This window comes from Paraclostridium bifermentans, assembly GCF_964259345.1.
GTDB classification, from domain to species: Bacteria; Bacillota; Clostridia; order Peptostreptococcales; family Peptostreptococcaceae; genus Paraclostridium; species Paraclostridium bifermentans_B.
On the sequence record NZ_CAXVJR010000003.1, the window covers coordinates 230,687 to 288,357 of the forward strand.

General features: G+C 28.7%; 55 protein-coding genes and 1 riboswitch (2 of these 56 running past the window's edge). Of the genes, 53 read left to right on the forward strand and 2 right to left on the reverse strand.

Annotated features, from left to right (window positions below; all coding sequences use genetic code 11):
* The 15 genes from ACEXNK_RS07460 to ACEXNK_RS07530 form a co-directional block, all read left to right on the forward strand.
* Window positions 1–55 carry the final stretch of an ion channel gene (locus ACEXNK_RS07460; RefSeq protein WP_373598279.1) on the forward strand. Its footprint begins 947 nt before the window's first position, so 55 of the gene's 1,002 nt are visible here — the last part of the coding sequence; its start codon lies beyond the left edge, outside the window; it ends in the stop codon at window positions 53–55.
* A 433-nt stretch (window positions 56–488) separates the two neighbouring features.
* The gene (saoT, locus tag ACEXNK_RS07465; RefSeq protein ID WP_373598278.1) at window positions 489–743 is read left to right on the forward strand and encodes a thioredoxin-like (seleno)protein SaoT; all 255 of its coding nucleotides are present in this window, start codon (window positions 489–491) and stop codon (window positions 741–743) included.
* A gap of 11 nt (window positions 744–754) precedes the next feature.
* Window positions 755–1,834, forward strand: a complete 1,080-nt coding sequence (gene saoE, locus ACEXNK_RS07470) for an efflux transporter SaoE (protein WP_373598277.1) — start codon at window positions 755–757, stop codon at window positions 1,832–1,834.
* Entirely contained in the window at window positions 1,824–2,291 is a 468-nt protein-coding gene (gene saoC / locus ACEXNK_RS07475; RefSeq protein ID WP_373598276.1) for a Cys-Cys-COOH (seleno)protein SaoC, read from the forward strand. The genes saoE and saoC overlap by 11 nt, the downstream gene beginning before the upstream one ends.
* A 27-nt stretch (window positions 2,292–2,318) precedes the next feature.
* Window positions 2,319–3,431: an ABC transporter substrate-binding subunit SaoX gene (gene saoX, locus ACEXNK_RS07480; protein WP_373598275.1), complete on the forward strand. Its 1,113-nt coding sequence runs from the start codon at window positions 2,319–2,321 to the stop codon at window positions 3,429–3,431.
* A complete protein-coding gene (gene saoB / locus ACEXNK_RS07485; RefSeq protein ID WP_373598274.1) occupies window positions 3,418–4,212 on the forward strand; it encodes an ABC transporter substrate-binding (seleno)protein SaoB in 795 nt (264 codons plus the stop codon). The genes saoX and saoB overlap by 14 nt, the downstream gene beginning before the upstream one ends.
* Window positions 4,179–4,985, forward strand: coding sequence for an ABC transporter permease subunit SaoP (saoP, locus tag ACEXNK_RS07490; RefSeq protein ID WP_373598273.1), 807 nt, complete (start codon window positions 4,179–4,181; stop codon window positions 4,983–4,985). Before saoB ends, saoP begins: the two co-directional genes overlap by 34 nt.
* The gene (saoA, locus tag ACEXNK_RS07495) at window positions 4,985–5,740 is read left to right on the forward strand and encodes an ABC transporter ATP-binding protein SaoA (protein ID WP_373598272.1); all 756 of its coding nucleotides are present in this window, start codon (window positions 4,985–4,987) and stop codon (window positions 5,738–5,740) included. The genes saoP and saoA overlap by 1 nt, the downstream gene beginning before the upstream one ends.
* A gap of 12 nt (window positions 5,741–5,752) precedes the next feature.
* Window positions 5,753–6,412 carry a MerB-like organometallic lyase SaoL gene (saoL, locus tag ACEXNK_RS07500; protein ID WP_373598271.1) on the forward strand — a complete coding sequence of 220 codons (660 nt, stop codon included), beginning with the start codon at window positions 5,753–5,755 and terminating at the stop codon, window positions 6,410–6,412.
* Window positions 6,413–6,631: 219 nt separating this feature from the next.
* Window positions 6,632–7,423 carry a hypothetical protein gene (locus ACEXNK_RS07505; RefSeq protein ID WP_373598270.1) on the forward strand — a complete coding sequence of 264 codons (792 nt, stop codon included), beginning with the start codon at window positions 6,632–6,634 and terminating at the stop codon, window positions 7,421–7,423.
* 104 nt (window positions 7,424–7,527) lie between these two features.
* Complete coding sequence (locus tag ACEXNK_RS07510; protein WP_373598269.1) at window positions 7,528–8,190, forward strand: RNA polymerase subunit sigma; 663 nt, start codon at window positions 7,528–7,530, stop codon at window positions 8,188–8,190.
* Window positions 8,191–8,193: 3 nt separating this feature from the next.
* Window positions 8,194–9,720 carry an anti-sigma-I factor RsgI family protein gene (locus ACEXNK_RS07515; protein ID WP_445013607.1) on the forward strand — a complete coding sequence of 509 codons (1,527 nt, stop codon included), beginning with the start codon at window positions 8,194–8,196 and terminating at the stop codon, window positions 9,718–9,720.
* Window positions 9,721–9,861: 141 nt separating this feature from the next.
* Window positions 9,862–10,422, forward strand: a complete 561-nt coding sequence (locus ACEXNK_RS07520; RefSeq protein ID WP_373598267.1) for a VanZ family protein — start codon at window positions 9,862–9,864, stop codon at window positions 10,420–10,422.
* 111 nt (window positions 10,423–10,533) lie between these two features.
* Window positions 10,534–12,252 carry a methyl-accepting chemotaxis protein gene (locus ACEXNK_RS07525; RefSeq protein WP_373598266.1) on the forward strand — a complete coding sequence of 573 codons (1,719 nt, stop codon included), beginning with the start codon at window positions 10,534–10,536 and terminating at the stop codon, window positions 12,250–12,252.
* A 412-nt stretch (window positions 12,253–12,664) separates the two neighbouring features.
* Entirely contained in the window at window positions 12,665–14,386 is a 1,722-nt protein-coding gene (locus tag ACEXNK_RS07530; protein WP_373598265.1) for a methyl-accepting chemotaxis protein, read from the forward strand.
* Window positions 14,387–14,431: 45 nt separating this feature from the next.
* On the opposite strand, the gene ACEXNK_RS07535 is transcribed toward ACEXNK_RS07530, so the two are convergent.
* The gene (locus tag ACEXNK_RS07535; RefSeq protein ID WP_373598264.1) at window positions 14,432–14,998 is read right to left on the reverse strand and encodes a CD3073 family putative ECF transporter S component; all 567 of its coding nucleotides are present in this window, start codon (window positions 14,996–14,998) and stop codon (window positions 14,432–14,434) included.
* Window positions 14,999–15,169: 171 nt separating this feature from the next.
* On the opposite strand from ACEXNK_RS07535, the gene ACEXNK_RS07540 reads away from it, so the two are divergent.
* Window positions 15,170–15,715, forward strand: coding sequence for a CD3072 family TudS-related putative desulfidase (locus ACEXNK_RS07540; RefSeq protein WP_373598263.1), 546 nt, complete (start codon window positions 15,170–15,172; stop codon window positions 15,713–15,715).
* A gap of 46 nt (window positions 15,716–15,761) precedes the next feature.
* Here ACEXNK_RS07540 and yidA read toward each other — a convergent pair whose 3' ends face one another.
* Entirely contained in the window at window positions 15,762–16,571 is an 810-nt protein-coding gene (yidA, locus tag ACEXNK_RS07545) for a sugar-phosphatase (RefSeq protein ID WP_373598262.1), read from the reverse strand.
* Between the two features lie 270 nt (window positions 16,572–16,841).
* Here yidA and ACEXNK_RS07550 point away from each other — a divergent pair, with 270 nt between their 5' ends.
* From ACEXNK_RS07550 to ACEXNK_RS07730, 37 genes are all read left to right on the forward strand, one after another.
* Window positions 16,842–18,536 carry a M3 family oligoendopeptidase gene (locus tag ACEXNK_RS07550; protein WP_373598261.1) on the forward strand — a complete coding sequence of 565 codons (1,695 nt, stop codon included), beginning with the start codon at window positions 16,842–16,844 and terminating at the stop codon, window positions 18,534–18,536.
* Between the two features lie 562 nt (window positions 18,537–19,098).
* Window positions 19,099–19,220: riboswitch (glycine riboswitch) on the forward strand.
* A gap of 95 nt (window positions 19,221–19,315) precedes the next feature.
* Window positions 19,316–19,687 (forward strand): GrdX family protein, encoded by a 372-nt coding sequence (locus tag ACEXNK_RS07555; protein WP_373601575.1) that lies wholly within the window; start codon window positions 19,316–19,318, stop codon window positions 19,685–19,687.
* Between the two features lie 48 nt (window positions 19,688–19,735).
* The gene (trxB, locus tag ACEXNK_RS07560; RefSeq protein WP_373598259.1) at window positions 19,736–20,698 is read left to right on the forward strand and encodes a thioredoxin-disulfide reductase; all 963 of its coding nucleotides are present in this window, start codon (window positions 19,736–19,738) and stop codon (window positions 20,696–20,698) included.
* Window positions 20,699–20,839: 141 nt separating this feature from the next.
* Window positions 20,840–21,157 (forward strand): thioredoxin TrxA, encoded by a 318-nt coding sequence (trxA, locus tag ACEXNK_RS07565; protein ID WP_373598258.1) that lies wholly within the window; start codon window positions 20,840–20,842, stop codon window positions 21,155–21,157.
* A 68-nt stretch (window positions 21,158–21,225) separates the two neighbouring features.
* Entirely contained in the window at window positions 21,226–22,512 is a 1,287-nt protein-coding gene (locus tag ACEXNK_RS07570) for a glycine/sarcosine/betaine reductase component B subunit (protein ID WP_373598257.1), read from the forward strand.
* A 224-nt stretch (window positions 22,513–22,736) separates the two neighbouring features.
* Window positions 22,737–23,216, forward strand: a complete 480-nt coding sequence (grdA, locus tag ACEXNK_RS07575; RefSeq protein WP_373598256.1) for a glycine/sarcosine/betaine reductase complex selenoprotein A — start codon at window positions 22,737–22,739, stop codon at window positions 23,214–23,216.
* A gap of 25 nt (window positions 23,217–23,241) precedes the next feature.
* Window positions 23,242–24,585 carry a glycine reductase complex selenoprotein B gene (gene grdB / locus ACEXNK_RS07580; RefSeq protein WP_373598255.1) on the forward strand — a complete coding sequence of 448 codons (1,344 nt, stop codon included), beginning with the start codon at window positions 23,242–23,244 and terminating at the stop codon, window positions 24,583–24,585.
* A gap of 144 nt (window positions 24,586–24,729) precedes the next feature.
* The gene (gene grdC / locus ACEXNK_RS07585; RefSeq protein ID WP_373598254.1) at window positions 24,730–26,265 is read left to right on the forward strand and encodes a glycine/sarcosine/betaine reductase complex component C subunit beta; all 1,536 of its coding nucleotides are present in this window, start codon (window positions 24,730–24,732) and stop codon (window positions 26,263–26,265) included.
* Between the two features lie 250 nt (window positions 26,266–26,515).
* Window positions 26,516–27,664 carry a glycine/sarcosine/betaine reductase complex component C subunit alpha gene (grdD, locus tag ACEXNK_RS07590; protein WP_373598253.1) on the forward strand — a complete coding sequence of 383 codons (1,149 nt, stop codon included), beginning with the start codon at window positions 26,516–26,518 and terminating at the stop codon, window positions 27,662–27,664.
* A gap of 483 nt (window positions 27,665–28,147) precedes the next feature.
* Window positions 28,148–29,350 (forward strand): poly-gamma-glutamate synthase PgsB, encoded by a 1,203-nt coding sequence (gene pgsB / locus ACEXNK_RS07595; RefSeq protein ID WP_373598252.1) that lies wholly within the window; start codon window positions 28,148–28,150, stop codon window positions 29,348–29,350.
* A gap of 24 nt (window positions 29,351–29,374) precedes the next feature.
* Complete coding sequence (pgsC, locus tag ACEXNK_RS07600; RefSeq protein ID WP_373598251.1) at window positions 29,375–29,824, forward strand: poly-gamma-glutamate biosynthesis protein PgsC; 450 nt, start codon at window positions 29,375–29,377, stop codon at window positions 29,822–29,824.
* Window positions 29,825–29,838: 14 nt separating this feature from the next.
* Complete coding sequence (locus ACEXNK_RS07605) at window positions 29,839–29,967, forward strand: hypothetical protein (RefSeq protein ID WP_373598250.1); 129 nt, start codon at window positions 29,839–29,841, stop codon at window positions 29,965–29,967.
* A 101-nt stretch (window positions 29,968–30,068) separates the two neighbouring features.
* Entirely contained in the window at window positions 30,069–31,661 is a 1,593-nt protein-coding gene (locus ACEXNK_RS07610) for a gamma-glutamyltransferase family protein (protein WP_373598249.1), read from the forward strand.
* 245 nt (window positions 31,662–31,906) lie between these two features.
* The gene (locus ACEXNK_RS07615) at window positions 31,907–32,812 is read left to right on the forward strand and encodes an LCP family protein (RefSeq protein ID WP_373598248.1); all 906 of its coding nucleotides are present in this window, start codon (window positions 31,907–31,909) and stop codon (window positions 32,810–32,812) included.
* Between the two features lie 321 nt (window positions 32,813–33,133).
* A complete protein-coding gene (locus ACEXNK_RS07620) occupies window positions 33,134–34,780 on the forward strand; it encodes a hypothetical protein (protein ID WP_373598247.1) in 1,647 nt (548 codons plus the stop codon).
* Window positions 34,781–34,796: 16 nt separating this feature from the next.
* Window positions 34,797–35,807: a hypothetical protein gene (locus ACEXNK_RS07625; RefSeq protein ID WP_373598246.1), complete on the forward strand. Its 1,011-nt coding sequence runs from the start codon at window positions 34,797–34,799 to the stop codon at window positions 35,805–35,807.
* A 152-nt stretch (window positions 35,808–35,959) separates the two neighbouring features.
* The gene (locus tag ACEXNK_RS07630) at window positions 35,960–36,955 is read left to right on the forward strand and encodes an S-layer homology domain-containing protein (RefSeq protein WP_373598245.1); all 996 of its coding nucleotides are present in this window, start codon (window positions 35,960–35,962) and stop codon (window positions 36,953–36,955) included.
* Between the two features lie 109 nt (window positions 36,956–37,064).
* Window positions 37,065–38,012 carry an S-layer homology domain-containing protein gene (locus tag ACEXNK_RS07635; RefSeq protein ID WP_373598244.1) on the forward strand — a complete coding sequence of 316 codons (948 nt, stop codon included), beginning with the start codon at window positions 37,065–37,067 and terminating at the stop codon, window positions 38,010–38,012.
* Window positions 38,013–38,220: 208 nt separating this feature from the next.
* Window positions 38,221–38,562, forward strand: a complete 342-nt coding sequence (locus ACEXNK_RS07640) for a hypothetical protein (RefSeq protein WP_373598243.1) — start codon at window positions 38,221–38,223, stop codon at window positions 38,560–38,562.
* A gap of 283 nt (window positions 38,563–38,845) precedes the next feature.
* Window positions 38,846–39,772: an LCP family protein gene (locus tag ACEXNK_RS07645; RefSeq protein ID WP_373598242.1), complete on the forward strand. Its 927-nt coding sequence runs from the start codon at window positions 38,846–38,848 to the stop codon at window positions 39,770–39,772.
* A 336-nt stretch (window positions 39,773–40,108) separates the two neighbouring features.
* Window positions 40,109–40,810 carry a hypothetical protein gene (locus ACEXNK_RS07650; protein WP_373598241.1) on the forward strand — a complete coding sequence of 234 codons (702 nt, stop codon included), beginning with the start codon at window positions 40,109–40,111 and terminating at the stop codon, window positions 40,808–40,810.
* A 19-nt stretch (window positions 40,811–40,829) separates the two neighbouring features.
* Window positions 40,830–41,696: a hypothetical protein gene (locus ACEXNK_RS07655; protein ID WP_373598240.1), complete on the forward strand. Its 867-nt coding sequence runs from the start codon at window positions 40,830–40,832 to the stop codon at window positions 41,694–41,696.
* Between the two features lie 194 nt (window positions 41,697–41,890).
* Window positions 41,891–42,583, forward strand: coding sequence for a YveK family protein (locus ACEXNK_RS07660; protein ID WP_373598239.1), 693 nt, complete (start codon window positions 41,891–41,893; stop codon window positions 42,581–42,583).
* Between the two features lie 2 nt (window positions 42,584–42,585).
* Window positions 42,586–43,302 carry a CpsD/CapB family tyrosine-protein kinase gene (locus ACEXNK_RS07665; protein WP_373598238.1) on the forward strand — a complete coding sequence of 239 codons (717 nt, stop codon included), beginning with the start codon at window positions 42,586–42,588 and terminating at the stop codon, window positions 43,300–43,302.
* 34 nt (window positions 43,303–43,336) lie between these two features.
* On the forward strand, window positions 43,337–45,235 hold the full coding sequence (locus ACEXNK_RS07670) for a polysaccharide biosynthesis protein (protein WP_373598237.1): 1,899 nt from the start codon (window positions 43,337–43,339) through the stop codon (window positions 45,233–45,235).
* Between the two features lie 160 nt (window positions 45,236–45,395).
* Window positions 45,396–45,977, forward strand: a complete 582-nt coding sequence (locus ACEXNK_RS07675; protein WP_373598236.1) for a sugar transferase — start codon at window positions 45,396–45,398, stop codon at window positions 45,975–45,977.
* Window positions 45,978–45,999: 22 nt separating this feature from the next.
* On the forward strand, window positions 46,000–46,992 hold the full coding sequence (locus tag ACEXNK_RS07680; protein WP_373598235.1) for an NAD-dependent epimerase/dehydratase family protein: 993 nt from the start codon (window positions 46,000–46,002) through the stop codon (window positions 46,990–46,992).
* The gene (locus ACEXNK_RS07685) at window positions 46,993–48,129 is read left to right on the forward strand and encodes a glycosyltransferase family 4 protein (protein WP_373598234.1); all 1,137 of its coding nucleotides are present in this window, start codon (window positions 46,993–46,995) and stop codon (window positions 48,127–48,129) included.
* A 2-nt stretch (window positions 48,130–48,131) separates the two neighbouring features.
* A complete protein-coding gene (locus ACEXNK_RS07690; RefSeq protein WP_373598233.1) occupies window positions 48,132–49,238 on the forward strand; it encodes a glycosyltransferase in 1,107 nt (368 codons plus the stop codon).
* Window positions 49,235–50,122: a glycosyltransferase family A protein gene (locus tag ACEXNK_RS07695; protein ID WP_373598232.1), complete on the forward strand. Its 888-nt coding sequence runs from the start codon at window positions 49,235–49,237 to the stop codon at window positions 50,120–50,122. The genes ACEXNK_RS07690 and ACEXNK_RS07695 overlap by 4 nt, the downstream gene beginning before the upstream one ends.
* Before the next feature lie 12 nt (window positions 50,123–50,134).
* On the forward strand, window positions 50,135–51,190 hold the full coding sequence (locus ACEXNK_RS07700) for a glycosyltransferase (protein WP_373598231.1): 1,056 nt from the start codon (window positions 50,135–50,137) through the stop codon (window positions 51,188–51,190).
* Window positions 51,191–51,193: 3 nt separating this feature from the next.
* Window positions 51,194–52,201, forward strand: a complete 1,008-nt coding sequence (locus ACEXNK_RS07705) for a hypothetical protein (RefSeq protein ID WP_373598230.1) — start codon at window positions 51,194–51,196, stop codon at window positions 52,199–52,201.
* 28 nt (window positions 52,202–52,229) lie between these two features.
* On the forward strand, window positions 52,230–53,660 hold the full coding sequence (gene wzy, locus ACEXNK_RS07710; protein ID WP_373598229.1) for an O-antigen polysaccharide polymerase Wzy: 1,431 nt from the start codon (window positions 52,230–52,232) through the stop codon (window positions 53,658–53,660).
* A gap of 21 nt (window positions 53,661–53,681) precedes the next feature.
* Window positions 53,682–55,136, forward strand: coding sequence for a flippase (locus ACEXNK_RS07715; protein WP_373598228.1), 1,455 nt, complete (start codon window positions 53,682–53,684; stop codon window positions 55,134–55,136).
* A 316-nt stretch (window positions 55,137–55,452) separates the two neighbouring features.
* Entirely contained in the window at window positions 55,453–56,343 is an 891-nt protein-coding gene (locus tag ACEXNK_RS07720) for a DUF368 domain-containing protein (RefSeq protein WP_373598227.1), read from the forward strand.
* 351 nt (window positions 56,344–56,694) lie between these two features.
* Complete coding sequence (locus ACEXNK_RS07725; RefSeq protein WP_373598226.1) at window positions 56,695–57,372, forward strand: YveK family protein; 678 nt, start codon at window positions 56,695–56,697, stop codon at window positions 57,370–57,372.
* A 2-nt stretch (window positions 57,373–57,374) separates the two neighbouring features.
* On the forward strand, window positions 57,375–57,671 hold the 5' end (the start) of the coding sequence (locus ACEXNK_RS07730; RefSeq protein ID WP_373598225.1) for a CpsD/CapB family tyrosine-protein kinase. The gene runs 450 nt beyond the window's last position; the window shows 297 of its 747 coding nt (coding positions 1–297); its start codon is at window positions 57,375–57,377; its stop codon lies off the right edge, out of view.

The window sequence follows — 57,671 nt, forward strand, 5'->3', positions numbered from 1 at the left end:
TGTTACTATGGTTGGTATATGGACAGCTACTTTAGCTAGAAAAATTAATCGATAAAATGTTAGTTATGTATAAGTAGCTAACATTTTTTTTCATGAATTTATAATTAATGAATATTTGTGAATAGGTTATGAAATTTAGGTGTAACAATATATATATATTTTAGGGTGATAAGTTTTTAAAGGGATTCGCATGCATAGTAGTTCAAATAATAGACTAGGAATTGGATACATGGAGTGATTAACCATAAAAACTATATGAAAATGAAAATAGTATAGTGATAGAAGATAAAGTTTTGAACATACTTTTGTGATGTAAAAAAATGATTGTTAATTAACTAACTAAAATGATATAGATTTTATCTATATATATTAATGTATGTATAGATATATTCGATTGTACAACTATGGTAAAAAATGGTTATAATTGAGGAGAAAACGAGAAAAGTCAAAATATTTGAAATCATGGGGAATTATACAAGGAGTAAGTTATGTCAAAAGTATTAGTGGAATTTATAAACACATGACCTACATGTGATGAGCATGGGATGCTAGTAAAAAAAATAGGAGATCAATATAAAGATAAAATTGATGTTAAATTATATCAAGCGGGAAAAGATTTTTCTTATATAAAAAAGTACGGGGTAATAACTAAAGGGACTTTGATTATAAATCAAAGAAAAAAATATGATAGATTATCAAAAGATATAATCGAAAAAGCAATATTAGAAGCAATTAAGAATTAGGGGAGAATTTAATGTATATTTTAGATTTTTTTAAAGATGTACTAATGACATCTATAAGTATATTAAACGGAGCGTCAGGATGGTTAGTAATAAGTTTTATAATAGCAGGTCTACTACATAATCTAATAAGTCCGGAAAAATTTCAAAAGTCATTAGGAAATACAAAAATATCATCTTTATTTAAAAGTACAGTATCGGGTATGTTACTTCCGATATGTAGTTGTGGAGTTATACCAATAGGTATAAGTATGTACTTTTCAGGTGCATATCTTGGACCGGTACTTGCATTTATGACTTCAACACCGATTATAAATCCAATTGCTGTTGTTTTAAGTTTAGGACTTTTAGGACCATATATAACAACTATATACGTTATAGCAGGTTTTGTTATACCTATGATAGTTGGATTTTTAGGAAATAAACTTGGTGGCAATGAGTTGTATATAAAACAAGACGAAGATGAAGAAGTATTAATAGAATTAGAAGAAGATAGTTTAAGTTTTAAACAAAAGTTAATTGAAGGGCTTAAATGGTCATTTTCAGAATTAGCAGTAACAATTAGTAAGTATGTAATATTAGGAATGCTTGTAGCAGGATTTATAACTACAGTATTTCCAAGTAGTATAATACAAAAATATTTAGGAAACCCAGGGGTATTATCTCTTGGAAGTATAGCAATACTTGCATGTGTTATGTATGTTTGTGCAGTAGGACATATACCGTTTATAGCTGCATTAGTTGCAAGTGGAGCATCGCCAGGAATTGCGATAACATTTTTAATAGCAGGAGCAGCAACAAATTTACCAGAACTTATAAGTATGTACAATGTTATCGGAAAAAGAACTGTAGCGATATATTCAATAACACTAACAACTTGTTCATTGATAGTAGGATATATAACTAATTACTTGCTAGTTGGAAGAGCAAATAGTGTAAACTTACAAGCTAAACAAGAGTCTATAAATATAGCAAACTCTATAATGTTAAATATACCAGATAGTGTAAGTTATATTTGTTCGTTTATAATATTCTTATTTTTTATAAAAGCTATAATTCCTAGCTTGAGAAAGGTTGTTTTACATGAAGCGTAAAAAGATGGTTATGATTATAGTTTTGGTAGTTATAGTTTTTGCTGGTATTTATGTTTATAGTAAAGAAAAAGAAAAACAAAATAATGATTTACCAGAAGTTAATAAAGAATATTTAAACTACTTTAAAGAGAATGTAAAAAATAAAAATATAATTACCTACACAGAACAAGATTTAAACAATGATAAAGTTAAGGATTTGTTAGTAGTATATAAAAAAAATAACACTCAAAATGAGATGGTAGGAATTATAAGTAAGGGTGAAGATGTATATATGACAGAACCTATAAGGGCTCCAATAGAAGATATAGTTATTGAGTTTAAAAACATAGATGACAAAGATAAGATGGAATTAATATTATCTGGATCTAAAAATGGAAATGTAGGTTATGCAATATATAGATTAGAAGGAAATAAATTAATTGATTTATTTGGGGAAGGCATGAATTCATGTTGTTAGTATAAAGCATAATAGTGGGAGGAAAAAATGAAAATATCAAAAAAAGTAAAAGCATTAGTATTAATCGGGGCAATAAGCACTACAGTTTTAACGGGATGTTCAAGCAAAGAAAGTAATCAAGAAACTGCTACAAAAGGTGATTCTGATTACACTATAAAACTAGGTTATTATAACTGTGACCATATGACAGCAGCACCAGTAGCTGTAGACGCAGGAATATATAAAGACTTAGGTTTAAATGTAGAGGCTGTAGGAAATGGTAAAGTTCCAGAAGCTATGGCAGCAGGACAAATGGATGCAGGGTATATTGGGACAAGAGGATTAGTAGGGGCTATACCAAAAGGTTCTCCTATAGTAGTTGCAGCAAACAACCATACAGGAGGATCAGAGTATTTAGTAGTTGCTAATGATGTTAAAGATCCAAAAGAATTATTAGGGCAAAAAATAGCAACAGATCCAAGTGGAGATTTATTATGGACTACAGATTATGGTCCAGAAACAGGATTACCAGCAGATTCTTCTAAATATGAAGTTGTAAATATAGATTCAAGTAAAGATGCATATTTAGCATTAAAAACTGGTCAAATAAAAGCATTTAGTGCATGTGATCCATGGGGTTCATTAGCTGAACATGAAGGTGTTGGAAAAATAATAGCATCAACTCAATACAAAGAAAAAGACACAGGAAAAGAGTATAACTGTTGTTCATTCTCATTAAATACAAACTTTATAAAAGAACATCCAGACCTTGCTAAGAAAATGGTTCTAGGACACACTAAAGCTATAGAATATATATACACTAATCCAGTTCAAGCAGCTAAGATATTTGCTAAAAACTACAATGTAGATGAAGAAGTTGCATTAATGACAATATATAAAAAGACTGTAGGAGAAGGAAGAACTCTTACTTGGAAAACAACTGGAGAAGAATATAAAAACAATTTAGAAATGTATAAAGAAAATAAAGCATTAGATAAAATGCCTTCATATGATGAAGTTGTAAATACAGAATTATTAAACTCTTGTGGAGCAGATGATTTTGATGTATTTATAAAAGAAAAAGTAGATCCAGTATTCCCACAAGGAATGAGCTATGAAGATTGGAAAGCGAAGGCTATGGAGATAGATGGACAAAACTAAAAATATAATCATAGGACTACTTATAATTATAGGAAGCTTAGGAATATTATTTTTTAATCCAAATGATGAAAAAATAGATGGCAATATAAAGATAGGGGTATCTGATGATACCTCTGGCTTTGTCATTAACTATATGAAAAACAATGGATATTTTTCGGATGTAGAAGTAGAAAACTTGATAGAACCTTATTCTATAAATGATTGCTGAGCAACTTCTATGCAATGGGCTCTGAGTTCAGACCAGGTAGATATGGCTATAATTTGCAAAGAAGCAGCAAATAAGTTTGTAGAGTATGATAAAAATTTTGAAATAGTAAGTCCTTTAGTACAAAACTCAGATATATTTTTACTGAAAAATAACAATCCTCAAAAAATAGGTGTTACTCAAAATAGGAATTATCAATTAGATTTAGTAAAAAGTTATTATAAAGAAGCAAAGCCAATACCTTTTATAAGTGGGGGTCTTGGGTATGCACTTGAAAGTAATAAAGTTGAGGGGATAGTTGTAGATGCTATAAAAGGGCTTAATTTACAAGGAAAGAAACTTTCTACATCATCAAAAAAAGATTATGATACTTATGTTTTAGTTGTTAATAAAAACTTTAAAAATAGTGATTTATACAATCAATTTGTAAAGTTATATAACAAAAGTGTTAAAGAATTAGGAAATGAAAAAAACTTTAAAAAAGAATTAGAAATTTATACAGATAAAAAACTTTCTAGTAAAGATTGGGGTGAGTTTAAAAGTTGGAAGCTAAAGTTTCTACCAATACAAGATTAACTAAGAAGAAAAATGTTAATAAAAAACTTATAGATATATTTTATAGAGTATTAATTGTAGTTTTAATAGTAGGTATATGGCAAGTAAGTGCAACTAGAATAAACAGTTCACTATTATTACCTATGCCAATGGATGTTTTTAAAGGATTTTTAACTTGTATAACAGATCCAGAAATAGTTAAGAACTTACTTATAACATTACAAAGGGTTTTAAAAGGATTTATGTACGCAATGATATTTGGGTTACCACTTGGACTTTTAATGGGATTTTCAAAAGGGTTTGAAAGAATGGTTTCTCCAATAGTAGACTCAGCAAGACAAGTACCTATAATGGCTTGGGTACCACTTACAATAGTATGGTTTGGAATAGGGGATGGACCTACTATATTTTTAATAGCATTCTCAGGAGTATTCCCTGTAATACTTAACACAATACAAGGGGTTAGATCTATATCAAAAGATTATTATAATGCAGCACAAAGTATGGGAGCATCACCATTTACTATATTTACAAATGTAATGCTACCAGCAGCACTGCCAGATATATTAACAGGGGCAAGAATTGCAATAAGTACAGGATGGATGTCTGTAATCTGAGCCGAGTTTATAGCGACGAGTGCCGGTCTTGGTTACTCAATGGTACAAGCTCAAACAATGATGAATACAGAGCTTTTAATAGGACTTATGATATTTGCAGCATTAGTAGGGTTTATGATAGATAGAATATTAAAATTTATAAATAAAAGCCTTTGTAAATGGAGGTTTGACAGTTAATGAAACTTAAAATAGAAAATGTAAACAAAACTTTTATAAATAATAAAGTAGAAAATAAAGTATTAGAAGATATTAATTTAGATGTAAATGAAGGTGAATTTGTATGTTTACTTGGGCCAAGTGGATGTGGAAAAACAACTTTACTTACAATTATAGGTGGATTTCAATCTTGTGAAGAAGGACAAGTTTTATTAAATGATAAGGTTGTTACAAAACCAGGAATAGATAGAGCTTTTGTTTTTCAAAACTACGCACTTTTCCCGTGGAAGAGTATAAAAGCTAACGTAGAGTTTCCTATGAAACAACAAAAAATTCCTAAAGAAGAAAGAGAAAGAAAATTAAACGAGCTACTTGAGATATCGGACTTAAAAGGAAAAGAAAAAATGTATCCAAACCAGTTATCAGGGGGAATGAAGCAAAGAGTAGCAGTTATAAGAGCATTAGCTTGTAATCCAGAAGTTTTACTAATGGATGAGCCTTTAGGAGCTGTTGATTTACAAATGAGACAAAATCTACAAGAAGAGTTAGAAGATATATGGATGAAAAAGAAAATAACTGCAATGATGGTAACTCATGATGTTGATGAAGCTGTTTATATGAGTGATAGAGTTGTAGTTATGTCTAGAGATAAAGGGCGTATAATAGAAGATTTAAAAATTGACTTAGAAAGACCAAGAAATAGAAATAGTGATGAATACTTAGATTACAAAAATAGATTAACTAAACAACTAACAAAATGTTATGAAGAAGCTTAAGGGAGATATTTAATGAAAGGCAATAAGTATAGGAATTTAGACAAAACACAAAAAGAAATTAGAGTATCTATAATGGATATGATAATAGAAAAAGAAAGAGTAGTAAATTTAGAGGAAGTTAAAACTTATATAAAAGAAAAGTTAAACTTAGAAGAAGATTATATAAGTTTAACTTTAAGATTTTTTATAGATAAAAATATAATGGTAGTAGACGAAGAAAATTATATAAATTTTATATACCCTGTATCAGCACATGCTACAATGCATAAAGTTACATTAGCTGATAAAAGACAATTTAATGCTATGTGTGCGATAGATGCACTTGGATGGAGATGTACTTTTAATCAAGATATAGATATAAATTCAAGATGTTACACTACTGGAAAAGAGATAAATATATCTATAAGAGATGGAAAAGTAGAGAATATAAACAATCCAGATTTAAGAATATTACATATTAATTTAGACAAATATGAAAACTGGGCTTCTAGTTGCTGAAACATAATGAATTTCTTCTGGACGAAGAATGAATTTGATAAGTGGACGAAAGAAAATGGATTTGACAATAATGAAGATATATATTGTTTAGATATAAATGAAGCTATGGATGCATCATTAGATATTTTTGCAACGGATGAAGTAGTGGATACAGAAAAGCGACTTGTTGTGTAAAATATAAATAAAGCTAATTAAGGTGAGAAATTTCACTTTAATTAGCTTTATTTTTGTTTAAATAAATTTTATTTAAAAAAATTTAATAAAAAAATAAAAAATTTTTAAAAAAGGTACCTAAATTTAAAAATAGATTTGTATATATTAATGTGATAAAAGAACAATATAAAAAATTATAGAAAATATATATAGATATTAAATGGATTTAGGAGGTTTACAATGAAAAGTATAGTTGCGATATTATCGTTAGCCGTTATAACGGGTATGGGAACAATTGGATTATTATTAGGAGGCAATGCTATAGCACAAAAAATAGATACTAAAAATCAATATATAGCAGGAATAGAAAGAGGAATAGACTCGATTTTAACAGGAAAATATGATGATAATTGGAATTATGATGTAGAGCAAAAGTATGGAGAGAACTGGGAAGAAGAATTAAATAATAAATATGGAGATAATTTGAGTGAAAGTAATGAATATGAAGTAGAAAATATTACACCAGAAAATTTAGATGATGATAATTCAAATAATGATAAATATAATACTTACTACTACACAGGAGATGAAGAAGATGACGATAAAGATAATGATAAAAGTAATAAAAAATATGAAAAAAATAAAAAAAATGAACAAATAAATAGCGATGACAATAAAGATAATGAAGATAATGAAGAATATAAAGATAATGAAGAATATGAAGATAAAGATAAGGAAAAAGATGACGATAACTATAAAGATAAAGAAGAATTAGATGAACAAGATAATATATATGAAGAAAATAACAATGTGTATTTAAATGGAAAAGAGGAAACAAATGAAACTCATACAAATAATGGAGAAGATATTTTAAATGGTGAAATTCCTGATAACATAGATGGAAATTTAAGCGATGATAAATTTGATAATAATACAGAAGATGTAAATGGCATTGATAAAAATTATGATTATGATAAAGATTTACAAGAAAATAGTATGGATATAGGATATTATTTAGTAAAAAATCAATAGTATAAATCATGATATTTTTAATTTTGATATATAAAAATTTCTAAAATTCATTTAAAATATAGTATTGAGTAGAAAAACAACTAAAAAGGAGTAAGACATATTTTATGGATTTTAAGAATAAAGATTTTCAAAATATAGATATAAATAAATTCATACATGATAATATGCCCTTTATCATAAAAACTATAAGTGAAGTAACTGGAAAATATGTTTGTCTAGATAATGATGAAGAAATAAGTATAGCTTTATTAGCTTTTAATGAGGCAATAGAGAAGTATGATGAGGCTAGGGGCAATTTTTTTACATATGCAAAGATAGTTATAAAAAGTAGACTAGTAAATTACTTAGTAAAAGAAAATAAAAATAATGAAACTAAATCTCTAGAAAAATTACAAGAAGAAGGTATAGACTTTAGTGAGGAGCTAGTAAATCCTATAGAAGATAAAACAGCTCTAGTAAAAGAAATGAATGAATTAAAAGTACATATAAATGAATTTGGATTTAGTTTAGAAGATTTAGTAGATGAATCTCCAAAGCACATAGATACAAGAGAAAGAGCCATAAGCCTATCTAAAAAAATAAATGAAGACGAACCTATAAAAGAATTTATGTACATAAAAAAAAGATTACCTATAAAAAAAATATCTCTTAAATATGTTGTAAGTGAAAAAATAATAAAAGGTAGCAAAAAGTTTATCATAACAGTTGTCATAGTTTTTGATAAGAATTTTAGAAATTTAAAACTATGGATAAGAAAGCAGGTGTAATAGATGTACTTTAAGGGAATTGTTATGGAAGTTAAGGACACTTATTCCATAGTTATGAAAGATGATGCTACTATGGCAAGAATTAAAAATAAAGAAGATATAAAAGAAGGAGACACGATCATTTTCTTAGAAGATGATATATATAATGAAGAAGTTAAAAATATTAAATCTTTCAATAGATATATAACTCCGTTTATAGCTGCAGCTGCAATACTAATAATGATCATAATACCTATGACAAGTAAACCAAGTACATATGCAGTTGTTTCGTTAGATATAAATCCAAGTATTCAATTAAACATTGGCAAAAACAAGGAAATATTAAAAGCTACAGGAATGAATGAAGATGCAAGAAGATTAGAATTAGATAAAGTTGATGGTATGGACTTAGATGACGGGTTAAAAGAAATTAAAAATATATTAGAAAAAGCAAACTATAATTTACAAGGGGATTCAATGTTAGTTGGATTTGCACAAGTAAAGGATAGTAAAAATAGTAAATATGATAAAGAAATTAAAAATGCTATAGATAAGAATTTTGAAGGAATGGATATAGTTTATTTAGATGCTAATAAGAAAGATTTAGAAGAAGCTAATAAGAAAGGAATAAGTTTAGGTAGATATTTAGCAGAGATTAAAATTGGAAATAAGCTAGATTATAATATAGAAAAAATTAGTGTTGAAAAAATATTTACTCTAATGAATGGTGAGGACGAAACTGATAAAGAAAAAGAAGTTGAATCTGAAATAAAAACTGATAGTAGTGATGATATAGATGTAGATTATTACCAAAATCAAGAAAATAAATTAGAGAATGATATAAATCCAATTGAAGTAGAGGGTTCAAGAAGTGAAACAAATGAAAATAATGGAAACCACTACGGGCAAGACGAAAGTTTTCAAAATAACGGAAATCACTATGGACAAGATGAAAGCTTTGAAAATAATGGAAACCATTATGGACAAAATGGAAATCCAGGGAATAATGGGAATAACAATAATCAAGTGGGTAATCAAGTAAATAATGGAAATCATAATGGATATGATGACATAGATGATAACAAAAATCCTGGAGACACAGATGAAGATAAGGATGACGATAAAATAGATATAGATGATAACAAAAATCCTGGAGACACAGATGAAGATAAGGATGATGATGAAACAGATATAGATGATAACAAAAATCCTGGAGATACAGATGAAGACAAGGATGACGATAAAACAGATATAGATGATAACAAAAATCCTGGAGACATAGATGAAGATAAGGATGACGATAAAACAGATATAGATGATAACAAAAATCCTGGAGACATAGATGAAGATAAGGATGATGAAACAGATATAGGTGATAATAAAAATCCTGGAGACATAGATGAAGATAAGGATGACGATAAAACAGATATAGATGGAAATACAAATCCTGGTGGCACAGATGAAGACAAGGATGACAATAACCATGATCATTGTGGTTGTGATGGTGATAATAAAGGTGATGTTATAATAGTAATAGTACCTAAAAAATAATTTTAAAATAAAGGATACTTAAGATTTAAAGTTTAAGTATCTTTTATTTTTTAGAATTAGTATAAATATCTTACAAAAATGTTACTACAAAAACAAAAACATATGATGTATACTAGTTCTATTAAGAAAGGTGATGATAGAATGAAAAAACTATTATGTTTATTATTAGTAGTTTTGACAATGGGAACTATGTATTATTTTTCAAGTCAAGAAGGAGATGTATCTAAGGGGCAATCAGATACAGCAGTTAGCGTAATAGATAAAGTAAGAGATGAAGTTACTTTAAAAGACCATAGACTTATAAGTGTGAAAGATAAGGTTTTTAATTTACTTAAAAACTATGGAGATAAAGGATATATAATTAGAAAAATAGCACATTTTAGTATATATGCATTAATAGGAGCATCTATATGTTTATTTATATATGTTCTTAGTAAAAGAATATATATATCAAGTGTAGTAGCATTGATTTTAAGTATAACTTATGCATATTATGATGAAATGAGGCAATTATCAGTAGCTGGTAGAGTAGGAAGTATAAAAGATGTTTTGATAGATTCTTCAGGAGCTTTTACTGGAATTTGCATAATATTTTTTATAGTTATTACATTTAAAGGAATAAGAGGATTTTTTAACTTTGTATTTAAAAGAAATAAAGATATAGACGAATTGGATGAATTTGAAGAAGTAGAAGAAAATTAAAAAAACATCTCAAAATATTTAACTATTTTGAGATGTTTTTTTTGCTAAAGATTATATAAAATCGACCGTATAAATCAAATAAATTAAAATTAAAATTAAAGGGAGATTTATATGAAAAATTTAAAAATAAGCAGAAAGTTAGTTATATGTTTTGCTGTAGTATTAATATTTTCAGCTATATCTAGTGGTAATACACTAAATAGCCTAAAGGAATCAGGCAAATTAAGTCATAGCTTATTTACAGGACCTTATGAGTCTACAAGCCAAGCTATGGGAATTTATAGAGAATTAACTTCTATTGACCAAAATATAGCATATTCAGTTTTAGCTAAAAATCCATCAGATAATAGTTATGAAACTACTATTGAGAATAATTTTAAAAGTATTGATGAAAGAATAGATGTACTTAAAAAAGATTCACATATAGATAAATCTTTAATTGATAAAATAGAAGCATCTATGGATAACTTAAATAAAGAGTACCAAAAAGTATTTTCATTAGTAAAACAAGGTCAATATGATAAAGCAAATGAGATGCTAATAGACGAAAGTAAAGCTTATTATCAAGCTTATAGCATTTGTGTAGATAATTCGAAAGCACTTTATGAAGATGCACAGCAACAAGGTATAAAATTTGATGAAGGAGTAAGTTCTAACATATCAAAATCTTATATTGTATCTTTAGTAATGAATTTATTAAGTTTAATATTAGGAATAATTATATGTATATATATTACAAAGAGTCTTAAAAAACCAATTGAAGAAATAGAAGAAGCATCAAATAAAATGGCTGATGGAGATTTTGATATAGAAATTGAATATGAATCAAAAGATGAACTAGGAACTTTATCAGAAAGTATGCGTCAAATGAGCCATAGAGTAAAAGAGATAATAGATGATACAGTTAGAGTATTAGGAGAAGTTTCTTCAGGAAACTTTGATGTAGAACCAGAAGTTACATACTTAGGAGTATTTAAAAATATTGAAGATTCAATGGTTACAATAACTAAAGACTTAAGTGATACGATGACTCAAATAAATTTAGCGGCAGAAGAAGTAGAAGCTGCATCAAATCAAGTATCAAGTGGGTCGCAAATGTTAGCACAAGGTGCTACTGAACAAGCAAGCTCAGTTGAAGAATTATCATCAACTATTAATGATATATCAGATAAGATAAAAGAAACTGCAATTAATGCAAAAGAAGCTAATGATTTATCAAGAAGTGCAAGTAGTCAAGTAGAAGAAGGTAACAAACAAATGAAACAAATGGTAGCTGCTATGGAAGAAATATCAGTTACATCAAATGAAATAGGAAGAATAATAAAGACAATAGATGACATAGCATTCCAAACAAATATATTAGCCCTTAATGCAGCAGTAGAAGCAGCAAGAGCAGGAGAAGCTGGTAAAGGATTTGCGGTTGTAGCAGACGAGGTAAGAAACCTAGCTGCAAAATCAGCAGAAGCAGCTAAAAACACAGCTACACTTATAGAAAGTTCAATATTATCAGTTGATAAAGGAACTGAAATAGTTGATAATACAGCAGTAGCACTTAACACTATAATCGATACTACAAGTAAAACTGCTGCATTAGTTGATATAATAGCTAAAACTTCTGAAGAAGAAGCAGTTGCAATAGAACAAGTTACATTAGGAGTAGAACAAATATCAAGTGTAGTTCAAACAAATTCAGCTACATCAGAAGAAAGTGCAGCAGCTAGTCAAGAATTAAGTGGACAAGCACATATGTTAAAAACTCTTATGGACAACTTTAAATTAAAAAATGATAACAAATGTGGTAAGTATATAGATTTTAATGATTTAATGTAAAACTAAATAAATTAAATAAATAAAAATGACTTTTGTATTTTACAAGAGTCATTTTTATATTGGGTAAAGTAAAAAAATTTGAGCATAGAAATGTTTTCCCTAGAAAAATGAAGATATCTTTACAAAAAAGCTGAATTTTAGTGCTAAAAAAACCTATCTTAGTCCAAATTAAACAAAATCAAATTAAATTATGATAATATATCAAATAGTTAAAAAATAACTATTTAACATAAATAATCTATCATAAAGATTATAAAGACTTAGACAAAGTAAAATTGTGGTAAAAATTTTACTCATATAGATTTTATAAAATTAAAACGTTTCAAATAATATAGCTATATAAAAAAAATTACGTAATTAAATTTAAAACAAAGCATAAAAATAGACATTAAATTATAGGGAGAGAAGAAATATGAATTTTAAAAACTTAAAGATAGGTAAGAAGTTAAGTCTAGCTTTCATTATAATGCTTGTATTTACGCTTTTTACAAATATTTACACAATATCTAATTTAAGAAAATCAGAAAAACTAAACACAGAATTATTCGAAGGTCCTTATCAATCAACATCAGAATCTATGGGAGTTCGTAGAGATGTTGTTTCTATAGGAAGAAACATAGGAAATGCTATGTTAGAGCAAAATCCAGCAAAATACAAACCTGTAATATTAAAGGATTTTGACAGCTTAGAAAAAAGAGTAGAAATTCTTTATAAGGCATCTTCAAGTGAAGAAGCAATAATAAAAGAACTTGAAACTGCTATAGATGAATTAAAAGAAGAGTTTATAGTAATTTATGATGTACTGGAAAAAGGTGATTATAAAGCAGCAGCACAAATGACAGGAGATGGAAGTAAAGCAGCAATTGCATATGAAAGGTGCGCTCAAACTTCAATAAAACTTAATGAAGATGAAGAAGTTAGAGGAACTGAATTTAATCAAGGAATAGGAAAAACTGTAAAACATGGAACAATAGTATCTATAGTTATATGCTCAATAAATATAATATGTGGAATATTCATATGTATATTTATAACAAGAAGTTTAACTAATCCGATTAAAGAAATAGAAGAAGCATCTAATCAAATGGCTGGTGGAGATTTTGATATTGATATAGAATATGAGTCAAATGATGAATTAGGCTCACTATCAGATAGTATGCGTCAAATGAGTTATAGAGTGAAAGAAATGGTAGAGGATACAGTTAGAGTATTAGAGGATGTTGCTTCAGGAAACTTTGATGTAGAACCAGAAGTTACATATTTAGGAGTATTTAAAAATATTGAAGACTCAATGGTTACAATAACTAAAGATTTAAGTGATACAATGACTCAAATAAACTTAGCAGCAGAAGAAGTAGAAGCTGCATCAAATCAAGTATCAAGTGGATCACAAATGTTAGCACAAGGTGCTACTGAACAAGCAAGCTCAGTTGAAGAATTATCTGTAACTATTAATGATATATCAGAAAAGATACAAGATACAGCAATTAATGCAAAAGAAGCTAATGAATTATCAACAAGTGCAGGTATACAAATAAAAGAAGGCAATGAGCAAATGAAACAAATGATAGCCGCTATGGAAGAAATATCGGTTACATCAAATGAAATAGGAAGAATTATAAAAACTATAGATGATATAGCGTTCCAAACAAATATATTAGCACTTAATGCAGCTGTAGAAGCAGCAAGAGCGGGAGATGCTGGTAAAGGATTTGCAGTTGTAGCAGATGAAGTAAGAAACTTAGCTGCAAAATCAGCAGAAGCAGCGAAAAATACAGCTACTCTTATTGAAAATTCAATAGAATCAGTTGATAGAGGAACAGAGATAGTTGATAATACTGCAAAAGCGCTACAAAGCATAATTGATACTACAAATAGAACAGCTACATTAGTAGACTCAATAGCTAAGGCATCTGAAGAAGAAGCAGTTGCAATAGCACAAGTTACATCAGGAGTAGAACAAATATCAAGTGTAGTTCAAACAAATTCAGCTACATCAGAAGAAAGTGCAGCAGCTAGTCAAGAGCTAAGCGGACAATCTCACATGCTAAAAACACTTATGGATAACTTTAAGTTAAAAGGTGATAATAACTGCGGGAAGTATATAGATTTTGACAATTTAGATTTAAACTAATTAAAAATAACTGTCTTAAATTAATTTAAGGCAGTTATTTCTTTATTATGAGGCTTTATAAGTTTTATTATTAAATTGAGATATAAATCCTTTAGGCATTTTACTTAAGAAGTAAACAACCATAATACAAGATAAAGGTTTATCGATTATATTAGTAAGTATTCTAGGTATAAATGCAGCTGTAAATATTTTTTGACCAGATTGAACTAAAAATCCAATTAAAAAGTCAGCACCACTTCCGCTTAATCCCCCGAATAATAATACAGAAATAGGAGTTCCAATTAAAGGACAAACTACAGCTAATAATAACCCTGTAAAGAAAGCTTGTTTATAACCGAATCCTTTTTTCTTAGCAACAAATCCAACTATAAGTCCAAGAACAATATTAACTAAAGCAAAAGGTATGTTAGTAGGTCCTGATATTACTCCTAAAACTAAGTTTGTACAACCACCGATAAGTGCACCCCAAAATGGACCTAAAACAACAGCACCTAGAATAGTTCCAACTGTATCTAAAAATAGAAATGGGATATTCAACATAGCGACAAACATACCAAATACTACATTTACAACTATACACATAGAACCAAAAGTTACTTTTTTAGTATTCATAAAAATTTTCCCCCTGAATTAATTATTTCAAATATTATACTAATACAAAATTCGAAATAATTGAAATAGAAAAAATATATAGACAAATACTTTCATATAGTAAAAATCTATAATAGAAAAATGAAGTAATATGATAATATAAGTATGTTAATTGGAGAAAGGGGATAGCTTATGTATAGAAATAGGAAAATAGTAGTGGTTTGTCACTGTTTATTAAACTGTAATTCAAAAGTAGAGGGACTATCAATATTTAAAGGGGCTCATGATATATCAAAACAACTAATAAATAATGATTATGGAATAATTCAACTTCCTTGTCCTGAAATGATAATGTATGGAATAAAAAGATGGGGACATGTAAAAGATCAATTTGATAATTTATTTTTTAGAAATCAATGCAAAATTATGTTAGAGCCTTATATAAAGCAGTTTTGTAATTATATTGAAAATGGATATGAAATAAAAGGGATTATAGCTGTGGACGGAAGTCCTAGTTGTGGATATAACTTAACGTGCATATCAAAGGAATGGTTTGGAGAAATAAGTGGATGTAAAAACTTAGATGAAAAAATAAATACACTAAAAATGGTAAATGATAAAGGCGTATTTATAGAAGAGTTAGAAAAATTATTAATAGAACATGATCTAAAAATTCCTATAATAGGATTAGATGAAAATATAAAAGACAATACAAATATAATAAACAAATTAAAATAGGGACAGATAATCTATCCCTATTTTTATATTATTAAATTTATTTACATTATAGTATAAAGTCAGATATAACTTTTGCTACACCATGATTATTATTAGTTTCAGTAACATGATTTGCAATTTCTTTTATACTATCTCTAGCATTACCCATAGCAACTCCAAGACCTGCAAATTCTATCATATGTCTGTCGTTTTCTTCATCACCTACAGCGATAACTTCAGATGGGTCTATTCCTAATTTATCACATAAAGCTTGTAGCCCTGAACCTTTATTTACTTTCTTATTTAAAAACTCTAAGAAAAATGGAGCAGAACGTACTATAGTATATTTATCGTGAAACTCCTTAGGTATTTTAGGTATAATATCTTCAATAACCTCTGGCTCATCTACTAGCATAACCTTACAATAAGTTAAATCAGAATTTATATCAGATTCTTCCATGCAAATTACAGGTATATTATTTAAAGTAGATTCATGGACACTGTATTTTGGAACTTCCTTGTATGGAACAACAAGAGAGTCTGGAGTATTTATATGAATTTTAATATCATGCTTTTTAGCTAATTCATTATATATATAATCAAAATCTTCATGAGTCATTTCTATATTAGAAATAACATCTTGAGAAGTAATTTCTTGAACAAGTCCCCCGTTAAAAGTAACTACATAGTTTTCCTCATCATTAAGCTTTAAATCTTTTAATAAAGTTTGAACACCAGGTAATGGTCTTCCTGTAGATAAAACTACCTTAACACCCTTTTGTTTTGCGTTTTGTATTGCATCAAAAACTTCCTGAGTAACCTCTTTTTTACTATTAAGTAAAGTACCGTCTATGTCTAAAGCGATTAGTTTATACATTAAGTTCCTCCCAATATTTTTATTTATTTTATTAAATACAGTTTATATTATATAAGAAATTATATCAATAGATACACATTAGCAATGCCTAGAAATAAAAGGGAGGGGCTTTAATTGACTTTAAATATCTACTATAGTAAAGTATGAGTTAAAGACAAATTTAGAAAAAATTTACAATTAGAAAACTGTTATTTTACTAAAAATTACATAAAATAATAATTATTAAGATAACCTAATAAAATATTAAACTAAAATGATAGGAGTGATTAAATGAAGTTTAATGATTTTAAATACAAAAGACCTGATTACGATAGTATAAAAGTAGAGTTTAAAGATTTAGTAAAGGCTATGAAGGATAGTCAAACTTACGAAGAACTTAGAAGCAATATTGATAAAATCAATAAAATTAGAAATCATATAGAATCTATGTCTACATTAGTATCAATAAGATATAGTATAAATACACAAGATGAATTTTATGAAAAAGAAAAAGAATACTGGGATGAATTTGGACCTCATTATGAAGAGTTAAACTCATTATTTTATAAAGCTATAGTAGATTCTAAATTTAAAGAAGAACTTACTAGAGATTTAGGTAAACAATTTATGGCTATAGCTGATTATTCACTACAAGCATTCTCTAAGGAAATAATATCTGAATTACAAGAAGAAAATAAATTAGCATCAGAATATACTAAGCTTTTAGCATCAGCTAAGATAGAATTTGATGGTAAAGAAAGAAATCTTTCTGGTCTTGGACCATATATGACTTCTCAATTTAGAGATGAAAGAGAAAAAGCATCTAAAGCTTATTATAATTTCTTTGAAGAAAATGAAGAAAAATTTGATGAACTATTTGATAAATTAGTTAAAGTAAGACATAAAATGGCTAAGAAATTAGATTTTGATAACTTTGTACAATTAGGATACATAAGAATGCTTAGAACTGACTACAATGCTGATATGGTATCTAAATTTAGAGATCAAGTTATTAAGTATATAGTGCCAGTTGCAAGCAAGTTATTTGAAAGACAAAGAGATAGATTAGGCCTTCAAAAGTTAAAATACTTTGATGAAAGCTTTGAATTTAATAGTGGAAATGCAGCTCCTAAAGGAGATTCTAAGTTTATAATGAATAATGGTAGATTAATGTATTCTGAGTTATCAAATGAAACAGATGAATTCTTTAAATATATGTTAGATCATGAATTAATGGACTTAGAAACTAAAAAAGGAAAAGGTGCAGGTGGATATTGTACATATATACCAGATTACAAAGCTCCTTTTATATTCTCAAACTTTAACTCAACAGCAGATGATATAGATGTATTAACTCATGAAGCAGGACATGCCTTCCAAGTGTATATGTCTAGATGGATAGAAATACCTGATATAAACTTCCCAACATATGAAAGTTGTGAGATACATTCTATGAGTATGGAGTTTATAACTTGGCCATGGATGGAATTATTCTTTAAAGAAGATACAGATAAATATAAGTTTACTCACTTAGGTAGTGCAATTAAGTTTATACCTTATGGAGTTTTAGTTGATGAATTCCAACATATAATATATGAAAATCCAGATATGACTAAGGAAGAAAGAAAATTAGTATGGAGAGATTTAGAAAATAAATACCAACCTCATAAGGATTATGAAGGTAATGACTTCCTTGAAAGAGGAGGATGGTGGTTTAAGCAAGGCCACATATTTAAAAATCCATTCTATTATATAGATTATACTTTAGCTCAGATTTGTGCACTTCAGTTCTGGCAAAAGATGAGAGTTGATAGAGAAAAAGGATGGAGAGATTATTTAAACATATGTAAGATCGGTGGAACTAAGTCTTTCTTAGATATAGTTGATGAAGCTAATTTAATATCTCCTTTTGAAGATGGATGCGTAAGTAGTGTTATTGATAGTATAGAAAGCTATTTAAACTCTATAAAAGATAAAGAAATGTAAAAGGGTAATCCGTTTCGGCTTGTGAGAGCTGTAATGGTTGTTTCCTTCACACAAATCCTATGGGGATTTAAGTGTTACGTCAACAACCATTACAACTCTCACTTACCGCCGGAGGCGTTTACCGTAAGGTGAGGAAAGAAAGAGGATAAAAGAGATTTAAAATCTAGAGATTTTAAATCTCTTTTTATTTTTGGAATTTTATTAAAAAAAGTTAATATACTTAGAAAGGGTTTAGAATATTTTAAGTGAATTTTTTAATAGGTAAATTACTTGTAAAAAATATTTGAAAAATTCAAAATAAAAGAAGGAATATTTATTAAAAATTAGAATAAATATAAATCGTGGGAATTAACTGTACTGTATACAAAGAACTCTAGAAAACGGTTATTCCAAAGAATACAGCATTTGCAATGGTTTGACAAAAAATAAACAATTGTTACAAAAAAACTTAAAAAAATATTGAAAAAAGTATTGTATATATTTGCCAAGGTGGATATAATGTAATTAAGAAATGCAAGAAAAACAACAAAAGGGAACAGACAAAACTAAAAAATTAAACCGTTTGAAGGTTAAGGGAGACGACTTCTAATGTGGGGACATTGGAGGTGACCGAAGGGACAAACTTAGATCTATCCCAAATAGGATTTAAGTGAAATTCTCAGGTGAATGGACTTTAACTGGACGGATCTCTGAAAAAAGAAATTTTAACAGGGGACTAAGTGGGGACTTGGTCGCCTGTTTTTTAATTGGGAACTATATTTGAAAGTGAGTGTAGACTTATGCTGATAATCACTAATAATCCTACAATCAAGGAAAACGTTATAGATAAAGAAGTTTTAACGTTAGACACTGATTATATAGGAACATTAAAAAAATGTAGAGATTTAGTTCATGAGGGGTATGAGCTATTATCACATCCGCTATATGGGAGCGTAAAACCCAACGAGACACCTTATCGTACAGTCATATTGAAAAAGGGGAAATTCTTAGACGTAAACTCATTAAACTTAATAGAAGATGCAATAGAAACAGCAGAAAAATTTAAAAACAACAAAGCAACTCCTTTGTGGACTGAAAGAGTTTTAGACGATTTCAGAGTAATAGATTTTGATATAATAAGGAATACAATCCAAAGAATGCAATATGTATAAGCTTTGGTGTATATATATTAATAATAAGAAAACAGGGGGACGTAGGTTATGGAAAATGTATATGATATAGTCATAATCGGTTGTGGACCTGCAGGGCTTGCAGCTGGTCTTTATGGAGCAAGAGCTAAAATGAAGACTTTAATACTTGAAAAAGACAAAACTGGTGGACAAATAGTTATAACTCATGAAGTTGCTAACTACCCAGGATCTGTTGAAAATGCAACTGGACCAAGCTTAATAGCAAGAATGGTTGAGCAATGTAAAGAATTTGGTGCTGAAATAGCAAGAGATGAAATATTAGAAACTGAATTAGATGGAAACATAAAAGTATTAAAGGGTCAAAAAGGCGAGTATAGAGCTAAAACTGTTATAATAGCTACTGGAGCTACTCCAAAGAAAATAGGATGCCCAGGAGAAAGAGAATTAACAGGTAAAGGAGTTTCTTACTGTGCTACATGTGACGCTGACTTCTTCGAAGATTTCGAAGTATTCGTAGTTGGTGGAGGAGACAGTGCAATAGAAGAAGCAATGTACTTAACTAAGTTTGCTAGAAAAGTTACTATAGTACATAGAAGACAAGGATTTAGATGTGCTAAATCAATATTAGAAAAAGCTCAAAAGAATGAGAAAGTAGATTTCTTATTAGATACAGTTATAGAAGAAATAAAAGGTGATGGATTAGTTGAATCTGTAGTATTTAAAAATACTCAAACTGGTGAAACTAGTGAATTCTTCGCTGATGAAGAAGATGGAACTTTTGGAATATTCGTATTCGTAGGTTTCGATTCTCAAACTAAGTTATTCGAAGGTAAAGTAGACATGGATGATCGTGGATACATAAAAACTGATGATAACATGCTAACAAATATACCAGGTGTATTTGCAGCAGGGGATTGTAGAGTTAAATCTTTAAGACAAGTTGTTACTGCAACTGCTGATGGAGCAATAGCTGCTGTTACAGCTGAAAAATATATAGAAGCAAACTTCGAAGAAGAAGCTGCTAAGTGCTAAGGTACGTTTACTAAGGTTATCGGGGGATGATGTTTAAGTAGCTTAAACATTACTTAGGACGGTACTTTTAAAATAATAATAGCTAATAATATATTTCAAATATATTAAAATATAAAAAATCCAATAAGGGGGATTCTTAAAATGATAGCATTAGAAAAAGATACATTCGATCCAGAAGTATTAGAAGCTGAAGGGTATGTTTTAGTTGATTTCTGGAGTCAAGGTTGTGAGCCTTGTAAAGCATTATTACCAGATATAGAAAAGTTTGCAGAGATGTATGGGGAAAACATAAAGTTCTGTAAGTTTGATACTACTAAAGCAAGAAGAGTTGCTATAAAGCAAAAAGTTTTAGGGCTTCCAACTATAGCTATATACAAAGATGGAGCTAAAATAGACGAAGTAACTAAGGAAGATGCTACAGTTTCTAATATAGAAGCTATGATAAAGAAGTACTTATAAGAAATTAATGGGGGATAAACTTCCCCGTTAAAAATAAATTAAGTTCAAAAAAAATAGGGGGTGCCAACATGCGTCTTGAGTTAGGGGAAATCTTTATAAAAGATGTACAATTTGGAGAAGTAACAGAAGTTAAAGATTCAGTATTATACATCAACAAAGAAGAGATGTTAAAGGAAATTGGTGGAGATGAGCATATAAAATCAATAGATTTAGATATAGTTCGTCCTGGAGAAAGTGTTAGAATAATACCAGTTAAAGACGTTATAGAACCGAGAGTCAAAGTTGAAGGAAAGGGTGGAATATTCCCAGGTGTTATATCTAAAGTAGATACTGTTGGAGAAGGTAGAACTCATGCACTTAAGAATGTAGGAGTTGTTACAACTGGTAAAATAGTTGGTTTCCAAGAAGGTATAATAGATATGCAAGGTCCTGGAGCTGAATACACTCCATTCTCTAAGTTAAACAACGTAGTTGTTATAGCTGAACCAATAGATGGATTAAAGCAATATGATCATGAAAAAGCTGTTAGAATGATAGGATTCAAGTCTGCTATTTATTTAGGAGAAGCTGCTAGAAATGTTACTCCAGATGAAATAACAACTTATGAAACTAAACCATTATTTGAAGCTGCTAATGAATATCCAGAACTTCCAAAAGTAGGATATGTATACATGCTTCAAACTCAAGGATTATTACATGATACTTACGTTTACGGAGTTGACGCTAAGCAAATAGTACCAACTTTATTATACCCAACTGAATTAATGGATGGAGCTATAGTAAGTGGTAACTGTGTTTCTGCTTGTGACAAGAACCCAAGTTATGTACACATGAATAACTCTGTAGTTAAAGATTTATATGCTCAACATGGAAAAGAAATAAACTTCATGGGAGTTATAATAACTAATGAAAACGTATACTTAGCAGATAAAGAAAGATCTTCTAACTGGACTGCTAAATTATGTAAGCAATTAGGATTAGATGCTGTTATAGTATCACAAGAAGGATTTGGTAACCCAGATACTGACCTTATAATGAACTGCAAAAAGATAGAAGGTCAAGGGGTTAAAACTGTTATAGTTACAGATGAGTATGCTGGTAGAGATGGAGCTTCTCAATCATTAGCTGATGCTGACGTTAAAGCTGACGCTGTTGTAACTGGTGGAAACGCTAACCAAGTTATTGTATTACCTAAGATGGATAGAGTAATAGGACATCCTCATGTTGCTGATGTAATAGCTGGTGGAGCTGCTGGATCTTTAAGAGAAGATGGATCTATAGAAGCTGAGATACAAGTTATAACTGGAGCTACTAACGAAACAGGATTCGGGTTCTTAACAGCTAAGGGGTATTAATAAGCTGTAGTACGTATGGTCGCTTCGTGCCATTTAAACATTGTTTCCTTCGCACAAAGTCCTAAAGAACTCGGACTTTAAGTGCTACGTCAACTAATGTTTAAACGTCACTACGCTATATTCGTAAATACAGACAATTATTAATATAGTTGTGAAGAATTAGATATAAAGTACAAAATTAAAAATTTAAAATATAAAAAAATAAAGGGAAAAGGAGAATTATTATGAGCTTATTAAATAACAAAAAAATCATAATAATAGGTGACCGTGATGGAATTCCGGGACCTGCTATAGAAGAGTGTGTAAACACTGTAGATAATACTGAAATAGTTTTTGCTTCAACAGAATGTTTTGTCTGAACAGCTGCTGGGGCTATGGACTTAGAAAACCAAAACAGAGTTAAAGATGCTGCTGAGAAATTCGGAGCTGAAAATGTTGTGGTTTTACTAGGTGCTGCTGAAGCCGAAGCTGCAGGTCTTGCAGCTGAAACAGTAACTGCTGGAGATCCAACTTTCGCTGGACCACTTGCTGGTGTTGAGTTAGGATTAGCTGTTTATCATGTTGTTGAGCCAGAAGTAAAAGATTTATTTGATGAGTCAGTTTATGAAGATCAAATAAGTATGATGGAAATGGTTCTTGAAGTTGATGAAATAGTAAGCGAAATGAACGATATAAGAGGTCAGTTCTGCAAATATAATGCCTAATTAAATCAAAAGGGGTTGAGATAAGATGGAAAAGATAAGAGTAGTTCACTACGTAAACCAATTCTTCGCTGGAATTGGTGGAGAAGAAAAAGCTGACACTAAGCCACATATAGCTGAAAGCTTACCTCCAATAAGTGTACAATTAAATAAATTATTAGGGGACGATATCGAGATAGTTGGAACTGTAGTTTGTGGGGATAGCTACTTCGGTGAAAATATGGATGCTGCTAGCCAAGAAGTTTTAGAAATGGTTAAGAGCTTTAATCCACAATTATTTATAGCTGGACCAGCGTTCAATGCAGGAAGATACGGGGTTGCTGCAGGAACAATAACTAAATTTGTTCAAGATGAATTACAAATACCAGCTTTAACAGGAATGTACATTGAAAACCCAGGTGCAGATATGTTCAAGAAAGATCTTTACATAGTAGAGACTGCTGACTCTGCTGCTGGAATGAGAAAAGCTCTTCCTAAGTTAGCTAAGTTAGCTATAAAATTAGCTAACAAAGAAGAAATAGGATCTCCAGCTGAAGAAGGATACATACAAAGAGGAATAAGAGTAAACTACTTCGCTAACGAAAGAGGTTCTAAAAGAGCTGTAGATATGTTAATCAAGAAAATAAAAGGTGAAGAGTTCACAACTGAATATCCAATGCCTAACTTTGATAGAGTAGATCCAAACCCAGCTGTAAAAGATTTAGCTCATGCTAAAATAGCATTAGTTACTTCTGGTGGTATAGTTCCTAAAGGAAACCCAGATAGAATAGAATCTTCTTCTGCTTCTAAGTACGGAGAGTACAACATAGCAGGTGTTATGGATTTAACTGAAGAAACTTATGAAACTGCTCATGGTGGATTCGACCCAGTTTACTGTAACTTAGACTCTGATAGAGTTTTACCAGTAGATGTTTTAAGAGATTTAGAAGCTGAAGGTGCTATAGGATCTTTACATGAATACTTCTATTCAACTACAGGAAACGGAACTGCTGTTGCAAGTTCTAAGAAGTTCGCTGCTGAGTTTTCTCAAAAGTTAATAGCTGATGGTGTTGACGCAGTTATCTTAACTTCTACTTGAGGTACTTGTACTCGTTGCGGTGCAACGATGGTAAAAGAGATAGAAAGAGCTGGTTTACCAGTTGTTCATATCTGTACAGTAGTACCTATATCTTTAACAGTTGGAGCTAACAGAATAGTTCCTGCTATAGCTATACCTCACCCACTTGGAAATCCTAAGTTAGATCCAGCTGAGGAAAAAGCTTTAAGAAGAAAGTTAGTTGAAAAATGTTTAGTTGCTTTAGCTACTGAAGTTGATGGTCAAACAGTATTCGAAAAAGATATAACTTTAAAGGATATATCAGCTAACGCTTAATTAAATAAAAAAACTAAATAGATGGGTTTTACTACCCATCTATTTTTTAAGTATTTAAAAAGTTGAAAATAAGTTTTAAGCAACGAGGCTATTATTTAGTCCGTTGATAAAAATAATAACATATATACATTGGGGGTAAATAATATGACATTTCCAGTTTTAAAAGGGGCAAGTTACATCTTAGTTCATACACCAGATATGATAGTTCAAAATGGTACTACTTGTGCTGTTGAAAGAGAAACACATCCAGATTCAGAATTTTTAAAAGAAGTTAAAAACCATATAAGAAGTTATGAAGATGTAGTAAACTACATACCAAATCAAGTTTACATAGGAAACAATAGACCAGAGGAATTAAGAGGAAAAGCTCTTCCTTGGTGTGAAGAAAAAATAGAAGGTACTAGACAAGGTAAACTTGGGGAAATAATGCCTCAAGATGAATTCTTAGCTATGATGCAATTAAGTGATGCATTCGACTTAGTTAAGTTAAGTGAAGATTTTGTAAATAATGTAAAACCTAATATCGAAAAGAACTACCCAGAGTTAGCTCCATTCTTTGGAAAACTTAAGGGTGATAATATAGATGATGCAAATGAGTTAATAGCTAATCATCATGCTGAAGGTTTATACCACAATGGTGAGTTAGTTGGATATGTTAAGAGAGCTCATGATGTTGACGTTAACTTAAACGCTCATACAATGTTTGAAAACTTAGTTGTTAAGGCTTCAGGTGTTGTTGCTGCTGTTCAAATGTTAAGAAAAAATAATATTAATCCACTAGATGTAGATTATGTAATAGAGTGTTCTGAAGAAGCTTGTGGTGATATGAACCAAAGAGGTGGAGGAAACTTCGCTAAAGCTATAGCTGAAATGGCTGGGCTTCAAAATGCTTCAGGTTCTGATACAAGAGGATTCTGTGCTGGACCTACTCATGCTTTAATAAATGCTGCTGCTTTAGTTAAGGCTGGAGTTTATAAAAATGTTATGGTTGTTGCAGGTGGAGCTAGTGCTAAACTTGGAATGAACGCTAAAGACCATGTGAAAAAAGGTTTACCAGTATTAGAGGACGTTGTTGGAGGATTCGCTGTATTAGTTTCTGAAAATGATGGTGTTAACCCAATAATAAGAACTGATTTAACTGGAAAACACAGTGTTGGAACTGGATCTTCTCCACAAGCTGTTATGACTTCTTTAATAACTACTGGACTTGATAGAGCTAACTTAAAGATAACTGATGTTGATGTTTACTCTGTTGAGATGCAAAACCCAGATATAACTAAGCCAGCTGGTGCAGGAGATGTTCCAGAGGCTAACTACAAGATGATAGGTGCTCTTGCTGTTAAGCGTGGAGATTTAGATAAGAAAGAGTTAAAGAACTTTGTAAGTGAAAAAGGATTACCAGGATGGGCTCCAACTCAAGGACATATACCATCAGGAGTTCCTTATATAGGATTCTGTATAGATGATTTAACTACTGGTGATAGAAATAGAGCTATGGTAGTTGGTAAGGGAAGTTTATTCTTAGGTAGAATGACTAACTTATTCGATGGTGTTTCTTTCATAGTTGAGAGAAATCAAGGTGTAGAGGAAGAGGCTGCTGCTGTTTCTAAGGAAGAAATAAAGAAAATAATAGCAGAATCAATGAAAAAATTAGCTCAAGATATGTTAATAGAAGAATAGTATAAAAAGGCTAAATAGGAGTGGCTTCGGGCTCAGGTTATTAATGCTTGGGGCTTGGGTAATATTGAGTTTCTCTTAGCATGAAGTCCTGTGGACTTTAAATGCTCGTTCAACTTCAATATTACCCTGCGCCTTCGCATTAATAACACCTCGCCCTTCGCCACCGAACTATTTAGGACTTTTTACAGGGAAAGAGAAGAGAAAAAGACGGATGGAATTTTAAAAAATTCACTTTGAGAGGGGAATCGTTATGCCTAAGAAGATTATAGCTGAAACTTTCCTTGATATAGCTAATGCTATTGAAAGTGGGGAGTTTGGTAAGAAGGTTAGAGTTGGTTTGACTACTTTAGGTAGTGAGCATGGTGTTGAGAATTTAGTAAAAGGTGCTCATCTAGCTAAGTCAAATCTGTTTGATATAGTTTTAATAGGACCTAAGGTTGATACAGATTTAGAGATTGTTGAAGTTAATGATGAAGGTGAAATGCACAAGAAGATGGAAGAGTTATTAGACTCAGGATACATAGATGCTTGTGTTACTATGCACTACAACTTCCCTATAGGAGTTTCTACTGTTGGTAGGGTTATAACTCCAGGTAGAGGAAAAGAGATGATACTTGCTACTACTACTGGTACTAGTGCTACTCATAGAATAGAAGCTATGGTTAGAAATGCTGTTTATGGTATATCTACTGCTAAGTCTATAGGTATAAAAAACCCAACTGTTGGTATATTAAATGTTGATGGTGCTAGACAAGTAGAGAAAGCTTTAAAAGATTTACAAGGTAATGGTTATGATATAACTTTTGCTGAGTCAGTTAGAGCTGATGGTGGTTGCGTAATGAGAGGAAATGACTTATTATGCGGTGCTCCTGATGTTATGGTTACTGATACTTTAAGCGGAAATATATTTATGAAGGTATTCTCTTCATTTACTACTGGTGGAGATTATGAGTCTCAAGGATTCGGATATGGTCCTGGTGTAGGTGAAGATTATGATAGAAAGATATTAATAGTTTCTAGAGCTTCTGGTTCTCCAGTTGTTGCTAATGCTTTAAAATATGCTTATGATGTTGTTAAAGGTGATGTAAGTAATGTTTCTAAAGATGAGTTTAAAGCTGCTAAGAAAGCTAAGTACGATGATATAATAGCTGCTTTAACTAAGAAAGAAGTTAAAAAAGATGATGATGAGGACGTTAAGATGCCGGAGAAAGAAGTTGTTACTCATCAAATAGCTGGTATAGATATTATGGATTTAGAAGATGCGGTTAAAGTTTTATGGAAGAACGGTGTTTATGCAGAGAGTGGTATGGGATGTACGGGACCTATAGTACTTGTTGCTGACGGAAAAGGAGAAGCAGCTGTTAAGATGCTTCTAGATGCAGGTTATACTGCTAAGTAATATAAAGATAATTTAAATCCTTGCCATGGATGTGTGTTTTAGAGGGCTTACCTAGGCTTGGAGGTTGATATGTTAGTTTTGCTCCATACAAGCAAAAGATCATGCTTGTAAATGTCGCTGCAACTAACATATCAACCTCCTTAGCCGGGCGAAGCCCTTTTTTATTTGGAGAATAAGAAAAAGCATTGCTGCAACTAACATACCACCCCTTGCCTAACTGGGTAATATTTTTTTGTGTAGAGATAATAAGAAGTATTGCTGAAACTAAGATAGCCTTCCTTGCCGAATCCGGCAATCTTTTTTGTAGAGATAACTCAACTTACATAAAATTAATGATATTAAGTTAAATAATATATATTAAAACAAATTAGTGTAATGAAATATTAAATACTAAGTAGTATCAAAAAAGTACCTTAATTGGTAATATCATAATCTATAAAATTATCGTAAGATAAAATTAGGGATAAATGTTTTATATAAGGGGTGATTGTTATTGTTATTATACTAATTTGCATATCAACATTATTATTTTTAGGAATAATAGAGCAAATTAATCAAAAAAGGAATATAAAAAAAATTCCTATTAGAGTCAATGTAAATGGAATAAGAGGAAAGTCGACTGTAACGAGGTTAATAACAGGCATTATATCGGAAGCTGGGTATAAGACAATCGGAAAAACAACTGGAACTGCGGCTAGAATGATATACTGGTTTGACGATGAAGAGGAAGTTATAAAAAGAAAACCACAAGGTCCTAACATAGGAGAGCAAATAAAAGTTATACAAAAATCAGCGAAATTAGAAGCAGAAGCTCTTGTATGTGAATGTATGGCTGTAAACCCAGAATACCAAGAAGTTTTTCAATCAAAAATGCTACAAGCCAACATAGGTGTAATAGTAAATGTGTTAGAAGATCATATGGATGTAATGGGGCCAACCTTAGATCAAGTAGCACAGGCATTTAGCAGTACAATACCATACAATGGATACTTAATAACTGTAGATGGAGATTATAGAAATTATTTTGAAAAAATTGCAAAAGAAAGAAATACTAAAGTTATAGTTGCGAATAACTCGGATATAAGCCAGGAATTTTTATCTAAATTTGATTATATGGTTTTTCCAGACAATGCATCATTAGCGTTATCTGTTGGTCAAGCTTTAGGAATAGATAGAGAAACCTGTTTTAGAGGAATGTTAAATGCACATCCTGACCCAGGAGCTATGAGGATAAGTAGAATAGGTGATAATTATTTAAACTCTTACTTTATAAATGGATTTGCAGCAAATGATCCTCAATCAACTTTAAAAATATGGGAAAGGGTATGTGAAATGGATTATAACTCTAAAGAACCTATAGTAGTTATTAATTGTAGGCCAGATAGAGTAGATAGAACTAAACAATTTGCAAGTGACGTTATACCTTATATTGAAATTGAAACACTAATTGCAATTGGAAATATTACAGATCCTATAACAAGACTGTTTGAATCTGGTAAATTAACAAATGTTAAAAATTATATAAATTTAGAAAATGAATCATCAGACAAAATAATGGAAGTTATGACTCCGATGCTACAAGACAAGTTAGTTTATGGAATAGGCAATATACATGGATCAGGAGAGGGATTTATAGAAGCTATTATGGATTTAGACAAAGAAGATTCTATCGAAGTTTTTGTATAATTAATTTAAAAGTGGGGGGAAATAATGATAGTAACTGAATTGCAAGTAGCGATTATATTAGGATTAACTCTGAGCCTTATATTTTCAGAAAAGTTTGGAATAACACCGGGAGGATTAATAGTACCTGGATACTTAGCTTTATCTATGGACAGTTTACAATCTATATTACTAATATTCATAATGAGCTTAATTATATATATTATAGTTAACTTTGGAATAGGCAAAATAACAATAATATATGGGAGAAGAAGGTTTTTAGCATCGTTAGTATCTGCTATATGTCTAAAGTTATTAATAGATATGTTTTTACCAGAACTATCAATGCAAGTTAATGCACTTACAGGAATAGGTATAGTTTTACCTGGATTAATAGCACATACTTTTTATAAGCAAGGAATAAAGATAACAACTATAAGTTCAATAGGGTTATCATTTATAGTATATGGAGTAGTAAGTATGAATCAATTCATATAAGGAGAAATTAAAGTATGTATGGTAATTTAAGTTTAAAAGAAAAAATACAGATACACATAAAAAATAGAAAGAAACCTACATTAATAAATTTAATAACTATAACTATAGTATTAATTATAGTACTTATTATTATTAAATTATAACAATATGAATATTTATTAAGTATATAAATCTATCCGCAAATAAAGCTTAGGGATGGATTTTATTTTTATTAAAAAGCTAATATAAGGAGTTGAGGTTATCTTTGATTAAGAGAAAGAAAAAATTCATATTATTAACAGTTATAATTATAATAATAATTTTAAAAATTAATAACACGTCATTTGTATATAATGAAAATAAAAATGAAAATGAATATGGAGTTAGTTCATCTAATGATATAGCTGTAGAAGTAGGTATGAATATAATGGAAAGTGGAGGAAATGCTATTGACGCAGCTATAGCTATTTCTTATGTCCTAGGTGTAGTTGAACCTTATGCCTCTGGAATTGGTGGAGGTGGAGGTATGCTAGTTTATTCTAAAGATGATAATATAGCACAATTTTATGATTATAGAGAATATGCACCTAAAAATACGAAGGATAGTACTCGATATATAGGTATACCAGGATTTGTAAAAGGAATGGAATATATACATAATATATATGGAAATTTAGATATGGAACAAGTTTTAAATCCAGCAATATACTATGCAGAGCAAGGTTTTACGCTAAATAAATTTTTATATAATAGATTTGAATTTTCAAAAAATAAATTAAGCAAATATAAATTGCCTCAATTTTATAAAGAAGGACAAACCTTGGAAGTAGGTAGCAAAATAGTTCAAAAAGATTTAGCAAGGACATTAAAAATTATACAACAAGAAGGAGCTGATGTTTTCTATGAAGGTATTATAGGTGAAAAATTAATTGAATTTACAGGATGGAATGAAGAGGATTTAAACTATAAAGTAGAACGAAAAAATCCTATAAAAAGTAATTTTATGGAATATGAAATAACAACTGCACCACCACCATTTTCAGGAATTTCATTTGCTCAAATACTGAAGTTAGCCCAATATGCAGATTTAAAAGATTACGAAAGTGATAAATTGGATTATATAAAAAAAATGTCTAAAATTATGAATGTAGTTTATGAGGATAGACTGAAAAATATTGGTGATCCTAATTTTATTTCTAAAGAATATGATTATATGGTAGATGATAGATATGTAAAAAATATGTTAAATAAAAATTATAATAAAAACTATAATATAAATGAAGAAGAGAATGAGCATGAAAGCACTACTCATTTTGTTGTAATAGATAAAGATGGAATGGTTGTATCTTGTACAAATACATTAAGTGATTTTTTTGGAAGCGGAGAATATATAGAGGGATTTTTTTTAAACAACGCACTATCTAATTTTAATTATACAAATGAAAAATCTATAAATACATACCAAATTGGAAAGAAACCGAGAACATTCATGTCACCTACTATAATCAAAAAAGAAAATGAATTTATAATGGGTATAGGTAGCCCGGGAGGAAATAGAATACCGCAAGTAATGAGTCAGGTTACTTTGAATAACTTGGTATTTAATCATGATTTACAAGAGTCTATAAACAATGACAGATTAATATTTAAAGATTTATATAATATAACAAGTGAGAAAAAAATAAATGAAAAAGATAAAAAAATTTTAAATGAAGAAGGGTATAAAATATATATAAATGAATCTAAGTTGTATTATGGAGCTATACAAGCACTTGTAAAAAATAATGATGGAAAAGTTTTTGGAGGAGCTGATTATAGAAGAAATGGTAGTTGGGATAAGGATAATGTAGATACTTAAAATATTTAGAATGTAATAATATAGTTCTTTATTACTTAAATAATTGTGACTTTATTTATAAATATTATTGATGTGTAATAAAATAATATATTAATGAATAGATAATGTGAAGAGTGTGTGAAGGGTGTTTTCATATATATTTCACAAAAAACGGTTTTGTCTGAAATTGGTGTGAAAATTATAGATGATTAGGTTCATATATGTTAAGATATAGCCCAGTAAATTTTGAGAAAAGGGGCAATTATATGAGTAACATTAAAAAGATTGTTATAGGACTAATAGCATTTATAGTGATTACACCCATGGTTGCTTTGGGGTATTTTTATTTTAAGTTAAATTCGATTTATGACAAGGATACGGCAAAGGAAATTAATGATAAGATAGAAAAAGTTGATGAAAGTAATGGTATAACAAATGTGTTACTGATTGGTGTAGATGGTGATAATTTGGATAAAGGTGATAGAGCTGGGTCTACTATGATAATTACCATTGATGAAAATATTAAAAGTGTAAGGCTGACATCTATTTCTAGGGATACCTTAGTAGATATACCAGAACATGGAGAAGGAGCTTTATGTGAGGCTTATACGTACGGAGGACCGGCTCTTTTACTTCAAACTATAGATAAAAACTTTGGAGTTAAGATAGATAAGTATGCATCGTTTAGTTATGAGTCATTCCCTGAAATTATAGATATAATAGGTGGAATTGATGTTAGTATAAAACCTAAGGAAGTTGACTCTATTTCAGGTATTGATAAGGCCGGAAATCAGACATTAAATGGAGAACAAGCTATAGAATATACCTGGATTCATGACGATGGTGATTATGAAAGAGATGAAAGACAGAGAACTGTTATAGAAGCTACTTATAATAAGTTAATGGATAATTTCGCTAGTAATTTCATGGAGGTAGGAGAAGAAATATTTAAGCATGCTAAGACTAATATGACTCCTACAGAAATAGTTTCATTAGCTAATAAGGTTATATCTATAGGAGATACGCATATTGCGCAAATGGAGTTTCCTATGAAAAATTATAGGGAAGTTGAACAGGTTGATGATGAAAAGTGGGTTATCAATTGGGATGAAGATTACAATAAGGATCAGCTAAATAAGTTTATATATGATTATCATAACTATAGACACTAAATTGGTGTGATTTGAACTTTGTTAGGCTCCTGGTGGGGGGCGGTATGTTAGTTTTGCTCCATACAAGCTGAGAAACGCTTGTAAATGTCGCTGCAACTAACATACCGCCCCCCACTTATGCTATGCAAAGTTCTTTTTTTGTAGGCGACTTTTTCATGGATAAAGAGTAATAAAAAGTATATTACACTTAAGTAGTACTAAAGTGTAATTAAAACCTATAAAAGTATGAGATGAAGATTAAACTTATGGTCAATATTAAAAAAATGTCCCATATATTACAATATTTTAGTAATATATTTTGATATTTGGGGGAATAATTAAATGCCTAAATCTGTGAAGAAGTTTAGACAAAGTAAGAAATTAGCTGCTGCAGCTATAATATCGGGAATAGTTTTAAGTGGACAAGGAGTATATGCAAATGAGCCTAATGATTTAGGTGATGTAGAAAACAATACTGTTGTTGTAGAAGAAGTTCAACAACCTGTTCAAGAAGAAAGTAAAGAGGAAGTAAAAGAAGAGAATGTAGACAAAGAAGAAGTAAAAGAAGAGTCTAAAGAGGAAAATTTAGATAAGGAAGAAGTAAAAGAGGAAAATAATGTAGAGAATAATAAAGAAGAACAAGTTAAAGACAAGGAAGAAGTGGAAGTTGATAAAGTAGCACCTGAACAAAAACCAGAAGAAAAAGAAGAAGATAAAAAAGAAACATCAACTGATTATAGAGAACAACTACATTATGCTATAGAAGAAATGAGAATAGCTATAAATTTATTAGATACTTCAGATTTAAATAATGATAACAATTATGAAAGATTAAAAGTATTTTATAAAACGGCTGTAGACAGAATAAAGAATATGGAGGTTTTACCTGAGGATCAAGGACATATAGATTGGATAAACGAATCAGCTAAAGAGATAGAAGGTAAAATGTATTACATAGATAGAGTTAGATATGAAGTAAATAGAGTTAATACAGTTTTTGAAGATTCTAGAAGAGATACTTTAAAAAATAAGCAAATAGTTTTAGATGCATTAGGGGATTCAGTAGAGGTTGGAAGATATCATGTTAATTCAACAACTTTAAACTCTGCTATGAATCTTTATCATAAACTATATGCTAAATGGGATAAAGATCTAGAAGAGGCATTAACTCAATTAGAATATGCTATAGAAGAAACTAGAGAAGCTGTAAACTGTATGGAAAATAAAGATTTAACAGTTAATGAAAATTACGATAGAATGGTAGCTTTTATGCAAGCTGCATTAGATAGATTAGAAGGATTATATGTACTAGAAGGTTTAGAAAATTATAGTGAACATATGAATAATTTAAAAGCTAATTTAGAAGTTGTTCAAGAAACTGCTAAACTAGCTAAAGAAATAAGAGAAGCTATGGATAAGGTAATAAATGCATTTGATAATAATTTAAGTAGAGATGAAAAAATAAAAGCTTTAGATACATTAGGAACTTTGGTAGATGAAAATAAATACAATATAAACACTTGGACTTCATATACTGCAATGGAATTATATCATAAATACTATGCATTACTAGAAGAGGAAGATAAGGATATCCCATTAATACCATTGGAGCCAAGTATACCAGTGAAACCGGAAAATCCAGATATCCCATTAATACCATTAGAGCCAAGTATACCAGTGAAACCGGAAAATCCAGATATACCGTTAACACCATTAGAGCCAAGCATACCAGTGAAACCGGAAAATCCAGATATACCATTAATACCGTTAGAACCAAGTATACCAGTTAAGCCAGAAAACCCAAATATCCCACTAACACCATTACAGCCAAGTATACAAGTAAGTATAAATAAGCCAAGTACAGAAAATAATAAAAAACCAAGTAATGGTAACAATCCTCAAACAGGAGATATATCTATGATAGGATATGTAGGACTAGGAGTATCTTCAATAGTAGGACTTACAATAAATAAAAAAAGAAAAAATTAAGTAGGGGGAAACAAAAATGATTAAAAATAAAATGGCAAAATTAGTAGGAACTGCTATGGCAGCGACACTTATATTATCAGTATCTGCACCAGTTGTTGCAAATGCAAATGAAAAGGAAGAAGCTCCAAAAGCTACACAAAGCCAAGAGTACAACGAGCAATTAGCAATAGCAATAGAAGAAATAAGAACGGTTGTAGACTATGTAGACAATAAAGATTTAACTAATAGAGATAATAGAGAGTATGCATTAGCATTCGCAACAGCAGCAGTAGAGAGAGTAAGAGGAATGGAAAATGAAGGACATGTAGCTTACATAAATGAAACAGCAGATCAATTACGTAAGGCTATAGATATAGCAGATAGATTATACACAGAGATGAATAATATAAAAGTTGCTTTTGATGAGAATTATTCAAGAGAGCATAAAGAAACAGTATTAGGATATTTAAATGGATCATTAAGTGAAATAGTACACTCATATTTAAGAAATGATATAAATGATGCAACTTTAAATGCAGCTAATGGTTTCTTACATGAGTATGCTAATAAATTAGCTGAGGAAATAAAAGGAACAGAAACTGAGGAAAGCCAAGAAACTAATAATGAATATAATGAGCAATTAGCAATAGCTATAGAAGAAATAAGAACAGTTGTAGATTATGTGGATAATAAAGACTTAACTAATAGAGATAATAGAGAGTATGCATTAGCATTTGCAACAGCAGCAGTAGAGAGAGTAAGAGGAATGGAAAATGAAGGACATGTAGCTTACATAAATGAAACAGCAGATCAATTACGTAAGGCTATAGATATAGCAGATAGATTATACACAGAGATGGATAATATAAAAATAGCTTTTGATGAGAATTATTCAAGAGAGCATAAAGAAACAGTATTAGGATATTTAAATGGATCATTAAGTGAAATAGTACACTCATATTTAAGAAATGATATAAATGATGCAACTTTAAATGCAGCTAATGGTTTCTTACATGAGTATGCTAATAAATTAGCTGCAGAAATGTAGTTTTAGTTAGAACTTTGCTTAGCAAAGTTCTTTTTTCGTATAGAAAGAGATAATAAACAAATTTTTTTGTATTATAAAATAGATGGAATATTTGTAAAGTTTTTCCTAGGCGTGTCGTAGATGTAATTATACGTAACACTAGGAGGATATTAATGTACAAGAAAATAATAAGTACCATAGCTATAATTACGATTTTAAGTTTAATGCCTATATCAGTGCATGCAAATACTAAGCTAAGTGATGTTAATAATCATTGGGCTAAAGCTTCTATAGAAGAGTTTGTTAATAAGGGATATATAAATGGATATGAAGATAATACATTTAAGCCAGATAATTCTATAACTAGAGCTGAGTTTATTAAAATAGTTAATAAATATTTTGGATATAAATATTATTCTGATAGAGACTATTCAAATATAAATCTAGGGTATGATGTAAGCAAAAATGATTGGTTTTATAAGGACATTTGTGCAGCAAGAACAATTGGGTATATAAATGGATATAGTGATGGGAGTATGAAGCCAAATTCTTATATAACTAGAGAAGAGGCAGCAAAAATTATATCAACTATAAAGTATATATACGATGAAGATTTAGATAAAATAAATAATTTTAATGATAGAAATAATATATCTAAATGGGCAGATGGATATGTAGAAGGCGTTGTCGAGGCTGGATATTTTAAGGGAGATTATAATAAAAACTTAAATCCAAAGAAAAATATAACAAGAGCAGAGGCTGTAACTATGCTATCTAGAGTTGATAATAATAGTGAAATTGAATTTTCAAATTCTAAACAAGAGTTTAAAAATATACTTGTTAATAATGGGTTTATAAAGTATTCAGATGTGTTTGGTCTTGAAATTTATCACTTTAATGGAGTTCCTGGTGATATATCAATAGATGATGCTGGTAGTATATCAATTTCATATGATTTTAAAAATGCTAATAATCAGCTTAGTACAGGGCTGAGAAATGCTCTAAAGTGTATATTACCAACAGGTGGAGAACAAGTATATAATATTGTCAAAGATCCACTTGAAGAAGATCAAGTTTTAAACCTTGACAACAAAACAGTTAATATAAACCACCATGGATCGGAAACTACTGTATTTATAACATGGGAACATTTAAAATTTATAGGATAATTAATTTAAGAGCTATTTTCAAAATATTTTGAGATAGCTTTTTTTAATAAAAAAAATTGTAATATATGTTAAAATAGAGATGTTAAATGGAAAAAATTAGGAGGTAAATATGTATAAAAAAATAGCTAGTACTTTAATAGCAGGAATTTTATTAGGAATTATGCCGATTAGCATTTATGCAAATCCAAAATTAAGTGATATTAATGGACATTGGGCTAAAAACACTATACAAGATTTTGTTAATAAAGGATATATAAGTGGATATGAAGACAATACATTTAGACCAGAAAAACATATAACTAGAGCTGAATTTGTAAAAATTGCAAATAATTACTTTGGTTATAAAAGTAATTATAATAATAAATTTAGCGATATAAAACCAAGCGATTGGTTTTATGAAGATGTAGTAACTGGAAATGGAATGGGATATATAGATGGATATAACGATGGTACATTTAGACCAAACAATAATCTGACTAGAGAAGAAGCAGCTAAAATTATAGCAAGTATAAAGCATAAACAAGATTCAAACTTTGATAAAATTAGTAAATTTCCAGATGGAAATAATATATCAAATTGGGCTAAGCCTTATGTCGAGATATGTGTTGAAGAAGGTTATTTGAAAGGTAATGAAAAAGGATACTTAAATCCCCAAAAAAATATAACAAGAGCAGAAGCTGTATCTATGTTATCTCGAGTTAATAATACAAGTGAAACTGAGTTTACTAAATTTATACCAGAATTTAAACAATATCTTTTAAATAATGGATATTATGAAAGTAAAAATAGTCCAATAGGAAGTACCTATACTTGGAAAGAAAATAATGGGGATATAAATATATACAATAATTTAAGCATAGTATTTAACCTGAATGAGAAAACACCAGAATTTGATAATGCTATAAAAGGGGCATTAAACAAGGTATTACCAACAGGAGGAAATACGGTATATAATATAATACAAAAACCATTTAAAAAACAAACACTAAGATTAGATTCGAAAACAGTATCGATAGATAAATTTAATGATAGTATAATTATAGGAATTGATTTTTAGGTATAAACAGCAAGAAGGTAAAGAAAAGAACATATATGACGTAACTAGTTAATAGGAGTTGTTTAGAAACTGTGTAGAGACATAATGTACAAGGAGCTGATTATTTGGGGTAATAATAGTATCATCATTAGTAGTATGTCTATTATACATTACTACTAATGAAACGGTAAAAGTAATAAGAAAAAAAGAGTTTTGGATAGGAATTGGCATGACTACAATCTATTGTACTGTATTTTATGCAATGACATTTATGCTGGTTATACTTTGTAATATAGGTATAGAATCTGTTGATATATTGTTTGGATTTAACATCGAAATTGCACAACCTATACTATATTTAGTACTTTTTATAATATGGGTTGGATTTTATTGTTCAATATCAAAATATTATTATCCAACAGCTTTAATACTTAGAATGTTTTTAAAAGTAATTACTTTTGGTATATATAACTATAAAATAGAAGATATTTATGATGAAGAAGAACATCTTGAAGAAATTTATGAAAATGTGATTAATTTTAAAGATAGATGTGAAATGCTTAAAAAATAATATAAAAATAAGCTATGGTAAGTTAAATCACTCATAGCTTATTCTTGTATTATTATATGATCAAGTAATGAATTACTACAGATATTAAATAAATAATAGTTACTTATTTAATATTGTAATAGGGATGGGGTCCCTAAACTAATAATACGGTACAAAAATAAAAACTTTAGCAAAATATGTAAAATCAAAAAATAAAAGAATTGAAAAAAAACTAATAAATATATATTATTAGATAGTAAGCAAAAAAGTTATATAGTTACAAAGTGACTAAGGGAGGAAAAAAATGAGTACTTTTAAAAAAATAGTCATAGGAGTAGTTGCTTTAATTATAGTTATACCTTTAGTAGCATTTGGGTATTTCTACTTTAAACTTAATTCTATGTATGACGCAGACTCAGCAAAAGAAATTAATAAAAAAATTGAAAAAGTAGATGAAAAGAATGGAATAACAAACATATTACTAGTAGGAGTAGATGGAAGTAACTTAGAAAAAGGTAATAGATCGGATTCTATGATGATACTTACTATAGACAAAAATAACAATGATATAAGACTTACATCACTTGCAAGAGATACTTATGTTGATATACCAGGATATGGTGAACAAAAATTAACACATGCCTATGCTTATGGTGGGCCAGCATTACTTTTAGAAACTATAAATAAAAACTTTGATGTGAAAATTGATAAATATGCAGCAGTAAGTTTTGACTCTTTCCCTAAGATAATAGATACAATAGGTGGAGTTGAAATAGACGTATTACCAAAAGAAGTAAGTTATATACCAGGTGTAGATCACGCTGGAAAACAAATACTAGATGGAGATGAAGCTCTAGCATATAGTAGAATAAGATATGCAGATGATGCTTATCACAGAGATGAAAGACAAAGAACAGTACTAGAAGCTGCATACTCTAAGTTAATGACAGACTTCTCAAGTAACTTTATAGATATAGGCGAAGAATTATTAAGCTATACAAAAACAAATATACCTCCGATGGAGATAATGAATTTAGCCAAAGATGTGATAGCTATAAATAATGCAGACTTTGCACAAATGGAATTCCCACTAGAGGGACATAGAGATGGAAAAGTATTAAGCAAAGAAAAAGGATATGTAATACTTTGGGATAAAGAATATAACAAAGAACAATTACACAAGTTTATATACGACTATAAAAACTATAAACCAGAAAATAATCAATCATAATTTTAAAACAAATTAATATAATGATGAACATATAACTAGCAAGGTAGATGCTCATATTAGCAAAACCAAAAGAGACTATTTGAAGAATAGTCTCTTTTTTATCACAAAAAATACATATGAAATTCAAATTAAAATATTACTATAAAAAACAGGTGAAAAAATAAAAAATTTGAAAAATGTTATGAAAAAATTTATAACAGATAAATTATTAAAATTGACAAATGATTTAATAAAAGAGTATTACATATACTTATATATTTGACAAATTTATACAAAAAAATTAGAATTTAAGTGATACATTTAACAAATAGGAAATTTGTCGGGAGGAAAAATTGAATGAAGTCGAGAAATAGCAAAGAAAAAGGAATTATAATATTAGCTTGTACAATGACAGTAGTAATTGTATTAGGGTTTACACTAATGCAAGGAACTGTAAAATCAAAAGATAATAAATATGTATCAAAGCAAATAAATAAAAGCACTAATATAAATATATCTAAAAATGATTATGAAATACTAGATAGTAAACAAGATGATAAAAAACAAACATTAGTAATACTAGAAAAAAGAAAATTCACACCAGAGGAAATTGCAGCTCTAACAAATCAAGTTATAAAAGACAAAAACAACTTTGAGATTTATCTATTTGATAATAAAGAGAAAGTAGAAAATTTTGAATATGAAGAAAAACAAATACAAACATTAGTACAACCATCAGAAAAAAATCAAATTAATATCCAAAACTACTACACAGTAGAAGAAGAAACAGAATCTGTACCACAGTATTATGCAGTAGAATCTATAAAGGAAGAAGAAGGAAAAACTAAAATAGAAATTAGCATAGAAGATGCAACAAATCCAGAAAAAGCATTAGCACAGATTAAATTTCTAGGACAAGAAATAAAAGAATTAAATCCTAAAAAAGAATTAAATGATTTAGAAATAATAACTTATTACAAAGGTGATGAAGGGCCAAATTGGAAATATACATCAGAAAATAAGCAACTTATAATACATAACGAATTAGTTCAACTATAAAAAGAAGGGGGAAGCAACTATGAAAAATAAAAAAATATTAGGAATAACAACAGCATGCGTATTATGTACTAGTAGTATTGTATTTGCAAGTGATTTGAAATTATTTAAAAAAGACAACGTAGAATATGTACCTCTTAAAAAAATGATACAAAAAGCTGGTGGAAAAGTAGACGAGTCTAATAATTTTACAAAAATAAGCATAAATGGGAATAATATAAGTATAGATAAAGACTCATCTTTTGCTAAAATAGGTAAAGAATACTATCCATTAAATGAAAAGAAAATAAATGGATATAATGTTCCTGTAGATACAAAACCTTTATATGAAGATAAAGAGGTATATATAGATAAAAACTTTTTAAAAGATAATAAAATAGTAGATTATAAAATAGACGGTGAAAAAATAATAATAACTACAGAAAAATCGCAAGCTTCTTCAAATAATGACAAGAAGGGAAATGATAAAAGTAAAGAAAATAAAGAAAAAAAAGAACAACAAGAAACGAATGATACTAACAGTAGTTCAGAAAGACCAGAAGTAAATAGACCAACAAAGCCAGAAACAAGCAGACCAACTAGACCAAGTAAACCTAGCACAGGCGACAACAGTAATAATAGTAGCAACAACTCTGGTAATAACAGTTCTAGCAATACTGGAGGAAATAGTAGTGAAGACACTAGCACAGATACTAGTACAGACAGTAATAATAAAGGAAGTACAGGTGGAGATGCTGGAAATACTGAAAACACTGAAAACACTGGGGATAATAACAACAATGGAAGCACAGATGAAAGTGGAGGAAACAATACAGGACCTGCAAATACAGGCGGGGACTCATTACAAACACCACCAGAAACTACTGTACTACAGGCTGTAAAAAATTAATAAAATTTTTACATATATAATTCAAGAATATTCAAAAATTACCGATAATATAATATAACGTATGTCGAAAAAAAGGAACCTTTGTAGAAAGTATATACAAAGTTACCTCAAAAGAGTATTATATATGACGCAAAGGTCGAAAAAGCGAGAAAAATCATAAAATAAAACTAAATATGTAGAAATTGGAGGACAAAATGGAAGAGACTATTGATTTAAGGGAATATTTTCAAATCATAAGAAAGAGGGCTTGGATAATTGTATTAATAACAGTATTAGCAATGGTAACAAGTGGACTAATAAGCTTTTTTGTATTAAGCCCTGTTTATGAAGCGAACACAACATTGATAGTTAATACAGAGCAAAGTAAAGAAACAGAAGTATTAACAGGAGACCAACTTAATGTCACACAAAAACTAACATTAACATATGGAGAAATAATAAAATCTAGATCGGTAATAGATGAGGTTATAAAAAAGTTAGATTTAGATAAAGGTTATGATGAAGTTGCAAAAGAAATAACTGTATCTCCAGTAAAAGATACTCAAATAATATCAATAACAGTTCAAGATACAAATGCTAAAAGAGCAAGAGATATAGCAAATACTATACCATCAGTGTTCACAAAAGAAGCAAAAAGAATAACTAAAGCAAATAGTGTTGAAGTAATAGATAAAGCTATAACACCAGAAAATCCAGTAAAACCAAATAAAGTAATGAATATAGCTATAGCAGCAGTGATAGGCGTTATGGTAGGGTTATTCATAGTATTCGTATTAGAATATATGGACAACAAAATAAAAACACCACAAGACATAGAAAAATATTTAGGACTACCTATACTTGGAGTTGTTCCTAATGAAAATATGGCAAAGAAAGGTGGTAAATAATCATGATAGGAAGATTAATAACAAGACAAGATCCAAAATCACCTATATCAGAAGCATATAGAACAATAAGAACAAATATAGAATTTTCTAATTTAGATGAAGAAATAAAGACAATAGTAGTAACAAGTTCGCAACAAAATGAAGGTAAAAGTACAGTAATAGCAAATCTTGCGGTAAGTTTTGCGGGAATGGAAGATAAGAAAGTACTTGTAGTAGAAGGGGATTTAAGAAACCCAACAGTACATAGAATGTTTAATGTAAGTAATACTCATGGGATTACAGATATATTAACAAATCAAAAAAGTTTTGATGAATGTGTTCATGTAACTGAAGTAAAGGGATTGCATGTACTTAGTTGTGGAAAAATACCACCAAATCCATCAGAGATGTTAGCTTCAAAAAAGATGAGATATTTTATTGATTCTTTAAGAGATTATTATGATTATATATTCATAGATGCTCCACCAATAGGAATTATAACTGATGCAGGGATAATATCTACATATGTTGATGGAACTATACTAGTAGTTGCTTCTAAGGAAGTTGATGTGGATATGGCAAAGATTGCTAAGGAAAGACTAGAGAAGGTAAATGCAAATATGTTAGGGGTTGTACTTAATAAATTTGAAGATAACAGTGGAAGCTATGGATATTATAACTATTATTATGAGGAAGGAAGTTCTCATAATAAAGGTAGAAAAAGTAAAAAGAAAAAATAATGTACAATATTAATCAAAGAGGGGAGAGAGTTATATGGAAAATAAGATAACTTCCCCCCAAAAAGCAAGTGTATTAGAACAAATTTTAGGACATTACAAAACTAGACAATTGATATTATTACTTACAGATGTAGCTAGTGTTTATATATCATTTATGGCAGCTACATGGTTAATATATAAAACACAGCTAAGTAATGATAGCATTTTGGTTTTAGCAATAATATATATACTAACTAATATAGTATGTCTAGCGGTATTTAGATGTTATCGAAGCTTATGGAGATATGCAGGAGAAGAAGAGTTAATATCTATAGTATTAGCATGTATAGTTGCGATAATTCCAACATATATAATACACAAACTTATAGGGGGCAATTTTTCAATTGTTTTTTATCTGTTAAATGTAATATTTACTATATCACTAACTGGGGGTACTAGACTTTTATATAGAACAGGTAGAAGAGTATTAATAAGAGTTAGAATAAAAGATGATGTTTCCAATGTACTTATAGTAGGTGCTGGAAGTGCAGGAGATATGGTTATACAAGAATTAAAAAATAACCCTCAATTAAATAAAAAACCTATAGGTATAATAGATGATGATTTAAATAAAAAAGGAAGAAGAATTCATAATATACCTATATTAGGAACTACTAAAGAAATAAAAAACCTAGTAGAAAAATATAGTATAGATGAAATTATAATAGCAATTGCGAGAATAGGAAAGCATGAAAAAAAAGATATTATAAATATTTGTAAGAAAACTAAATGTAAACTAAAAACAATACCAGGTGTTTATGAAATAATTGATGGTAAGGTTGATATTAAAAAAATTAGAGATGTTCAAATTGAAGATTTATTAGGAAGAGAGCCTATAAAAACTAATTTAGCTGAAATGAGTGAATATCTACAAAATAAAGTAGTATTAGTAACAGGTGGTGGAGGTAGTATAGGAAGCGAACTATGCAGACAAGTAGCTAGCTTTAACCCAAAGCAACTTATAATACTTGATAACTATGAAAATAACGCATATGCAATTCAACAAGAGCTAATAAGAAAATATAAAGATAAGTTAAATTTAAAAACAGTTATAGCATCTATTAGAGAAGAAAAGCGTATGGATGAGATATTTAATACATACAAACCAGATGTAGTATTTCATGCAGCAGCACATAAACATGTTCCTCTTATGGAAAATAGCCCAAGTGAGGCTATAAAAAACAATATATTTGGAACAAGAAATGTAGCAAGACTTGCAGATAAGTATAAAGCAAAAAGATTTGTGCTTATCTCTACAGATAAAGCAGTTAATCCAACTAATATAATGGGAGCTACAAAAAGAGCTGCTGAGATGATTATACAAACTATGAATGAACAAAGTGAAACAGAGTTTGTTGCAGTAAGGTTTGGAAATGTGCTTGGAAGTAACGGAAGTGTTATTCCATTATTTAAGAAACAAATAGAAGAAGGGGGACCGGTAACCATAACTCATCCGGATATTATAAGATACTTTATGACAATACCTGAAGCTGTACAACTTGTTATACAAGCAGGAGCTATGGCAAAGGGTGGAGAAATATTTGTGCTTGATATGGGGGATCCAGTAAAGATTGTCGATTTGGCAGACAACTTAATAAGACTTAGTGGATTTGAGCCCAATGTTGATATTAATATCAAGTTTACTGGATTAAGGCCAGGCGAGAAACTATATGAAGAATTACTTATGAGTGAAGAAGGACTAAGTAATACAGATCATAGCAAGATATTTATTGGAAAACCAATACAGTTTGATGCTGAGAAGAGTAATCAAACTTTAGAAATTTTAAAAGATATTGTTGACAATGAAGAAGTAGAACTAATTGATTCTACTATGAGAAAGTTAGTTACTACTTATATTAGACCTGAAGAGGCAAATAAGAAGGACGTTTGTTAGCAAGGGTGATCGGTAAGATTAATAGTTGTTTCCTACACGCAAAGGCTAAAGAACTCGGCATTTAAGTGTTTTGTCAATCAACTGTTAATCTTATCTTCGCTTATTTTAGCAATCAAACTTTTAGAGAAAAATGAAAAAATATTTGGAGGGAGGTTATAGAATGTACAACTTATTACAGAGGTTAGTTGCACTTATTGCACTTGTTATTTTATCCCCTTTGTTTTTAATAATAGCACTACTTATAAAATTAGAGTCTAAAGGGCCTGTTTTCTTTAAACAAGAGAGAATAGGTAAAGATAATGTTAATTTTATGATTTATAAGTTTAGATCTATGAGAACGGATACTCCAGACGTACCAACTCATTTATTAAATGATCCAGAGATATTTATAACTAAGGTTGGTAAATTTTTAAGAAAAACTAGCTTAGATGAATTACCTCAGTTTATAAATATTATAAAAGGTGAAATGGTATTTGTAGGACCTAGACCAGCACTATATAATCAATATGACTTAAGAGATTTAAGAACGGAAAAAGGAGTTCAAGTTTTAATACCTGGAGTTACTGGATGGGCACAGGTTAATGGAAGAGATGAACTTGAAATACCTGATAAAGTTGAATTTGATAGACAATATCTTGAACGTAGATCGGTTATGTTTGATATAAAAATATTATTTTTAACTGTGTTAAAGGTATTTAAAAGTGAAGGTGTAGTTGAAGGAAGTAGAGCCAACAATCATTAGATAAAGAGAAGAGGTATTAAATATGAAAACTGCATTTGTAACCGGTGCAGGTGGATGGATTGGATTAGAACTTGTTGAAAGCTTATTGAAAGATAACTATAAAGTAAAAGCTTTAATAAGAAGAGATACTGATCAAATACTAGATTTGAAAGAAAAATTCAAACAGAACCTAATAATTATAAAAGGCGATATGATTTCTGTAGATAGTTGGAAATCGGAACTTAAACAAGTAGATTATTTATTCCACTTAGCTGCAAAAGTACACTCAAAACCAAATAATCAAGCAGAAATAAATGAGTTTTATACCATAAATAGGGATTGCACAAATAAGTTATTTGATATAGCTTTAGAAGAAAATATTAAGAAAATAGTATTTGTTAGTACTGTAGCTGTTTATGGAAATCACAACAATGAAATTATTAATAAAAATACGAAGAGAAATCCAAACACTCCATATGCCATAAGCAAAAATGATGCTGAGAAGTATGGTCTAGAATTATATAAAAAGCATAACTTTCCAATAACTATAATTCAACCTGTTACAGTGTATGGTGGTAACGATAGAGGAAACTTTAAAAAGCTATATGATTTAGCTAACAAAGGGGTAGTAGTTAAGTTTGGAAGCGGTCAAAATAAAAAAACAATAATACATTATAAGAATTTAGTTGAGATTATGAAAAAAATTTCTGAATCAGAAGATGTATATGGAAGAACTTTCATATGTGGTACTGAAAGTATATCTTATAACCAGATAAGTAGCAAGATGAAGTCAAGTTCAAAAACAAAATTGATCCTAACTATACCAGATAGTATATCTAAATTATCAATTAAAATATTAAAAATACTTAATATAAATAAACTATCAAATATAGCTTCAAATATAGAAACGTTAATGAATGATAATATATACAATTATGAAGATTCTATTGAGTATTTAAATGATAAAAAGATTATCAAATTTGAGTCATGGAACTGTAGAAAAGAATATGGAAGGTATAATCTAGAGGAGAATTAAATGGAAAATCAAACAAAAAAAGTTTTATTTATTGCAACAGTAGTTAAAGCTCATATAAATACTTTTCATCTACCATATATAAAATTTTTTAAAGATAGGGGATATGAAACTCATGTAGGAGCTAAAAATGACTTTTACGATGAAGAGTGTATAATACCTAATTGTGACGTACATCACAATATCGAATTTGAGAGGTCGCCTATAAATAAAAAAAATATAAAAGCATATAGACAATTAAAAAAAATTATAAATAAAAATAACTATGAAATTATCCATTGTAATACTCCAGTAGCTGCCATGCTTACTAGATTTGCAGCACGAAAATCTAGAAAAAATGGGACAAGGGTAATATACACAGGTCATGGTTTTCACTTTTTTAAAGGAGCACCTTTAATAAATTGGGTTATATACTATCCGGTTGAAAAGATATGCTCTTATCTTACAGATGATTTAATTACTATAAACAAAGAAGATTATGAACTAGCTAAAACGAAAATGAAAGCTAAAAATATACACTATGTACCAGGTGTAGGGGTAGATACTAGAAAATATGGGCAAATAGATGTAGATGTAGATAGAAAAAGAAGAGAGTTAAATATACCTACAAATAGTACAGTTTTATTATCTGTAGGTGAATTAAATAAGAATAAAAATCATGAAGTAATTATAAGAGCATTATCTAAGCTTAATAATTCTAATATACATTATATAATTGCAGGTAGAGGGAAACTAGAAGAATATCTTATGAATTTATCAAAAGAGCTTGGCGTAGAAAAGCAAGTTCATTTATTAGGGTTTAGAAGCGATATAGTAGAACTATGTAAAATATCTGATATTTTCTGCTTTCCATCATATAGAGAAGGTTTATCTTTATCTCTCATGGAGGCTATGGCATGTGAGTTACCTGTAGTATGCTCAAATATAAGAGGAAATGTAGATTTAATTCAAGATAAAAAAGGCGGATGCTTATGTGATGTTAAATCGATCAATCAATTTAGCGAATCTATAGAAAAACTTATTAATGACATAGATAATAGAAAGCTTATGGGAGAATACAATAAAAACTACATTAAAAAATTTGATGTAGACGTAGTTAGAAATGAAATGACTTTAATTTACGAGAATTTAAGGAGTTAATGATGGTAATTTTACTAAGATGTAATGATTTAAATCCAGATCCTAGAGTTGATAAATATATAAAATTTTATGAAGAAAATAATATCGAATATTTATTAGTCGGATGGAATAGATCAGGTGAGAAAATAAATAAAAAGAATACTATTTATTTTGAAGAAAAAGCATTATATGGAGCTAGATTAAAAAATATATTTAAAAAAATAAAATGGAATATGTTTTTGGTAAAAACATTAGTATCAAAAAAAGATGAATATAATGTAATCCATGCATGTGATTTTGATACTGCATTACCTTCATTGATTATGAAAGCATTTAATAAACGAATAGTATTTGATGTTTTTGATTGGGTAGGTAATAGTAACTTAAGTGGAGTACCAATGATAGAGTTTCTTATAAGAAATCTAGAAAAATTAGCAGCTAATAAATCTGATCATATAATAATTTGTGATGAAGGTAGAAAAGAACAAATGCATATTAAAAATAATAATATACATGTTTTACCTAATATACCATATATAGATAAAAATATTTTAAGGTCTCTAAAGGAGTATAAGCCAAGTGAAAATATTAATATATCTTATGTTGGAATATTTGATCGTAGTAGAAATATAGAACAATTATTAAAGCTAGCTAGTTTAAACAAAAACATTACATTAAATATTGCTGGTTTTGGAGCATTACAGGAAATAGTTGAAGAGTATACGAAGAAATGTGAAAATATAGTTTATTACGGAAAGGTAGACTACGCAAAGTCATTAGAAATAATGAAAAACTCGGATATAATAGCTGCTATGTATTGTAAAAATATTCATAATCATATATATGCTGCACCAAATAAGTACTATGAAGCTTTGATGTTAGGAAAACCAATAATAACAACAAAAGGTACTTTAATTGGTAATAACGTAGAAAAAAATCAAGTAGGATTTGTGATAGATGAAGACTTTAAATTCTTAGAAGAAATATTTGAAAATAAAGAATTAGAAAGTTTAATAAAACAATATTCAGAAAATGCATCTCTACTGTGGAAAAATAAATTTGAAACATATGTCGAGGAATTTATGCAAAATGAATATTATGAAATTTTAAAAGGGAAGGAAAAAATATGAAGATATTAACTATATTTACACCAACATATAATAGAGCTAACTTACTTGACCAACTTTATAATAGCTTAAAAAATCAAACTAATAAAGATTTTACATGGTTAATAGTTGATGATGGATCTAAGGATAATACAGAGGAAGTTATAAACAAGTATAAAAGTGAAAATATTATAGAAATAGAATATATAAAGCAAAAAAATGGTGGTAAACACAGGGCATTTAATAAAGGCATAGAAAACTGTAAAACAGCAGCTTTTATATGTGTAGATAGTGATGATTATATAGTAGATGATGCTGTAGAGAAAATAATAAATAGATATAATTCTATAAAAGACGATGAAAATATAGCGGGTATAGCTGGATTATGTATAGATAAACAAAATAATATACTAGGAGGCAAGTATCCAAAAGAAGGTCTTATATCAGATACAATGAACATCAGAGATGTATATGGTTTACCAGGAGAACCTGAAATATACAAAACACATATTTTAAAAAAATATAGATTTGAAGAATTTGATAATGAAAAATTCATAACAGAAGCTATATTATTTGATAAATTAACTTCTGAAAAGAAAATAAAATACTTTAATGATATATTGATGGTAAAAGAATATTTAGAAGGTGGATTAACAGACCATCAATTAAAAATAAGAATTGATAGTATAAATGGAACAAAGACATATTACAATCAAAGAATGAATTTATCTCAGATGAAAAAAGCTAAGATTAAAGCAACTATAAATCATTCAAGATTTTGTATACATGATAAATCAATAAAAGAAGTTTTAGATTGTAAATATAAATGCTTAGCTTTAGTTACATTTCCGCTTGCCTTAGGTATGTACTTTAAAGATAAAATGGAAATGAAAGGTAAATACAACTAAAAGGAGCGAAGTATGAAAAAAATAACTTTTCAACTTACTAATATGGGAATTGCTGGAGGAGTAGAACGTGTTGTATCGATATGGGCAAATTATTTCTCACAAAACCATGATATAGAAATAGTTACAGAAAACCAACAAACATCTTTTTACAATTTAGAAAAAAATATAAAAATGGGTAAATTAAATTATTTTTCAAATATAAAATTTTTACCAATAATAAGATTGATTATAATATATAAATTTTTAAAAAGTAGAGAAGATGGAGAAACGATAATATTTAATAAATATATTCCTACAACATCTATATATATACTTAGAAAGTTAGGTTTATTTAAGAACTTAAATCTTATATATTTTGCACATTCGGGAACGTCACAATTTATTAATTTCTATAAATTTTACCAAACTAAGCAAATTTTTAATGCATATGATAAAGTTATATGTTTATATGAAGATTTAAATAAAGAAAGTAAATTAATAAAAAGAGAAAAAATAGTTATTATATGTAACCCGACGGCTATAAAAGTTTCAGAAGAATATAAGGCTGATTCAAAAAATTTCCTTACTGTAGGAAGATTATCATATCCTAAAGGCTATGATATGTTAATTGATTCATGGAATATTGTTTCTAAGGAGTTAAAAGATTGGAAACTTTTAATTGTTGGATCAGGAGAATTAGAGTATGAATTAAAAGAAAAGTGCAGAGAATTAAGTTTAGAAAATAGCATTGAATTTATACCAGCAACTAAAAATATATCACAATATTATATGGATGCAAGTATATTTTTAAGTTCATCAAGATATGAGGGATTACCTATGGTAGTATTAGAAGCATTAGAAGCAGGACTACCAATTGTATCGTATGATATAGATGCTAATAAGAAATTAGTTACTGATAATGGAATATTAGTTGAAAGTTATAATATAGAAAAATTTGCTGAAGCTATGATTAAACTAGCTAAAGACAAATCAATAAGACAGGAAATGTCAGTTAATTCAAAGAGATATTCTAAAGAGTATGATATAGAAAATATTGTAACAAGTTGGAATGAAATTTTAGAGGTGTAGGTTATGAAAATAGTTACATGTACAGGATATTATGGTACTGGATCAAGTGCAATAACTGATTTATTAAGTGAATTTGAAAATATACATTCTATGGGAGATTACGAGTTTAGGTTTGTACAAGACCCAGAGGGTATATCAGACCTAGAATATAATTTAGTAGAAAATCATCATAGGCACAATTCAGGGCATGCATTAAAAAGATACAGTAGATATGTAGACTTTTTAAGTGGAAACAAATTTAATAAAAAATATGAAAATTATTTCGATGGTAAATTTAAAAAAATATCAAAGGAATATATAGATGAGTTAACAGATTTTAAATATAAGGGAATATGGCATCAAGATGTAATAGACAAAGGTAAGATATTTTACTTTGTGGAAAGATCCCTTAATAAAATTTATATGATCTTAAGAAAAGCTATATTTAGAAAAACGGAAAAGGGAATAACTTTATTGAAAAATGAAGTTACACTATATTCAAAACCTGGAGATGAGTTTTACGATATAACAAAAGAATATATAGATAAATTATTTAGCCAGGCAAACTATCTAAATAAAGAATATATTATGGTTGATCAATTAGTACCACCAACTAATATAAATAGATACTTAAGATACTTTAATGATATAAATGTAATTGCAGTTGATAGAGATCCAAGAGATATTTATATATTAGAAAAACTTTATTGGAAAGGTACAATTGTTCCTTGTGATAATGCGGAGATATTTTGTAAGTGGTACAAATATACAAGAGAAAGTAGTACGTATAAAACAGAAGATAGAAATAAAATTATGAGGATTAAGTTTGAAGATTTAGTTTATGACTATGAAAATGCAACTAGTAAAGTTTTCGAGTTTTTAGGCTTAGATCCCAAATATCATACGAAGAAAAAAGAACTTTTTAACCCAGATAAATCTATAAATAATACTAGGCTATGGTTAAAACATGACGAGTTAAAAAAAGACATAGAATATATCGAAGCTAACTTGAGTGAATATTTATATAAGTAAGCCATTTTTTAGTGAATAGGAGACGACTATGGAAAAAAATAAAAAAATATTACCTATACTAACTACTCAACTTATGTTACTAATTATGGCTTCAATATATTACTGTATAATTATAAATTCGCAACTATATGAATTAAATGAATATATACAATATACTAAAATCATCTTATTGGCTACTTTTATAATATTTATAATTTTCAATATATTATTAGGAAATAAATTTACAGATCCAATAATGGTTTTATTAGTAACTTTATTTGTATTTGATATAGGAAGAGTTATATTAGATCTTTTTGGAATGGCTGAATTTGATCAAATAACATGGTTTGCTTATTATAAACTTGATAATAAAACACAATTTAAAACTCTTATGATGTTGGTATTTACATTAAATTCACTTAACTTAGGATACTGTATATTTTCAGGATTTTCTAAAAAGTATATACTAAACAAAACTAAGTTTAGTATAACAAAAGATGAAAAGCTATATAAAATATCTAAAAAAATATTTTATTTATCGAGTATACCATACATATATAAGAATCTATATATAGGACTAAACGTTATAGGTCAAGGATATATGGCTTTATATCAAAGTGAAATGCATGTACCAGGGGGAAGCTTGGTTAACGTATCAGCATATATATTTAAATTTAGTTTTTATGCGCTATTAGCATCTATGCCAGATAAAAAAGAAATAAAAAAACCTCTAATTATATATATAATTTGTCTAGGTTTATCATTACTAGCAGGAGTCAGAGGATTCGTATTATCTGAGTTCATAATGATAGTAACATATTTATCATATAGAAAAGACTTTAAAATAAACTTTAAGAAGCTAGTAATAATAGGAATAGCGATTATTATGATATCATTTTTTGTAGGTAATATTAGATCGGGAAAAGGAAATTATAGTAAAACAGAATATCAAAGCAATTTTATAGTAGACTTTATAGAACAACAAGGATACTCATTAAATGTATTATCACTAAGTATTGAAAATGAAGAATACTTAGGGTTTACTCCAGCATATGTGCTACATCCAGTGTTTTTTGGAGATTTTGGAAAACTTATACAAAATAGATTTGATGATATAAGAATGTACGGTGTTATTACACATAGTTTAGGTCACAAACTTTCTTACTTAGTAAATAAGTATATATTTATGAGTGGAGGAGGATTAGGTGGAAATTATATGGGTGAATTATACTTAATCTCAGGAGCTACATCTTTAATAATAGGAAATATAATAATCGGTATGTTCTTAGCATTTATTAAAAGCAATATGCTAAGAAATAGAATAGGTTTATATTTCTCTTTATATGCCCTGCCATATATATACTTTATGCCAAGATCGTATACTTTAGGATTTATGGAAACTATTTTAAGACCTATCATGTTTATTTTATTAATTTATTTTTTGAAAAATAAATTAATAAAGCAAAAATATGTAGATTAATTTTTTAGAAAGAGATGAGATATGAATAATAATCTAGCAAAAAATATAATATACAAGCTTATATTAAACATATTTAACATATGTTTACCACTAATAGTTTCTCCATATGTATTAAGAGTAATAGGACCTGAAAATTTAGGAAGAATAAATTATGCAGAATCTATATACACTTACTTTTTTGCGTTTGCATCATTTGGAGTCTATCAATATGGAATAAGAGAAGTTGCTAAATATAGAGAAAACAAGGAAAAGTTAAGTGAATTCTTTACTAGTTGTTTTGTAATAAATTTAATTAGTAGTATATCTATGCTAATAATTTACATTATTTTCATAAGAGTAAATCAAAGTTTAGATAGCTTACAAATTATATTAATAGTCTACAGTATAAATATATTCAGTAATATTTTTTATGTCGAGTGGGCAAATGAAGGATTTGAAAACTATAAATTTATAACTGTAAAAACAGTAGTAATTAGAATTATATATGTAGTAGGTATATTTGCACTTGTGAGAAAGCAAGAAGATTTTATTTATTATGTAATATTAAATGTATTATTTATATTATTTAATAATTTAACAAGCTTTATATTTATTAAAAAGAATATAGGATTTAATTTTAAAAATTTACAAATACACTGCCATATAAAATACCTTTTAGCCGGGTTTATAATATGTAACTATGGAATATTATTTTATCAAATAGATAAAACAATGCTTGGAACATATGGAAGTGAATTAGATGTATCTTTATATAGTATAAGTAATATGATAATGTTTATGATACTGACAATGATACAAACTATACTAACTGTATCTGTTCCTAGATTGGTGAAAACAATGTCTGATGATTCAGAGGAATATAATAATTTATTAAATAAATTATATAAAATATATTGTATGTTTACATTTCCAGCTGCAATAGGCGTAATAATTTTATCTAAATATATATTAATATTTTATGGAGGGAGTCAGTATATTGATGCTAACTTAACTTTAAAATTATTTTCAATATTTATGATTATAATAAATATTGAAATGTTTATAAGAAATCAAGTTCTTTATATAAATGGAAAAGAAAAAATTATAGCAATATATTTACTAATAGCTGGGGTTGTGAATTTAGTAGGAAATAAAATAGCTATAATCAATTTACAACTAAAATCAGAAGGTGCTATTCTTGCAACGATAATAGCATCAATATTATTACTAACCTTAGAATATATATATATATTAAAAAATATGAAATTCAAATTTAAAATTATATCTAAAGATATACTAAAATATATTGTTTCATCATTAACATTCATACCTATATATATACTATTAAATAATATGATAAAAAATGAAATAATAGTATTTATATTAACTATAGTATTGTGTGTAGTATCTTACTTTACTATGTTAGCAATATTTAAAGATGAATTTGTTTATAGTATTTTAAAAATGAAATCTAAAAAACTTACGGATAAAAAATAAAGATAAAATATGTGAATAATAAAAGTAGGATAAGACACCCATATCTTAATTCTACTTTTATTAGTATAATTATGAAATTTTTTAAAGCTAAGACTGAATTTATAAATTGTTAAATTTAAGTAAATATATGATTTATTATTGATAGTTAGCAGTTTTTGTTATATATTAAATTAGGTTTAGAATTTTATTAATTTGTAGTAATATAGAATATAGGACTAAAAAATAAATGTTATTAAAGTTTTATTAGATACATGGAAGGTATTTTTGCTTTAAGGAGGACAATGTGTACATTTTAAATTTTATTAGAGGGTTTTGTATGGCATTAGCTGATAGTGTACCAGGAGTATCGGGTGGAACTATCGCGTTTATATTAGGGTTTTATGATGACTTTGTAAATTCATTAAACAACTTAATATCAGGAAGTAAAGAAGATAGAATAAAAGGATTAAAATTTCTATCTAAAATAGGAGCTGGATGGGTTATAGGTTTTACATTATCTGTACTATTTATAACATCTATATTTGAAAAAAATATATATGAAATAAATTCTTTATTTTTAGGGTTTATAATAGCATCTATTCCATTAATATTTAAATCAGAAAAAGAAACACTAACAAATAATAAAAAGGGCATCATATTTTTAGTATTAGGAATATTTATAGTATGTGCAATGACTTATTTTAACCCAGCCACAGGAAGTGATTACAGCTTTTCTGTTAAGGTAGATAACTTAAGTTTACCACTTATAGCATATATATTTGCATCAGGTATGATTGCCATATCGGCAATGGTTCTTCCTGGAATATCAGGATCGACTATACTTTTAATATTTGGACTGTATGTACCAATACTTGGAGCTATCAAGCATGTACTTAAGTTAAACTTTGAATATTTACCAGGTATAATTATATTTGGATGTGGTGTATTAATCGGTATTTTAGTAACGGTAAGAGTTGTAAGATACTTACTTAAAACTTTTAGATCACAAACTATCTATTGTATTATAGGGCTTATGATAGGATCTATATATGCAGTTGTAATGGGACCTACTTCTTTGGAAATACCTAAAGCACCAATGGGTGTTAAAACATTTAGTATAGTATTTTTTGGAATAGGTTGTATACTAGTTCCTGCATTAGAAAAACTTAAAACTGTGCTTAAGCATAAAAACGAAGAATCAGAAGATATTAAAACAAATTGTAATTAAATATATGTATAAATAAAAAATAATCTATTAGTAAAACTATTTAGTTTTACCATAGATTATTTTTTTTATTCAAAAAAACATTTAGAGAACACTAAAAAATAAAAAGTATTTCGACAAAAAAGAGTAAAAATAGAATGGTAAATTGTCGAAAAGTAACAAAAAATTAACAAAAAATGAAAAAAAACATAATAAATTGAAGAACGATTTTCTTTGAATGTTACAAAAAATTAACTTATAATAAGGAAGGACAAATCGAAAATTTGAAAAAAACTGAGAATAACAGAGTTTTTATAAACAAATCTAGTAAATACTTGTAAATTTTTATAAAAACTAAAGAAATTGGAGGGAAAAATGGAAGAAACTATTGACTTAAGAGACTATTTTCAAATTATCAAAAAAAGAGCATGGATAATAGCACTAATAACTATAATAGCAATGCTAGTAAGTGGAATCATAAGCTTTTTTGTATTAAGTCCAGTGTATGAGGCAAAAACTACTCTATTAGTTGACACAGATGCACCAAAAGATCAATCTATGACATCCGATCAGATTAGGGTTAGTGAACAATTAGCACTGACTTATGGAGAAATAATAAAATCCAGAACAGTAATCAAAAAAGTTGAAGAACAACTAAAAACAGAAGTAGACAAAGATAATATAAGCATAGCAACAGTACAAGAAACAGGAATATTAAGCATAATAGTACAAGGAACAAATGCTAAAAAAGTTGCTGACATAGCAAATACACTTCCAGAGGTATTTGAAAAAGAAGTAAAAAGAATAACTCAGGCAAACGATGTCCAAATAATAGACAAAGCAGTAGTTCCTAAAAACCCTGTAAAACCTAATAAAATAATGAATATAGCAATTGCTGCAGTCTTAGGAATTATGGTATCTCTATTTGTAATATTCTTGATTGAATATTTAGATAATAAAATAAAAACACCACAAGACATAGAACAATACTTAGGACTTCCTATAATTGGGGTAGTACCTGATGAATATAAGTCTAAGAAAGGTGGTAAATAAAAATGATAAATATAACAAGTTTTAAAGATCCAAAATCATCTATATCAGAAGCGTATAGAACTATAAGAACTAACATACAGTTCTCAAAAGTAGATAAAGATATACAGACAATATTAATAACAAGCTCTAAACAAGATGAAGGAAAAACAACAGTTATATCAAATCTTGCAGTAAGCTTTTCTTTATTAGAAGGAAAAAAAGTACTTTTAATAGATGCAGATCTTAGAAACCCAAGTATACATAGAATGTTTAACGTATCTAATGGTTATGGATTAACAGAGGTATTAGCAGGGCAAAAA

Bases quoted from the DNA above. Each gene is read 5' to 3' on its own strand.
- saoE (WP_373598277.1), top strand. From the start codon at position 755: ATGTATATTTTAGATTTTTTTAAAGATGTACTAATGACATCTATAAGT.
- saoC (WP_373598276.1), top strand. From the start codon at position 1,824: ATGAAGCGTAAAAAGATGGTTATGATTATAGTTTTGGTAGTTATAGTT.
- saoX (WP_373598275.1), top strand. From the start codon at position 2,319: ATGAAAATATCAAAAAAAGTAAAAGCATTAGTATTAATCGGGGCAATA.
- saoA (WP_373598272.1), top strand. From the start codon at position 4,985: ATGAAACTTAAAATAGAAAATGTAAACAAAACTTTTATAAATAATAAA.
- ACEXNK_RS07505 (WP_373598270.1), top strand. From the start codon at position 6,632: ATGAAAAGTATAGTTGCGATATTATCGTTAGCCGTTATAACGGGTATG.
- ACEXNK_RS07510 (WP_373598269.1), top strand. From the start codon at position 7,528: ATGGATTTTAAGAATAAAGATTTTCAAAATATAGATATAAATAAATTC.
- ACEXNK_RS07515 (WP_445013607.1), top strand. From the start codon at position 8,194: ATGTACTTTAAGGGAATTGTTATGGAAGTTAAGGACACTTATTCCATA.
- ACEXNK_RS07520 (WP_373598267.1), top strand. From the start codon at position 9,862: ATGAAAAAACTATTATGTTTATTATTAGTAGTTTTGACAATGGGAACT.
- ACEXNK_RS07525 (WP_373598266.1), top strand. From the start codon at position 10,534: ATGAAAAATTTAAAAATAAGCAGAAAGTTAGTTATATGTTTTGCTGTA.
- ACEXNK_RS07530 (WP_373598265.1), top strand. From the start codon at position 12,665: ATGAATTTTAAAAACTTAAAGATAGGTAAGAAGTTAAGTCTAGCTTTC.
- ACEXNK_RS07535 (WP_373598264.1), bottom strand. From the start codon at position 14,998: ATGAATACTAAAAAAGTAACTTTTGGTTCTATGTGTATAGTTGTAAAT.
- ACEXNK_RS07540 (WP_373598263.1), top strand. From the start codon at position 15,170: ATGTATAGAAATAGGAAAATAGTAGTGGTTTGTCACTGTTTATTAAAC.
- yidA (WP_373598262.1), bottom strand. From the start codon at position 16,571: ATGTATAAACTAATCGCTTTAGACATAGACGGTACTTTACTTAATAGT.
- ACEXNK_RS07550 (WP_373598261.1), top strand. From the start codon at position 16,842: ATGAAGTTTAATGATTTTAAATACAAAAGACCTGATTACGATAGTATA.
- ACEXNK_RS07555 (WP_373601575.1), top strand. From the start codon at position 19,316: ATGCTGATAATCACTAATAATCCTACAATCAAGGAAAACGTTATAGAT.
- trxB (WP_373598259.1), top strand. From the start codon at position 19,736: ATGGAAAATGTATATGATATAGTCATAATCGGTTGTGGACCTGCAGGG.
- trxA (WP_373598258.1), top strand. From the start codon at position 20,840: ATGATAGCATTAGAAAAAGATACATTCGATCCAGAAGTATTAGAAGCT.
- ACEXNK_RS07570 (WP_373598257.1), top strand. From the start codon at position 21,226: ATGCGTCTTGAGTTAGGGGAAATCTTTATAAAAGATGTACAATTTGGA.
- grdC (WP_373598254.1), top strand. From the start codon at position 24,730: ATGACATTTCCAGTTTTAAAAGGGGCAAGTTACATCTTAGTTCATACA.
- grdD (WP_373598253.1), top strand. From the start codon at position 26,516: ATGCCTAAGAAGATTATAGCTGAAACTTTCCTTGATATAGCTAATGCT.
- pgsC (WP_373598251.1), top strand. From the start codon at position 29,375: ATGATAGTAACTGAATTGCAAGTAGCGATTATATTAGGATTAACTCTG.
- ACEXNK_RS07605 (WP_373598250.1), top strand. From the start codon at position 29,839: ATGTATGGTAATTTAAGTTTAAAAGAAAAAATACAGATACACATAAAA.
- ACEXNK_RS07615 (WP_373598248.1), top strand. From the start codon at position 31,907: ATGAGTAACATTAAAAAGATTGTTATAGGACTAATAGCATTTATAGTG.
- ACEXNK_RS07620 (WP_373598247.1), top strand. From the start codon at position 33,134: ATGCCTAAATCTGTGAAGAAGTTTAGACAAAGTAAGAAATTAGCTGCT.
- ACEXNK_RS07625 (WP_373598246.1), top strand. From the start codon at position 34,797: ATGATTAAAAATAAAATGGCAAAATTAGTAGGAACTGCTATGGCAGCG.
- ACEXNK_RS07630 (WP_373598245.1), top strand. From the start codon at position 35,960: ATGTACAAGAAAATAATAAGTACCATAGCTATAATTACGATTTTAAGT.
- ACEXNK_RS07635 (WP_373598244.1), top strand. From the start codon at position 37,065: ATGTATAAAAAAATAGCTAGTACTTTAATAGCAGGAATTTTATTAGGA.
- ACEXNK_RS07640 (WP_373598243.1), top strand. From the start codon at position 38,221: ATGACTACAATCTATTGTACTGTATTTTATGCAATGACATTTATGCTG.
- ACEXNK_RS07645 (WP_373598242.1), top strand. From the start codon at position 38,846: ATGAGTACTTTTAAAAAAATAGTCATAGGAGTAGTTGCTTTAATTATA.
- ACEXNK_RS07650 (WP_373598241.1), top strand. From the start codon at position 40,109: ATGAAGTCGAGAAATAGCAAAGAAAAAGGAATTATAATATTAGCTTGT.
- ACEXNK_RS07655 (WP_373598240.1), top strand. From the start codon at position 40,830: ATGAAAAATAAAAAAATATTAGGAATAACAACAGCATGCGTATTATGT.
- ACEXNK_RS07660 (WP_373598239.1), top strand. From the start codon at position 41,891: ATGGAAGAGACTATTGATTTAAGGGAATATTTTCAAATCATAAGAAAG.
- ACEXNK_RS07665 (WP_373598238.1), top strand. From the start codon at position 42,586: ATGATAGGAAGATTAATAACAAGACAAGATCCAAAATCACCTATATCA.
- ACEXNK_RS07670 (WP_373598237.1), top strand. From the start codon at position 43,337: ATGGAAAATAAGATAACTTCCCCCCAAAAAGCAAGTGTATTAGAACAA.
- ACEXNK_RS07675 (WP_373598236.1), top strand. From the start codon at position 45,396: ATGTACAACTTATTACAGAGGTTAGTTGCACTTATTGCACTTGTTATT.
- ACEXNK_RS07680 (WP_373598235.1), top strand. From the start codon at position 46,000: ATGAAAACTGCATTTGTAACCGGTGCAGGTGGATGGATTGGATTAGAA.
- ACEXNK_RS07685 (WP_373598234.1), top strand. From the start codon at position 46,993: ATGGAAAATCAAACAAAAAAAGTTTTATTTATTGCAACAGTAGTTAAA.
- ACEXNK_RS07690 (WP_373598233.1), top strand. From the start codon at position 48,132: ATGGTAATTTTACTAAGATGTAATGATTTAAATCCAGATCCTAGAGTT.
- ACEXNK_RS07695 (WP_373598232.1), top strand. From the start codon at position 49,235: ATGAAGATATTAACTATATTTACACCAACATATAATAGAGCTAACTTA.
- ACEXNK_RS07700 (WP_373598231.1), top strand. From the start codon at position 50,135: ATGAAAAAAATAACTTTTCAACTTACTAATATGGGAATTGCTGGAGGA.
- ACEXNK_RS07705 (WP_373598230.1), top strand. From the start codon at position 51,194: ATGAAAATAGTTACATGTACAGGATATTATGGTACTGGATCAAGTGCA.
- wzy (WP_373598229.1), top strand. From the start codon at position 52,230: ATGGAAAAAAATAAAAAAATATTACCTATACTAACTACTCAACTTATG.
- ACEXNK_RS07715 (WP_373598228.1), top strand. From the start codon at position 53,682: ATGAATAATAATCTAGCAAAAAATATAATATACAAGCTTATATTAAAC.
- ACEXNK_RS07720 (WP_373598227.1), top strand. From the start codon at position 55,453: ATGGCATTAGCTGATAGTGTACCAGGAGTATCGGGTGGAACTATCGCG.
- ACEXNK_RS07725 (WP_373598226.1), top strand. From the start codon at position 56,695: ATGGAAGAAACTATTGACTTAAGAGACTATTTTCAAATTATCAAAAAA.